The following is a 57,182-nucleotide window of genomic DNA, read 5'->3' on the forward strand; positions in this document are numbered from 1 at the left end:
CGACGCGCTTTCTCCGGTCGTCAGGGCCGAGGCGTCCGTGAACGCCGACCGCTGGCGGATTCTCCAGGCCGAGGACGGCGCCGCCGACTCGCCCGTGGAGCGCTTCGTGTTCCGCGTGGCGAAGCCCGCCGGACCGTCCGTGCTCGCGGTGCGCGTCGTCGACGCCGCCGGCAACGTCGCGACGCTATCCGTGGAAGGGCCGTGAGACGTCTCGCCGCCGCCGGGTTGCTGCTCGCCCTCGCCGCGTGCGGCGTGCGTGGGAAAGACCAGACGAGCGTGATCCGCCGGCGCCTCGACGGCGAGCCCAAGACGCTGAACCCGATCCTCGCGACGACGGACGCGGAGCAGGTCGTCGTCTCGCTTCTGTCGCGGAACCTTCTCGACTACGACGAGAACCTGAACCTCGTCCCGGGCCTCGCCGAGGAGGTGTCGGATTCGCCCGACCACCTCGTCTTCACCGTGCGGCTCCGGCCGGACGCCCGCTGGGAAGACGGGACGCCCGTCACGTCCACCGACGTCGTGTTCACGCTGAACGCGGTGATGGATCCGAAGGTGCCGGCGCTCGCGCGGCGCTCGTTCTTCGAAGGGCTCGCGAAGGTGGAGGCCGTCGACGCCCGCACGGCACGGGTCACCTTCAAGACCCCTTCCGCCGGCCGGCGCGATGCGTTCAACATCTGGCTTCTCTCCGCGGCGGCGTGGAAGGACGGCGACCTGGCGACGCACCCGCGCAACCGCAGCCCGCTCGCGAACGGTCCGTACCGGCTGGGCTCGTGGGAGCCGGGGCGGACGCTCTCGCTCGTGCGCAACACGCAGTACTCGGGCCCCGCGGCGCCGGCCGAGCAGGTCGTCTTTCGCGTCGTCCCCGAGACGGCACCGGCGTTCGCCGGCCTGCTCTCGGGCGATCTCGACGAAATGCGCCTCACGTTCGCCCAGAAGAAGGACGTCGACACGAAGGCCGGGAGGCCGGGCGCCCCGCGCGCGGTGACGTTCGACGAGCTGTCGTACGCGTACTTCGGCTGGAGCAACCGCTCGCCGCTCTTCTCGGACCGGCGCGTCCGGCGGGCGCTCACCATGCTGATCGACCGCGAGAGCATCGACCGCAACCTCTTTGGAGGCCTCGCGAAGCTCGCGAACGGACCGCTGCCTCCGGCCCACTGGGCGTGGAACGCTTCGATAGCTCCGTGGCCGTACGACCCCAGGGCGGCCGAAGCGCTCCTCGACGAGGCGGGGTTCCGCAAGGGGTCCGACGGAATCCGGCACAGGGGCGACCTGAGATTCGCGTTCACGTTCTCGCTCGGGATGGGGAGCGACGTCCAGCGGCAGATGGTCGAGCTGGCCCAGCAGTCGCTGCGCAAGGCGGGGATCGACATGAAGATCCAGCCGCTGGAGTGGGCGGCGTTCGCCGCGAAGATGGACGCGGGCGAGCTCGAGGCGTGGGCCGCGGCGCTCAACCTCGACCCCTACCCGGACCTCGGCGTCTCGTGGCACTCGGCCCAGGTTCCGCCCACGGGCCTCAACAACGCGTTCTACCGGAATCCCGAAGTCGACGCGCTCCTCGACCGCCTGCGTTCCACCTTCGACCGCGGAGAGGCCATCCGCCTCCTCGGCGAGGTCCAGCGCCTCGTCCACGAGGACGAGCCCGTGTCGTTCCTGAACACGCCGCTCACGAAGTGGGGCGTTTCGGGCCGCATCGAGGGAGTCCGGACGTCGCCGTACGGGCTGTTCCTCTTCTGGCCCGGCGCGTCCGCGTGGCGGCCCGGTGCGGGCTCCCGGCCGATCTCCTGACGCCCCCCAAGTAACATTCCCCCATGCTCCGCTTCGTCCTCAAGCGGGCGGCGTCGGCCCTGCTGACGCTGCTGGGCGTTCTCGCGCTCGTCTTCGGGCTGCTGGCGGCGGCGCCCGGGGATCCCGCGGCGATGGCCGCGAAGGCCGGCGCCCGCGCGTCCGCGGTCTCGCCCGAGGCGCTGGCGGCGTTCCGGAACCTGTACGGACTGGACCGCCCGCCTCTCGAGCGCTTCGGAATCTGGATCGTGCGCGCCGCGCGCTTCGACTTCGGCATCTCCCTGTCGGACGGTCGACCCGTCGGGGCCCGGATCTCGGGCGCTCTGCCCGCGACCGTCACGCTCAATCTCGCCGCGCTTCTCGTCGCGCTCGCTCTCGGCGTGACCGCGGGGATCGCCGCGGCGCGGCGGCCGGGCGGACGGCTCGACCGGATTTCGGGCACGCTCGGCGACGCCCTCTTCGCGACGCCGTCCTTCGTCCTCGGCCTCGTCCTGCTGCTCGTCTTCTCGGGCTGGCTGCGGCTGACGCCCCTCTTCTCGGACGGAGGCGGTTTTCGCGGGTACGTCCTGCCCGTCGTGACGCTCGCGCTTCCGACCGCCGCGTTCCTCGCCCGCTTCGTCCGCTCGTGCGTGGCGTCGGCCCTTGCGGACCCGGCCGCCGCCGCGGGGCGTGCGCGCGGAGAGGGGAGCGGCGCGGCGGTGCGGCGCGCTCTCCGGCGCTCCGCCGCTCCGTTCGCGGCCATGGGAGCCGCTCTCGTGCCGTCGCTCGTCGCGGGCTCCGTCCTCGTCGAGAGGGTGTTCTCGCTGCCCGGCGCCGGCGGCCTCCTCGCCGACGCCGTGTTCGCGCGCGACCTCCCGACGGTCCTGGCCCTGACGCTGCTCTCGGCGGGCTGCGTCGTCGCCGCCGCGTTTCTCGCCGACGTCGTCTCGGCCGTCCTGGACCCGCGGACGCGCGACGCGGCGGCGCCCCTCGCTCCGGCAGGGGAGGCCGCGTGAACGCCGGCCGCGTCCGGACGTGGCGGGCCGCCGCGCTCTTCGCGCTGTTCCCGCTGCTCGCGCTCCTCGCTCCGGTCTTCGCGCGGGAGAAACCCTGGCTGGAGACGAAGACGGGCGAAACGATCGTTCGGGCGCCGGTCCCGTTCGATCCGGACGCCGCGGACCTCGACCGGCGTCTTCAGCCTCCCTCGTGGAAGCATCTCCTGGGAACGGACGAGCTCGGGCGGGACGTGCTGGCGCGCACGCTGCACGGGTCGCGCGTCTCGGTGGCGGCGGGTCTCCTCGCGTCCGCGCTCGCGCTCCTCCTCGGGGCGAGCCTCGGCGCGATCGGCGGTTGGGCCGGCGGCGGCGCGGATCGCGGCGTCCTGTTTCTCGTCAACGTCGTCCAGGCGCTGCCCGCTCTCGTCCTCGTCGTCGCGGGAGCGTCTTTCCTGCCGCCGTCGTTCCTCGTCGCGGCCGTGCTCATCGCCCTGACGGGCTGGACGGACACGGCCCGCATCGTCCGGGCCGAGGCGCGGAAGATCCGCGAAGCGCCATTCGTCGACGCGGCCCGCGCCGCCGGAGCGTCCTCGCCCCGGCTGGTTCTCGTGCACGTGCTCCCGCACGCTCTTCCGCCCGCTCTCGCGCTCCTGCCCTACGTACTGGGCGCGGCCGTGCTCACGGAGGCGGCGCTGTCGTTCCTCGGGCTCGGCGCGCCCCCGCCCGAAGCCTCGTGGGGCCGCGCGCTCGCCGAGGCGCGCAACCTCCTGCCGGGCGCATGGTGGTGCGTCCTGCCGCCCGCCGCCGCGCTCTTCCTGCTCGTCCTCTCGGCGCGCCGGCTCGGAGACGCCGCGGCGGCACGGGACGTACAATTGCCGTCCCCGTGAAACAAACCGCCGTCTACCCGGGCACGTTCGACCCCATGACGAACGGCCACGTCGACCTCATCCGGCGCGGCTGCCACATCTTCGACCGCGTCATGGTCGCCGTCCTCATCAACACGGACAAGTCCCCGCTCTTCACCGTCGAGGAACGCATCCGGATGATCAGCGCGATCTTCAAGCGCGAGCCGAAGGTCGTCGTGAGGTCGTTCCGCGGCCTCCTCGTCGACTTCATGCGCAAGGAGAACGCGCGCATCGTCGTGCGCGGCCTGCGCGTGATGTCGGACTTCGAGCACGAGTTCCAGATGGCGCTCATGAACCGCCGCCTCGGCCCCGAAGTCGAGACGCTGTTCCTGACGCCGAAGGAAGAGCTCTCGTACACGTCGAGCCGGCTCGTGAAACAGGTCCACCAGCTCGGGGGCGACGTCACGGGCCTCGTCCCGCCGCTCGTGCGGCGCGCCCTGCTCAAGAAGCTCCCGAACGGCTGATCCGCGCGGCGGCCGAATCAGGCCGCAGGCCCCATGAACGCGCGGAACGCGTCCGCGATGCCGGGCGGGACCGTCCGCGGATGGCCGCCCGCGTCGAGGAACAGGTGGCGCGTCTCGCCCTCGACGGCGACGCTCCCGTCCGGGAGGAGCACCTCGTACGTGAAGGCGCAGCCGCGGCTCTTCATTTCGGAGCAGCGCGTCCGCACGGTCACGACGTCGCCGTAGCGTGCCGACTTCCGATACCGCGCCCGGACGTCCACGACGGTGATGAAGATGCCCTCGGCCTCCATCCGCGCGTACGGGTAGCCCACGCGGTCGCAGTAGGTCGTGCGGCCGACCTCGAACCAGACGATGTAGTTGCCGTGGTAGACGACGCGCTGGGCGTCGGTCTCGGCGTAGCGCACCGCGAGGGTGCAATAAACCGCGGGACCCTTCGGTTCGTCCGGCTTCTCGTCGGGCATGTCGCGCAGAATAGCCGACGTGTCGGCAAGGGTGCTGTTCGCCGGAAACGGATGGGGACCGGGGGAGGGGGGAGAAGAGAAGAGTTTCTTTGAAGGTGAAGAGGAGAGGGTGCGCGCCGAAAGCGCAGAGCAGCTGCCCTTGGTCCTCGCCGCGTTGGATTCTGTCGCCTCGAGCGGCGACCGACACCTGCTTGCGGCCGGATTCATCTCTTACGAGGCGGGCGTGTGGGTCGAAGGCTCGACCTCTCTCGTGCGCCCCCACGACTTTCTTCCCTTCGCAGAATTCTTCGTCTTCGACACCCGGAAGGCCGCGCCATCCCGCCGCGACCCGCCGCCTCCCGCTGCATTCCCCTCTTTCACCTTCAAAGAACGGGCGAGCGCGCAGCGCTCGCTCTCCTCGGACGAGTGGTCGAGCGGTGTCGCGGACATTCGTGACGGCATCGCCCGCGGGGACGTCTACCAGGTGAACCTGTCGTACCGCACGCGATTCGCCGCGCGCGTCGATCCGTTCGCGCTCGCCCGCGAGCTCCACGCGAAGAGCCCGGTGCCGTACGCCGTGACGCTCGCGTCTCCGGACTGGGCCGTCGTCTCGAACTCGCCGGAGCTGTTCCTGGACGTCGACCTCCGCGCGGGGCGGGCCGTCACGAAGCCGATCAAGGGCACGGCGCCGCGGGGCGACTCGGCCGAGTCCGACGCGGCGGCCGGCGCACGACTCGTCGCATCCGCGAAGGACCGCGCCGAGAACGTCATGATCACGGACCTCCTTCGGAACGACCTCGGGCGCGTCGCCGTTCCGGGAGGCGTCGCGACGACCTCGCTCGCCGCTCTCCGCACGTTCGCGCACCTCCACCATCTGGAGTCCACCGTCGAGGCGCGGCTCGCGCCCGGCACGCGGCTCTCCGACGTACTTCGGGCCACGCTCCCCGGGGGTTCGATCACGGGCGCCCCGAAGCGCGCCGCCCTCGGCTTCATCCGGCGCCTGGAGCCGGTTGCGCGGGGCGCGTACACGGGCGTCGCCGGATTCGTGCGGGGCGACGGCCGGGCTGTCTTCAACGTCGCGATCCGGACGGCGATCACCGGCCGGGATACAGTCGACTATCACGCGGGAGGTGGAATCGTGTGGGACTCGAACGCCGGTGCGGAGTGGGCCGAGACGCTCACCAAGTCGCGCGAGATGGAGGCGTTCCTTGCCTGAGTTCCCGCCCCTTCCGTATCACTCGCCAGCGGTCCAGCGGGGCTTCGGCTTCTTCGAGACGGCGCTCCTCGTCGGCCGCAGGGCCGTCCTGTGGGACGCCCATCTCGACCGGCTCCTCAAGGGCCTCGCGCACCTCGAGCTCCCGTCGCCTTCGCGCGAGGCGCTCGACGCCGCGGCCCGCGCCGCCCTCGACGTCCGCGCACCGCGCGGCGACGAGCAGTCCGGCCTGCGCCTGACGTGGCTCGCGGCGGGGGAGGACGTCGACGCCGCGGCTTCCTGGAGGCTGGACTGCTACGTGCTCCCGATCCCCGAAAGCCGGCTCGCCCGCCGGAACGGCTCGCACGCGGTGTCGCTGCCCCTCGACCTGCAGCGCGACACTCCCGGCGTGAAGTCCACGAGCTACTTCGCGGCGATCCAGGGCGGCCGTCTCGCGAAGAAGGCCGGCGCCGACGAGGGCCTGTTTCGCGGTCACGACGGGCGCTATCTCGAAGGGACCACGACCGGGCTCGCGGCGTGGAACGGGGGCACGCCCGTGCTCGCGCCCGAGGGCGTGCTGCCCAGCGTCACCGCCGCCGCGTTCTTCGAGGGGTTGGCCGCCGTCTCTCCGATCGGGGAGGAGCACCTGCGCGCCGGCGCCGTCCTGCTCGGCTCGCTCACGACGGCGGCGCCCCTCCTGTCGCTGGACGGGAGGCCCTGCGCGCAGCCGCCGGAGATGCTCGCGCGGATTCGCGCGTTCAGGGAGAGGCTCATTGCCGACCCGACCCTCTCACGGTCGCTCTGAGGGGACTATATTCATCTCCAAATGGCAACGCGCAAGGTCCGGAAACCCGCCTCCGAACGCTCCACCGGCGGGACCATCCTCTTCACCGGATTCCCGGGGTTCATCGGGGCCCGGCTCATTCCGCGCCTTCTCGAGCTCCGGCCCGGGGCCTCGTTCGAGTGCCTCGTCCAGGAGAAGTTCCTGCCCGCTGCCGACGCGTCGGTGGCGGCCCTCGCGGCGGCGCACCCGCACACGAAGGGCCGGATACGGCTCGTGACGGGCGACATCACGTCCCCGGGCCTCGGGCTCGGGGCGGGGGCCGCGAAGGCCCTCGCGAAGAAGGTGACGGGCTGCTTCCACCTCGCCGCCGTCTACGACCTCGCGGTGGCCCGCGACGTGGCGATGCGCATCAACGTCGAGGGCACGAAGAACGTGCTCGAGTTCGTCGCCGGCGCTCCCGGCCTACGGCGGCTCGACTACGTCTCGACGGCGTACGTCTCGGGGACGGCGGTCGGTTCGTTCCGCGAGAAGGACCTCGACGTCGGACAGTCCTTCAAAAACCACTACGAGGAGACGAAGTTCCTCGCGGAGGTGGCCGTGAGGGAGAGCGGGCTGCCGGCCACGATCTACCGGCCGGGAATCGTCGTCGGGGACTCGCGGACGGGGGAGACGGCGAAGTTCGACGGCCCGTACTTCGCGCTGAACGCAATGAGCCTTCTCCCGTCGCCGGGCGCGTTCCTGCGCATCGGGAACGGCGCCGCCGAGGTCAACCTCGTGCCGATCGACTACGTCCTCGAGGCGATCGCGCAGCTCGGCTCGTGGGACGGAGCGATCGGGAAAACGTATCACCTGACCGACCCCGCGCCCGAGACGGCGCTCGGGGTCGCCGAGCTTCTCGCGAAGTCGATCGGCAAGTCCTTCGTGTTCGTGCCCGTGCCCCTGCCGATCGCGAAGCTGGCCTTCATCGCGCCGCAGGTCTCGAGGTGGCTCGGAATGCCGGGCCAGACGCTCGACTACTTCGACCACCCGGTGCACTACGACTCCGCGCTGGCGACGAAGGACCTCGCGCGCTTCGGCCTCGAGTGCCCGCCGTTCCGCGCGTACGTCCAGCGGCTCGTGGCGTTCTGGAAGAAGAAGCGGGCCGAGATCACGCGCGGGGCGATGATCTGAGGGCGCGCCCGTGAAGAAGCGCGCGTTCACGAACAAGCCCATCATCGACGGGCAGGACGTCGATACCGGCCGGACGTTCAAGGCCGTGAACCCCTCCACGGGCGAGCCGTTCGCGGACGTCTACCGCGCGGGCCCTGCGGAGATCGACGCCGCGGTCGCATCCGCCCGCAAGGCGTTCCTCTCGTGGTCGAAGACGCCGGTGACGGCGAGGCAGAAACTCCTTGCGCGCCTTCTCGAGGAGGTCCGCAAGTCTCACGAGGACATCGCGCGCCTCATCGCGACCGAGCAGGGCAAGCCGATCGGCGAGGCGCGCGCCGTGGACGTCGTTCCCGCCGCGGACACCCTGCGGTACCTCTCGCGCCACGCCGCTTCGATCCTCGCGGAGCGCCCGGTCGACTACGCCCAGATCCTGTTCGCGCACAAGTCGGGGTCCTACCGGCTGGAGCCGCTCGGCGTCGTCGCGATCGTGACCCCGTGGAACTTCCCGTTCGGGATCCCGTTCGTCGAGGTCGCCGCCTGTCTCGCGGCGGGGGACACGGTCGTCCTCAAGCCGGCTTCGGCGACGGCGCTCACGGGCCTCGCCGTCGGCGACCTCTGCCGGCGCGCCGGCATCCCGCCCGGCGTCGTGAACGTCGTGACGGCGGGCGGCGAGGACACGAACCGCCTCATCGAGCACCCCGGGATCGCGAAGATCCTCTTCACGGGCGCCGTCGAGACGGGCATCGGCGTCATGCAGCGCGCCGCGAAGAACCTCACGGGCGTCGTGCTCGAGCTGGGCGGCAAGGACCCCGCGGTCGTCGCGGCGGACGCCGACCTCGACAGGGCCTCGTCCGGGATCGTCTGGGGCGCGTTCGTGAACGCGGGCCAGGCTTGCGGCTCGGTGGAGCGCGTCTACGTCGTCAAGGACGTGGCCGAGGATTTCCTCGGGAAGGTCGTCGCCAAGGCAAAGGCGCTGAGGCTGGGCGATCCGCTCTCGCCGTCCACCGACATGGGGCCCCTGACCACGGAGGCGCAGCGCGCGCTGGTCGAGGCCCACGTCGCGGACGCGAAGGCAAAGGGCGCGAAGATCCTCACGGGAGGCAAGCGTCCGCGCGCGAAGGGCTGGTGGTATCCGCCGACCGTTCTCACGAACGTCGACCACTCGATGCGCTGCATGCACGAGGAGACGTTCGGCCCCCTCCTGCCGGTCATGGTCGTCGACACGCTCGACGAGGGAATCCGCCTCGCGAACGAGTCGGAGTTCGGTCTCACGGCGTCCGGCTGGACGCGCTCTCGGCGCACGGCGCGGCGCCTCGCCGAGGAGCTCCACGCGGGCACCGTGACGATCAACGACCACCTGTTCTCGTTCGGCGAGCCCACGGCGACCTGGGGCGGCGTCAAGAAGTCGGGCGTCGGGCGCAGTCACGCCGCCTTCGGCCTCCACGAGCTCGTGAACATCAAACACGTGAGCGTGGACATGGGGAACTCGGGCGCGATGCCGTGGTGGTACCCGTACGACTCCGCGTTCCACGCCTTCACGAAGAGGGCGTTTGGGACGCTCTACTCGAACGACCCCCGGACGAAGCTGCCCGACGCGCTCGGCCTGCTCGGCAGCGGCCGCTTCTTCGGTTACGTGAAGGTGTCGACGCTCGCGACGCGCCTCGGCAAGATGTTCTGAACGAAAAAAGCGGCCCCCCCTTCCGGGAGGGCCGCTTGTGGAACCGGAGAAGCCTGAACTAGCTCTGGCGACGGATGGCGCGGAGGCCCGCGCCGGCCGCGACGGAAAGACCACCGAGGAGGCCGACGAGCGGCATCGGGCTGGCGGTCTTCGGGAGCTTCTTCTTGGCAGGAGCAGCCGGGGCCGGGGCCGGAGCCGCGGCCACGACGGGGGCCGGAGCCGGGGCCGGGGCGGCCGCGACGGGAGCCGGGGCCGGGGCGGCCGGGGCGGCGCCCGCGACCTTGCCACGCTGGACTTCGGTCTCCATCTTCGTGGAGGTGTGAACGATCGTGGCGTTGAGCTTCATGCCGGGCCCGAGGTTCTCGATGCTGGTTTCCTTGCCGTCGACGTTGAACTTGAAGCCCTTCGGAACGACGTAGTTGTGGAAGCCGTCAGCCTCCTTGGTCGTGAGGTTGGCGCCCTGCACCTTGACGACTTCGCCGTTCTTGATCGTGGTCGTCTTGACCTCGACGGGCTTCTCGACCGTGTTGAAGACTGCGGAGATGGTGGTGCCGATCTTGAGATCGGCGAGGCCCGTCTCCTTGCCGTCGATCATGGCGGTGCGGCCGGCCGGGACCTGGTACTCGCGGACGACGCCGTCGTCACCCTTGACGATGACGGAGTGATCGGTCTTGCCGATCACGAGGCCGGACTTGATCTCCGACTTGACGACGGTCTGCGCGACCGCGGCGCCCGCGACGCACAGGGCGACCGCGAGGACGACGAACATGACGAACCGGGTAGATTTCATTCTTTCCTCCTGCTGTATTTGGACACGGGAACGCTGCCCCCGTGCAACGGGGTATTCGTGTACAGAATACGGCGGGACGGCCGCGTCCGCCAGCCAATTCTTCAGCTTGAACCCTCCGTCCTTGCCCGCCTCCCTAGAATCGCGGGGTGGGCGCCCCCCCGGACCTCTCCCTCTATCCCGACCAGCCTGGCATTTACCTCTACAAGGACGCCGCGGGAAAGATCCTCTATGTCGGCAAGGCGCGCTCGATCCGCAAGCGCCTCGCGTCCTACTTCCACGCCGGGCCGAAGCACCCGAGGACCGAGGCGCTCCTCGCCGAGTTCGCCTCCATCGACACGGTCGTCTCGAAGACCGAGAGCGAGGCGCTCGCGCTCGAAAACGCGTTCATCAAGAAGAACCGGCCGCGCTACAACATCGTCCTCCGCGACGACAAAACGTACCCCTACATCAAGGTCACGACGGGGGAGGCCTGGCCCCGGGCGCTCGTGACGCGCAAGGTCCTCCGGGACGGCCACAGCTACTTCGGCCCGTTCCTCCCGGCCCGCACGTGCCGCGGCGCGATGAAGATGGTGCAGCGGATGTTCCAGATCCGCACCTGCCGCATCGAGATCGACGGCAAGCTCCCGCGGCCCTGCCTCTACTACGACATGCACGCCTGCCTCGGGCCGTGCGTCTCGGGCCTCACGACGGCCGAGGCGTATGCGGACGCGGTGCAGGATGTCCTGCTTTTCCTCTCGGGGCGGAACGACGAGCTGCGCCCGCGGCTCGAGGAGAAGATGCGCGCCGCCGCCGACGCCGAGCGATTCGAGATGGCGGCCGCCTACCGCGACTGCCTCCGCACGGTCGGCGGAGCTCGCGGAGAAGCAGCGCGTCCAGTCGGTGTCGGGTGAGGATGTTGATGTATTCGGGGATTTCTTCGATGGAGGGAATCTGGCGGTCTCGGTCCTCCTCGTGCGCGGCGGCGGCATTCTCGATTCTCGGGAGTTCTTCTGGGAGGGCATCGGGGAGCCGGACGCCGAGGAGTTCTGGGTGGCCCTGCTGTCGCAGTACTACGACGCCGTCGGGTCCGGCTTCCTGCCGCGGGAAGTCCATCTTCCCGTCGACGTCCCGGACGAGGCCCTCGAGCCCCTCGAGGCGTGGCTGTCGGAGCGGCGCGGCTCGAAGGTCGTCATCAAGACGCCGCGGCGCGGAGCCGCCTTCGAGCGCGTGCGCATCGCCCGCGACAACGCGCGCCAGAACCACCTGCGCCGGTTCCGGCGGGTCCGGGAGCGGGGAGAGAAGGCCACGCTCGCCCTCGCCCGCGCCCTCGAGCTGCCCTCGAGGCCCTCGCGGATCGAGTGCTTCGACATCTCGCACTTGCAGGGCTCCGAGACGTACGCGTCGTGCGTCGTGTTCGTGGACGGCGAGCCGAAGAGGGACGAATACCGCCTCTTCCGGATCGAGCGGGAGGGCGTGGACGACTTCGCGTCGATCTCGGAGGCGGTCACGCGCCGCTACACGCGCGTTACGGAAGAGCGGCGGCCGCTCCCGGACCTCCTCCTGATCGACGGCGGGAAAGGGCAGCTCTCCGCCGCGCTTGCGGCGCTGGACCGCCTTGGGATCGAGATGCCGGCCGCGGGCCTCGCCAAGCGCGAGGAGGAAGTGTTCGTGCCGGGGCGCACGGCGCCGATCGTGCTCGCCCGGACGAACGCCGGCCTCAAGCTGCTCCAGCGCGCGCGCGACGAGGCGCACCGCTTCGGCCTGAGGTCCCACCGGCGCGCGCGCGGCAAGCGCGCGCTCGAGAGCCCGCTGCTCGACGTGCCGGGCCTCGGGCCCGCGCGCGTGAAGACGCTTCTCTCGGCCTTCGGCGGTTCGGAAGCGGTCCTCGCCGCCAGCGAGGACGCCCTCGCGGCCGTCTCGGGCAAGGGCGTGGCCGCGCGCATCGCGCGCTGGCGCTCCGCCGCGCGCTGATTCTCCCCGGCCGGAAGCCTTCGCGCTGCTACACTTTGCGCCGATGGTTTCCGAGCGTTCGGACTCGCGCAATCGCATGATGTCGGGGGGCTCTCTCGAGCGGACGCCGTTCGCCGAGGTCATCCGCATGCTCTATCGCGAGCGCGCGACGGCGAAGCTTCTCGTCTCGTACCGGGGCGAGGAACGGACGTTCTGGTTCGACCGGGGCCAGATTCTCTCGGCCAGCTCGAACCGCGAGGCGCAGCTCGTCGGCGACCTCCTGCGGACGTTCGGCCTCGCCGACGAGAGCCTTCTCATGTCGGCGTTCGAGAAGGCGCTCGCCGAGCCCGGACGCGGCCTCGCCCGCGCCCTCACGGAATCCGGCGCGGTTGCCGACTACGTGGCGGACGCGGCGGTTCGTGCTCTTTCCGAGCGCCTGTTCTTCGAGACGTTTCGCTGGACGAACGGCGTCTTCACGGTGTCCCCGCTCGAGAGCGCGGCCGTCGTGCCGGTCCGCGCGGACCGGCCCACCGGAGGCCTGCTCCTCGAGGCTCTGCGCCGGCTCCCGGCCCCCGCGGCCCAGCTCAACACGCCGCTTTCGCCCGCGGCGCGGCCCGTGTTCGCGCCGGACCTCCTCCTGCGGTATCAGGCGTTCACGGTGTCCGCGGTCGAGGCCGAGGTGCTCGGGCGCATCGACGGCGCCATGACCGTGGAGCAGATCCACCCGGACCAGCGCGTCGTCGCGCGCCTCGCGGCGACGGGACTCGTCCATCTCGTGGCCCCCGGGCGAACGATCGAGAAATCGGGAGTTCCCGAGGGGCTGCTTCTCCTGAACGTCGACGTGGCCGGCGCCGCGCCAGCGGCGCGCGTGGCCGAACAGTCCGACATCCAGCGCGACCTCGTGCGCCGCACGTACCGCCGGCTCGATTGGGCGAGCCACTACGACGTGCTCGGCGTCGAGCGCGACGTCGCTCCGGAGGCGCTCGCGCGTGCGATTCACGAGCGGGCGCGTCTGTTCCATCCCGACCACCACCTCAAGGCGCACCTCGGCGACGACCGCGATGCGCTCGAGGCGCTCTTCGCCCGCGTCCGGGAGGCCGAACGCGCCTTCCGCACACCGGAGAGCCGCGCGCAGTACGACCGCGCACAGGAGATCCACGGCGACACGGTGGCCCTGCCCGGCACCGAGCCGACCGTCGAGGTCCAGAAGGAGATCGCGCGCAAGAACTACGTGCGCGCCAAGGCCCTCTACGAGGAGGAGGACTACTTCCCGGCCTACGAAATGATCCGGCAGGCGGTCGAGTTCGACCCGGAGCAGAAGGAGTACTGGGTGCTCCTCTCGCGCATCCAGCGCAAGAACCCCAAGTGGATCAAGCAGGCGACCGAGACGATGCGCCGCGCGGTCAAGAAAATGCCGGACAGCGTCGACCTCTGGTGGGAGCTGGCCGAGGCCTGTGCGCACGAGCGTAACGCTCCCGAGCGCGTGAAGGCCCTGAAAGAGGTCATGCGTCTCGATCCCGTGAACCGGCGCGCCCAGCAGGCGCTCGCCGAGATCAACGGGAAGTCCTGAGATGAACGGCCTCCCGCAGCTCTTCGGCACGGGGCTCGGCCTTTCGGCCGCGGCCGGCCTCAATTCCTACGCCGTCCTCCTCGTCTACGGAGCGATGGCGCGCTTCTTTCCCGAGGACTACACCGGCGCGATCGCACGCCTCCTCGCCTCGACGCCCGCGCTCGGCGTCGCGGCCGTGCTGTTCCTTCTCGAGTTCTTCGCGGACAAGATTCCGGGACTCGACCATTTCTGGCATCTGCTCCACTCGATCGTGCGCCCGCTCGTCGGCGCGCTCGTCGCGATCGCGGCGGTGCAGGCCGAGGGATCGACCGCGCTGAACGTCGTGGCGGGCGGCGCCGGCGGGGGAGTCGCGCTCGCGTCGCACCTCGTGAAGAGTGCGACGCGGCTCACGTCGACGGCGGTCACGTTCGGCGTCGCGAACGCGGGACTGTCGCTTGCGGAGGACGTCGTCGCGTTCCTCCAGAGTCTCGTTTCGATCTTTCTGCCGCTCGTCGCGCTCGTCGTCGTGATCGCAATCGGCCTGCTCTTCGTCCTAACGGTTCCCCGGATGGCGCGCTTCCTCGACCTTTTCGGGAGGCGCCGCACCCGGCCGGAACCCACGCCGCCGGCCTGACCCGTCAGGCCCGGCACGCCTCGTGCACTTCCCGTCGGAGGAACCTGCGATGAAGTCCCGCCTCCCGCTCCTGACCACCGCCGCCGCCGTTCTGCTCCTCGGGACGGCCACGGCGGTCGCCGTGCGTCCCGAGGACGTCCTCCAGGGCGTCGCGCCGGTGCCGGCCGAGGTCTCCCGATCCGTGGACGTGGGGCGCCTCGACGGCGACGTCCGCTTCACGCGCGCGATCCTCGTCCTGCCCGCACGCGACGCCGCCGGTCTCGAGCAGCTTCTCGAATCGCAGCAGGACCCGTCCTCCCCCGACTTCAGGCGATGGCTCACGCCGGTTGAATTCGGCCGCCGCTTCGGCGCCCCCGAGGCCGACGTCGCGGCGCTCCGCGCCCACCTCGAGGCGAACGGCCTCGAGGTGGAGGACGCTCCCGCGGGCCGCACGGCCCTTCTCTTCTCCGGGCGGGCCGCCGACGTCGAGCGCGCGTTCGCGACCGAGCTCCGCGAGGTGTTCGTGGACGGCGCGATCCGCGTCGCGAACGTCCGCCCGGCGCGGCTGCCGGCCGGCCTCGCGCGCCGCACCGCGGGCCTGCTGTCCCTGAACTCGTTCCCGCGGCGCAGAGCGCTCGCGCGCCGGACCCCGGCGTACACGGACGGCTCGGGCCGCCACGTCCTCGCGCCCGCGGACTTCGCGACGATCTACGGGATCGACGCTCTCGCCGCGGCGGGGATCAACGGCGCGGGACGGAAGATCGCTGTCCTCGCGCAGACGAACGTGACCGTCGCCGACACACGGTTCTTCCGGCAGTACTTCGGCCTGCCGGCGAACGACCCGCAGATCGTCCTGAACGGACCCGACGCCGGGATCAACGGGGACGAGATCGAGGCGGACCTCGACATCCAGTGGGCGGGCGCCGTCGCGCCGGCCGCGCAGGTGCTCCTCGTCGTGTCCAAGACGACCCTCCCGTCCTACGGCGTCGACCTCTCGGCGCTGTACGCGGTGAACAACAACATCGCCGACGTCCTCAACCTGTCCTACGGGGCCTGCGAGAACGACTTCGTCGATTCCGACACGCTCTTCTACACGAACATCTGGGCGCAGGCCGCGGCGCAGGGGATGACGTCCTTCGTGGCGTCCGGCGACAGCGGCGCCGCGGGCTGCGAGGGCCTCTCGGCGACGACCGGCACGACCCGTTCCGTGAACGGCCTCGGGTCCTCGCCGTACGCGACGTGCGTCGGAGGGACGCAGTACCTCGACACGTCGGCCCCGGCTGCGTACTGGAGCTCGACCAACGACCCCGTCACGAAGAAGTCCGCGAAGGGGGCGATCCCCGAGGGCGCGTGGAACGAGAGCGGCGCCGGCTCGGGCCTCGCGGCGACGGGTGGCGGCGTGAGCGTGCTCTTCGCGCGGCCGCCCTGGCAGAACGTCGCAGGCGTTCCGGCGGGAACGGGCCGCGCCGTGCCGGACGTCTCCGTCGCCGGGGCCGGCCACACGCCGTACTACATCGTGCTGGGCGGCTCGGGGAGCGCATCGGGTCTCGCGCGCGTCTACGGCACTTCTGCGTCTTCCCCCGCGTTCGCGGGCATCGCGGCCCTCCTGTCGCAGAGGGCGGGATCGCGCCTCGGCAACCTCAACCCGCTCCTGTACGCGCTCGGCCAGACCCAGTACGGGACGTCCGGGGCCGCGTCGCCGGGAACGGGCCCGTTCCGCGACGTGACGGCGGGATCGAACTCCGTCCCCGGAGTCACGGGCTACGACGCGGGCCCCGGCTACGACGCCGCGACGGGCCTCGGCTCGCCCGACGTCACGGCCCTGGCGGCGGCGATCGCGTCGCCCGTGGTGTCGGGCGTCGACCTCGCGCTGTCGGCCGCGCCGGCGGTGGCGTCGGTTCAAGCGGGCTCGCCGGTCACCGTCACGGCTTCGCTCGCACAGTCCGCGGTCGCTGCCGACGCTGTCGCGACGCTCACGCTCGCGGGCCTGCCGGCGGGCCTGACGGCCTCCTTCAGCCCCTCGAAGATGGACGAGCCCGGGACGGGCATCGTCTCGCGCGGGCAGAACGCGCTCCTGACCCTCGCCGCCGCGCCCTCGACGGCCGCCGGCACGTACACGCTCACGCTTGCCGCGTCGTCCGGCGCCGTCGTCCGGCGCGTCTCGCTCTTCGTCACCGTCGGCGCGCAGCCTGCCGCGCCTCCGTCCGGACCCGGCGTCCAGGCTCCCGTCGTTCTCGACGTTTTCGGAGCGGGAGGGTCGCACTACACGTCGGACCTCGTCGCCGTGAACCGCGGAACCTCCGACGCCACGCTCCTCCTGCGCTTCGCCCAGACGCCCGCGCCCGCGACGCCCGGGCCGACGATCGCACGTTCGCTCGGAGCGGGCCGCCAGTTCGCCGTGGCGGACGTGATCGGGTTCCTGAATGCGAACGGCTATTCGCTTCCGTCGGACGGGTCCGCGAAGCTCGGGACGCTGTTCGCGACGTTCGTCGGCGCGTCCGATCCCCTCACCGTGTTCGTCGGCTCGCGCACGTCGACTCCCAACCCGAACGCCTCCGTCGGTGGTGCATTCGGGACGTTCTCGGCCGCGTCGGTGACGGGCGGAGCCTCCACGGGCGAAGCCTGGATCTACGGCCTCAGGGAGAACTCCCAGTACCGTTCCAACCTCGCTCTCGTGCATGCACCCGGCGCCGCCTCGGGCGCGACGGCCGGCCCGGTCGCGCTGGAGGTCCAGATCTACGACGGCGACAGCGGGGCGCCGGCCGGCGCGCCGCTCACGCAGGTCCTCCAGCCAGGACAGTTCTTCCAGTTCAACCGCGTCCTCACGTTGGCACCGACGGGGGTCGCGAACGGCTACGCGCGCGTCCGGCTGACATCCGGATCCGACCGCTTCATCGCGTACGGAATCGTGAACGACGGCGCCGCGGCAGGCGGAGGCACGTCGGACGGGAGCTTCCTCCCGGCGAACGCGACGGAGGGACTGATCCCGATCGTCCTCGACCTCCCGGGCGCGCCGCACTACACGAGCGACCTGACCCTGACGAATCCGACGTCGAGCGCGGTCACGGTGACTCTGACGTACACGGCGTCGACGGCGTTCTCGGGCGCGGGCTCCGGCACGAAGACGGCCACGCTTGCCGCGCGCCAGCAGCTCGTCCTGCCGAACGCGATCACGTACCTCCGCGGACTCGGCCTCGCGATCCCGGCGACGGGCAACCAGGGCGGCACGCTCCTCGTCTCGGGCGCGCCGGCGCTCGCGCGCACCTCGAACCCGAACCCGGACGCGGCCGTCGGCGGGACTTTCGGGCTCGCGTATCCCGCGGTCGGCGCGTCCGCGCGGGCGAAGGGCGAGGCGTGGGTCTACGGCCTGAGGCAGGACGCCGACGCGCGCACGAACCTCGCGATCGCGGACGCGCGAGCCGGCGACTCCGCCGGCGTGGAGTACGTCGTGGACGTCTTCGATGCGGATACGGGCGCGACCGAGCCGGTCCTCACGAAGAAGGTGACGCTCGCGGGCGGGCAATGGACGCAGTTCAACACGATCCTCGTCGACGCCGGAATCACGCACGGTTTCGCGCGTATCCGGCCCTCCTCCGGAACGTCGGACTTCGTCGCCTACGGCGTCGTGAACGACGGCCCGACGGCGGGCTCGCGCACGTCCGACGGGTCGTACGTCCCGATGGTCGTCGTGAACTGAGGGCGCCTCGCGGTAGACTGCCCGCGACTCGGGCCGGACAGGCGGTCGCCGCTCTTGACGCCTCGGCGGAAGGAGGGGAGGAAAGTCCGGACTCCAGCGGGCAGCGTGCCGGAGAAATCCCGGTCGGGGCAACCCGAAGGAAAGTGGCACAGAAAACAAACCGCCGACGCGCCGCAAGGCGCAGGTAAGGGTGAAAAGGTGCGGTAAGAGCGCACCGCGGTTCCGGCAACGGAACTGGCAGGCGAAACCCCACGCGGAGCAAGGCCAAATAGGGTGACGGAAGGGGCGCCCGCCCTCGCGGCTCACGCCGACGTCACCGGGTCGGTCGCTCGAGCCCGTCCGGAAGGACGGGCCTAGAGGAATGACCGCCAGCCGGAAGGCGCGAGCCGACCGGTCACAGAATCCGGCTTATCGTCCGGCCCGAGTCATTTCTCTCCCCGCGCGTTCCGTGTCATCCTGACGATCGAGATCCCCTCTCAATCAGGAGGCTTCATGAACCGGCGCGCCGTTTGTGTGTCCTGTGTCCTTCTTCTCGCGTCGACGACGCGCTCGAAAGCCGTTGAGCCCGCCTCCAAGTCCCTCGTGACGCAGCAGAAGGTGCCCGTGGCCGGCCTGACCCACGAGCAGATTCTGGCGAAGCCGGACGCGACGAAGCTCGTGACGGCCGACGGAAAAGAGACGACCGTCGCCGAGCTTCGTCGGCGGACGAACGCCCGCAAGCAGCTCATGGCTTCGAGCGGGCAGGGGTCGCTGACGGGCGGCTCGGCGAAAGTCGCGCATCCCCGCGGCGTCGCAAAGGCTCAGGGCCTCGTCACTCTGGCAAAGAACGAGAGCGCCGCCGCCGTCGGGATGCACACGGCCCGCAAGTCGATCCAGGCGTCCGGGGGAACCGAGGCCACCGCCAAGGCGCGGAAGATCCCGTACCCGGCCAAGGCCGTCGGAATCGAGACCGTGAACGGAAAGACCTCGGGGTTCGTCCTCTCGCCGGGCGGCAACGTGACGATCGCCGGAGGCGAGTTCGGCGACACGATCGGGCAGGCAAACGTGATGGGGCAGTTCCCCGGGGCGGCCGCTCCGCTGCGCGTCGTCGACTGGCGCGCCGACGAGATCTACGCGATCTTCCCTCCGGGCCTTCGAGGCGTGGGCGACCACGCCGTGACAGTCCAGGTGATCACGAGGGCCGGCAAGACGCACCGGCTCGAGGGCGGGAAGTTCGTGGCGACCCGCGAGGACGTCGTCATCACCAGCGGCGTGCTGCGCGTTCTTCGATTCGAAGGCCCCATGCGATCAGGAGGGAGCAACTGGCCGGCGCAGATGAACGACGACGGGATGGTCGGCCGCCATGCGCTGGGCGATTCGATCAACTGCCCCTCTCCCGGCGTGGACCGGCTGACAACCGTCGACCCCGGGCGCGGCTTCGTCGTCACGGGCCTGGGCGCAACCTGGGGGCGCACGGACTCGGGCAACGGCGCCGGCAACGGCGAGCCCGGGAACCGGATCTTCTACCCGGGCTACAGCTTCGGGAGCTGGGATGGAGACGGAATACGGATCGATGTCCATTGGGGAGTCTGGCGGAGCCACGAGTCGCCGTACATAACCCTTCCGGGCTACGATCAGTGCCTTTCCAACTACAGGATCAGTGTGATCCTCAGCGGCCCGGCCGGCGTCTCGCCGTTCTGACGCGCCGGGGTTTGAGACAATCGCCGCGGTGCCCGAGATCGTCGACGGCAACAACCTGATCGGCCGCCTGGGCGGCGGCACGCGCGACGGGCTCGTGACGGAGCTCTGCGAGGTCGCGCGGCGAAAGCGGAAACGGCTGACGGTCGTCTTCGACGGCCCGCCGGAAGCCGGGCGCGCGAAGGTTCAGGCTTTCGGCGACGTCCAGGTCGTCTACGCGGCGCCCCGCTCGGCCGACGAGGAAATCGTCCGGCGCATCCGCGAGGCGCGAGACCCGCGGGGCGTCACCGTCGTGACGGACGACCGTGCTCTCGCATCCGCCGTCTCGGCAGCAGGCGCCCGGATCGCGGGCATCGAGATCTTCCAGCGGGACGCATCGGCCCGGATGCGGGCCCCGGCGCCCGCCGAAGCGGTCAAGCCCTCCGTCGGCGGCGGTGCGAAGGACTGGGAACGCTGGTTCTCGGACCCGAAGAACCGGATCGAGTGATGGCGGACCTCGCGAGGCTGCCGCGTCTCGTCCCCGGCGACACGGTTGGCGTCGCGGCGCTGTCGGGGCCACCGGATCCGGACGCCCTCGCGGCGGGTGTCCGGGCGCTCGAGGGGTTCGGCTACCGCGTCCGGCTCGCACCGAACGTCCTCTCGAAGGAACCGCTCCTCGGCCTCGCGGGCGCCGCCGAAGAACGCGCGGCGGGTTATCGCTCGCTACTCGTCGACCCGGGCGTGAAGGCCATCGTCTTCGCGCGCGGCGGCTACGGCGTCGCGTCCGCGCTCCCGTGCCTCGACCCGGCGGAAGCGGCCGCGCACCCGAAGATCCACTGCGGCTTTTCGGACGTTACCGTCCTCTCCTCCTGGCTCCTGAAGGCGGGCGTGCCGTCGTTCCACGGGCCCATGGTTGCCGCCGATCTCGCGCGCGGACTCGACCCGCTCTCCGCGTCCTTCTTTCCTTCGATGCTCGAGGGGAGGGGACCCAAGGAGATTTTCTTGGAAGGTGAAGAGGGGAGAGGCGGCGCGACCGGGAGCAGCGTGCTCGTACCCGGCGCCGCCACGGGGAGGCTCGTCGGAGGCTGTCTCTCCCTCCTCGCGGCGTCCGTCGGGACGCCTTGGGAATTCGACTACTCCAACGGCCTCCTCTTCTTCGAAGACATCGCCGAGGAGGCCTATCGCATCGACCGCATGCTCGGGACCCTGATCGATTCCGGCCGATTCGCTAAACTGTCCGGCATCTTGATCGGCACGCTGTCGGCTGTCACGTTTTCGGGCGTCGAAGATTCCGAGCGGCTTCGCTCGGTCCTCACGGCCCGTCTCGCGCCCCTCGGCATCCCCGTGGCCCTCGGCCTCCCCGCCGGCCACCGCGGCTCCAACGCGACCCTGCCCGTCGGCGCCCGCGCCGCGTGGGACGGAGCCGGGACGCTCACCTTCCTCGAGGAGATTACGTCTTGAAGGTCGTCGTGAAATCGGGCACTCCGAGCGGCTTCGCGGACTACCTCATGAAGGCCGCGGCCGGGAAGGACGTCTTCTCCGAGGGAGAGGTCGGCACCGAGATGTACGTCATCCAGGCCGGCACCGTCGAGATCTACAAGAAGAGCCGCAAGGGCGAGGAGAAGATTCTCGCGACGCTCGAAAAAGGCGACTTCTTCGGCGAGATGTCGATCCTCGAAGACGTCCCGCGAACGGCGTCCGCGCGCGCGAAGACCGAGTGCGAGCTCGTCCGGATCAACCAGACGACGTTCGACGAGATGCTGCGCCACAACGCGGAGATCGCCGTGCGGATGCTCCGCAAGCTCTCGCGCCGCCTGCGCGAGACGACGAAGCTCCTCGAGCAGTCGACGGGCGTCGCCCCGACGCTCGACCAGTCGTCGTCGGACATCTTCGCGAAGGAAGCCGACCGGCACGAGATCTTCCGGATCGTGGCGGACGCCGGCGGAGAATTCTTCCTGAACCGCGAGGGGGAGACCACCGTGGGGCGCATCGACCCCGTCACGGGGATCCGGCCGGACGTCGACCTCGCGAACCTCGACACGCAGCGCTCCGTCTCCCGCCGCCATTCGAAGATCGTCCACTCCGGAAACGACTTCCGCGTCGTCGAGGAGATCGGAACCATGAACGGGACGTTCGTGAACGGCACGCGCATCGTCACGGGCCAGCCGGTGTCGATCAAGGACGGCGACCGGATCCGCTTCGGACTCGTGGACCTCACGTTCCGCATCAGCAAGGCGTAGGGGTCATTTCCGCTCCTCTTCCGCCCCTCGCGTCGCTGCCCGGAATCGGTCCCGCGCGCGCGAAGGAGCTGGCCGAGGCGGGCGTCGAGACGGCGCTCGATCTCCTCCTCCACCTCCCGTTCCGGTACGAGGACCGCACGCGCATCGGACCGATCTCCGAGCTCGTCGCCGAAGGCCCGGCGACGACCGTCAAGGGAACGATCCTCTCCTCGCGCCTGATCCGGACGCGCCGGAGGGGCTTCACGATCTTCGAGGCGATCCTCGACGACGGCTCCGGCACGCTGCGCCTCGTCTTCTTCAACCAGCCGTACCTGCAGCGCTGGATGGCGCCGAAGAAGGTCTTCTGGGTTTACGGCATCGGCACACAGGCGGCGCGCTATCGACGCGGGCTCGTGATGGAGAACCCTCAAATCGAAGAGTTCTTAGAAGGTGAAGAGGGGAAGGACCCTCTTTCGGTGGGAAGGGTCGTCCCCATCTACCGAAAGTTGCCCGCGCTGACGCCGCGCTTGAGGCGGACCCTCGTCTTCCACCTTCTAAGAGATTTTGCAGACCATCTTCCCGAGCGCCTGCGCGACTCGCGAGAGAGGGAGCAGAGTCTCCCTCCCCTCGGCGAATCCCTGCGCGAGGCCCACTTTCCGGGCAGCGGCGGAGGGCCCGCGGACGCCGAGGCGTGGACGGAGCGGAAGTCGCCGCACCTGCACCGCCTCGTCTACGAGGAGTTCCTCGAGTTCCAGGTGGGCCTCCAGCGCCGCCGCGCCGAGCGCGACCGCGTGCCGGCGCCCGTCCTCGCGGCCGACGACGCGATCCGCGCGCGCCTCAAGGAAGCTCTGCCGTTCTCGCTGACGGCCGCGCAGAAACGCGTGATCCGCGAGATCGGCGAGGATTTCCGCGCGGGCCGGCCCATGCGGCGCCTGCTGCAGGGCGACGTCGGGAGCGGCAAGACGATCGTCGCCGTCCTCTCGGCCATTCTCGCGGCCGAGTGCGGCCGCCAGACCGCCCTCATGGCGCCGACCGAGATCCTCGCCGAGCAGCACTTCACGACCATCTTCCGGATCTTCGGCAAGACGCGCTTCCGCGCCGAGCTCCTGACGGGGCGCGTGAAAGGCAAGGCGCGGGCGCAGGTCCTCGACGCGCTGGCCGGCGGGCGCATCGACATGCTGGTGGGGACGCACGCGCTCCTCGAAGACCCCGTCGAGTTTCTGCGCCTCGGACTGATCGTGATCGACGAGCAGCACCGCTTCGGCGTGGCCCAGCGGACCGCCCTTGCGGCGAAGGCCGATCCCTCGGGCGCGCGCCCCCACCTCCTCGTCATGTCCGCCACGCCCATCCCGCGCTCGCTCGCCCTGACGCTCTACGGCGACCTCGACGTCTCGACGCTGGACGAGAAGCCGCCGGGCCGCACCGCGGTCACGACGCGCGTCCTGCCCGAGAGCGACCGCGCCACGGCGTTCCGCGAGATCGAGGGCGAGATCCGCGCCGGCGGCCAGGCGTACGTCGTCGTCCCGCTCATCGAGGAGTCCGACACGATCGACGCCCGGGCGGTCGAGAAGCACGCCGGGGAGATCCGAAAGGCCCTGCCGGGCCGCCGCGTCGGCGTCCTCCACGGGCGCATCCCTCCTGACGAACGCGAGAGGACGATGGGGGAGTTCGCGGCGGGGAAGCTGGACGTCCTCGCGGCCACGACCGTCATCGAGGTGGGCGTCGACGTGCCGAACGCGTCGTACATGCTGGTCGAGAACGCGGAGCGCTTCGGCCTCGCGCAGCTCCACCAGTTGCGCGGCCGTGTCGGCCGCGGCCGGCGCACGTCGCGCTGCGTCCTCCTCTTCGGTCCGAAGACCTCGCCCGAGTCGCGGGAGCGCCTCGGCGTCCTCGAAAAGACGGACGACGGATTCGTCGTGGCCGAAGAAGATCTGAAACGCCGGGGCCCCGGCGACGCGCTCGGAACCCGCCAGAGCGGCGTCCCGATGTTCCGCATCGGGGACCTCGTCCGCGACGTCCGCTGGATGAGGGACGCGAAGGAAGAGGCGATGCGGCTCATCGCCGAAGGGCGCGACGCCGCTTTCCGCGAGCCGCTCTTCCTCCGGCCGGGGACCGGCGCGGCGGGCGACTGAGACCTCGCGATCCGGGTTAACATCCGCGCCCGCGCGGCCCCCGATGCGCCGCGCTCAAAGGCGCCGTGGACCCTCAAAAGATTCTCGAAATCGTCATCCAGGTCGTCGTCCTTCTGTTCGCCGTCTCGTTCCACGAGTCGGCCCACGGCTTCGTCGCGATGAAGTGCGGCGACAACACGGCCCGCGACCTCGGCCGCATCACGATGAACCCGATCAAGCACCTCGACCCGATCGGCAGCCTTCTGTTTCCGGCGATGCTCGCGTTCTCCGGCCTGCCGGTGTTCGGCTGGGCCAAGCCCGTCCCCGTTTCCCTGCGCGGCGTCCCGAACCCGCGGCGGGCCAACCTCCTCGTCTCGGCGGCGGGCCCGCTCTCGAATCTCCTTCTCGCCCTCGCGTTCGCCGGGGCGTTTTCGCTCATCAAAGACGTTTCGATTCCTTCGAAAGCGAGTCCGCTCTACCCGCTCTCGCTCATCTTCGGCCTCTCGGTTCTCGTGAACGTCTCCCTCGCGATTTTCAATCTGCTCCCGATTCCGCCGTTGGACGGCTTCGGCGTCGTCGAGAGCCTCGCACCGCCGGCCGCGATTCCCGCCGTCATCTGGCTGCGCCGCTTCGGTTTCATCATCCTCGTCGTGATGATGTTCACGGGCGTGCTCGGCTTCATCATGCGACCGGTGCAGGACCTCGTGATCGGCTGGCTGAGGTCCTGATGTCCGAGCCTTCTCAGAAGATCGTTCTTTCGGGGCTGCGCCCGACGGGCCGCGTCCACCTCGGCAACTACTGGGGCGCGGTGAAGAACTGGGTGGACCTGCAGTCGACCTACGCCTGCCGGTACTTCGTGGCCGACCTCCATGCGCTCACGACGGACTACGCCGACACCTCCGCGATCCGCGAGGCTTCGGTCGAGGCCGTGACGGACTGGCTCTCCGTGGGCCTCGACCCCGAGAAGAGCGTCATCTTCGTCCAGTCGCGCGTGCCGCAGACCGCCGAGCTTGCGCTCGTCTTCGGGATGATCACGCCGCTCGGCTGGCTCGAGCGCGTGCCGACGTACAAGGAGCAGATCGAGCAGCTGCGCGAGCGGGACCTCGGGACGTTCGGTTTCCTCGGCTACCCGGTTCTCATGACCGCCGACATCGCGCTTTACCTCGCGCACTACGTCCCGGTCGGCAAGGACCAGGAGAGCCACCTCGAGATCTGCCGCGAGATCGTGCGGCGCTTCAACGGCTTCTACGGGGACGTCTTCCCCGAGCCGAAGGCGCTGTTCACGGCGACGCCGAAGGTGCCCGGGCTCGACGGCCGGAAGATGTCCAAGAGCTACAACAACACGCTCGCGCTGTCGGACTCGGCCGAGGACGTGGCGAAGAAGGTCATGGGAATGGTCACGGACCCGAACCGGGCGCGCCGCTCGGACCCCGGCGACCCGGACGTTTGCAACCTGTACCCGTTCCACGTGCTGTATTCGCCTACGGAAGAGCAGAAGGTCGTCGCCGAGGAGTGCCGTGCGGCCACGCGCGGCTGCGTGGACTGCAAGAAGCACCTCATCCGCAACATGAACGCGGCGCTCGAGCCCATTCGCCAGAAGCGCGCGGAGATCGTGGCGAAAAAGGACTACGTGAAGGACGTCCTCGAGGACGGAAATACCAGAGCCCGAGCGATTGCCTCAGAGACGATGGAGAAGGTCTCGAACGCAATGGGGCTGCTGTAGTGGCCGAGTTCCGGATCCCCGTCCCCGCGGGCGCGGACCTCATGCAGCCGTACCCGGTGAAGGTGCCCCAGTTCGAGGGCCCGCTGGACCTGCTGCTCCACCTCATCCGCAAGAACGAGGTCGATCTCCGCAACATCCCGGTCGCGGACATCTGCCGCCAGTACCACGAGTACCTCGTCCTCATGCAGGAGCTGGACCTCGAGGTCGCGGCCGAGTTCCTCTACGTCGAGGCGCTCCTCGTCCACGTGAAGTCGCAGATGGTGCTTCCGCGCGCGGTCCTGCCGGACGGCACGCCGCAGGAAGACCCGCGCGACGAGCTCGTGCGGCGCCTCATCGAATACCGCAAGTACAAGGGCGTCGCCGAGACGCTCCACGAGATGGAGGCGCTGCGCCTCGGTCTCTGGAGCCGCCCGCCCGCGAAGCTCGAGGCGTCGGAGGCCGAAGCCGAGGAAACGGATCTCTCCGAGGTGTCGCTCTTCGACCTCCTCACGTTCTTCAAGGGTGCGCTCGACCGCTACCGCTCGGCGCATCCGCCCTCCATGGAGATCGCGCACCAGAAGTACTCGATCAAGGAGAAGATGGAAGACATGCTCGCGCGCGTGCGAAGCGGCAGCGGCCCCGTGCCGCTGTCGGACGTTTTCAAGGGCCTCGCGGGCCGCGCCGAGGCGATCGCCGTCTTTCTCGCCGTCCTCGAGCTCCTCCGCCTGCGCGTCGTCCGCGCCCGGCAGGAGGCCGAGTTCAGCGACATCCTCCTCGAGTCGACCGGCGAGGACGTGACGCTCGAGGGCTACGAGGAGTCGTACCGATGACCGACGACGTCCAGGTCCCCGAGGCGCCGGCGACTCCGGCTCCGTCCGCGCCTCCGGCCCACGTGGCGCTCGTGGAAGCGCTCCTCTTCGCGTCGGGCAAGCCGGCGAGCGTCGAGCGCCTCGTCGAGGCCTCCGAGCTGACTCCCCCCGAAGTGGAGGCCGCGCTCGAGGTTCTCGAACGGGCCCTCGAGGCCGACGCGCGCGGCGTCCGGCTGGACCGCGTCGCGGGCGGGGCGCGCCTCGTTTCGCGCAACGAATTCGACGTTCCCGTGCGCAAGCTCCTCGGGCTCGAAGGCAAGAACAAGCTCTCGATGGCGAGCCTCGAGACGCTCTCGATCATCGCGTACCGCCAGCCCGTCACGGCGCCCGAGATCGCCGAGCTGCGCGGGGTGAACTCGGCGTCCTCGCTCCGGACGCTGCTCGACAAGAAGCTCATCACGACGGCCGGCCGCAAGGAAGTCGTCGGGACGCCGTTCCTCTACAAGACGACGAAGGAGTTCCTCGTCCACTTCGGCCTCGACGACGTCAAGGACCTCCCGAAGCCGGAAGACCTCGACGCGCTCTACGGCGTCGAGACGACCTCGACGCGCTGTTTCGGCGCCGAGACGAAAAAAGAAAAGAGGAAGATTCTTCGAATGGTTAATCCCGAGGACCGACGCCCCGAAGCCGGAGGCGCCCGGAGCATCCTTCAAAGGAATCGTCTCTTCGGACTCTTCCCATGCCCGCTGAGCGTCTCCAGAAGCTCCTGTCCGCCGCCGGCATCTCCTCGCGGCGCGAGGCGGAGAAGATCATCCTCGAGGGCCGGGTGACCGTGAACGGCCACAAGGTCACCGAGCTCGGCGTGAAAGCCGACCCCGCGAAGGACCACGTCAAGGTGGACGGGAAGCTGCTCCGCATCGCGGTCGTGCGGCGTTACGTCCTCATGAACAAGCCGAAGGGCCTCATCGTGACGCGCGACGATCCGGGCGGCATCCCGACGGTGTTCGAGCTTCTGAAAGGGCGCGTCGGCGAGCGCGTCGTGGCCGTCGGCCGCCTCGACGTCGAGTCCGAGGGCCTTCTCCTCCTCACGGACGACGGCCCGCTCGTCCACAAGCTCACGCACCCCTCGGGCGGCTGCCGCAAGGAGTACGAGGTCAAGGTCTCCGGCGTCCCGTCGCCCGCGCAGCTCGAGCGCCTGCGGCGCGGCGTGCACCTCCCGGACGGCGTGAAGACGGCCCCCGCCGACATCTCGCTCAGCGAGACGACTCCGGAGAAGAACGGTGTCGGCGGCAACGCGTGGCTCAAGGTGATCCTCGGCGAAGGGCGCTCGCGCCAGATCCGCCGCATGTTCGACCTCGTCGGCCACCCGGTCACGAAGCTGCGCCGGGTCGCGATCGGACCGATCCGCGACCCGAAGCTCCCGCCCGGCGCCTTCCGCGACCTCGCGCCCGAGGAAGTCGCGGCGCTCAAGGCGATCCGCCCCGCGCCGCCGAAAGGCACGCGGCCGGCCCCGGCCTTCGCGCGCCCGGTCCGCCCCGGCGCAAAGAGCGACAAGCCGGTCGCGAAGAAGAAATGGCCCGCCCGCTGATCGTCGCGATCGACGGGCCGTCGGGCGTGGGGAAGTCGACCGTGGGAAAGGCCGTTGCGGCGCGCCTCGGCGTCGCGTATCTCGACACGGGCGCGATGTACCGCGCCGTGGGCCTCGCGGCCCGGCGCTCCGGCGTGACGCTCCCGATCGCCGATCCCGCAGGCGTGGTGGATCTCGCGAACCGCCTCGACGTGCGCGTGACGGGCAGCGCGGCGGACGCCCGCACCTGGCTGGGCGGCGAGGACGTCTCGAAGGAGATCCGCACGCCGGAGATCTCGAAGTACGCGTCCGCGGTTTCCGCGATTCCCGGCGTGCGTCGGCGGCTCGCGGGCATGCAGCGCAGCCTTGCCCTCGAGGGCGGCGGCGTGCTCGAGGGACGCGACATCGGGACGAAGGTGGTCCCGGAGACGAAGCACAAGTTCTTCCTGACCGCGACCGCCGAGGTCCGCGCGAAGCGGCGGCACGACGAGCTCGCCGCGAAGGGCACGCCGCCGGCCTACGAGCAGGTGCTGGCGGACATGGTCGCCCGCGACCACGCGGACTCCACGCGTGCCGATTCGCCCCTGACGGACGACGGAACGTACGTCCGCGTCGACACGTCGGAGCTCACGGCCGACCAGGTCGTCGAGCGCCTTCTGGAGACCGTCGAAAAGGGCTGAACGAAGCCCCGGTTGACCGTTTCCGGGCAGGGCGTCTAACATCAGCGGTTCTGGCCGCTTAAGCGATTGCCTCGCGGACATTTAGGCAGGCCGGAAAATCGCGATGAGGTTAAGGAGCACGACGACATGTCGCCCACGGACCTGAGGAAGACTGGCCCCAAGGCTGAGGAAGGCGATCCCGGGGAATTCGCGCGCCTCCTCGCCGAGAGCGAACGCTCTCTGAAGGAGGGCGAGCTCATCAAGGGCCGCGTGCTTCAGGTGACGGCCGACGAGATTCTTGTGGACATCGGCTACAAGAGCGAAGGGATGATCCCGCGCTCCGAGTTCCACCACGTTCCCGCCGACAAGCTGCCGCACCCGGGCCAGGAGATCGAAGCGATCCTCGAGCGCACGGAGGGCCCGAACGGCTACGTCGTGCTCTCGTACGAAAAGGCGCGCCGCGGGCGCGCGTGGGACATCGTGGAGGCGGCCTTCGCCGCGAACGAGCCCGTCAAGGGCCGCGTGATCGACCGCGTGAAGGGCGGACTCTCCGTCGACATCGGCGTGCGGGCGTTCCTGCCCGGCTCCATCGCGGACTCGCGCCCGCTCAAGAACCTCGACGTCCTCAAGGGACGCGAACTCGAGTTCCGCGTCGTGTCGCTCGACAAGAAGCGCGGCAACATCGTTCTCTCGCGCAAGGCGCTCCTCGACGAGTTCGCCGAGGTCAAGAAGAAGGAAGCCGCTTCCGCGCTCGCGGACGGGCGCGTCCTCAAGGGCGTCGTCAAGAACCTCACCGACTACGGCGCGTTCGTCGACCTCGGGGGCATCGACGGCCTCCTGCACGTCACGGACATGACGTGGGGCCGCCTCGCCCACCCGTCCGACGCCGTTCACGTCGGACAGGAGGTGGACGTCAAGGTCCTCCGCTTCGACGAGGCAAGCGGCCGCATCTCGCTCGGGATGAAGCAGCTCAAGCCCGACCCGTGGCAGGACCTCCCGTCCCACTACCCGGTCGGCGCCCGCGTCCGCGGCAAGGTCGTGTCCCTGACCGACTACGGCGCTTTCGTCGAGCTCGAGGAAGGCGTCGAAGGCCTCATCCACGTGTCCGAGATGTCGTGGACGAAGCGGGTCAAGAACCCGTCGAAGCTCCTGAACGTCGGCGACACGATCGAAGCCGTCATCGCGGATGTGAACCCCGAGACGCGCCGCCTCTCGCTCTCGCTCCGCGCGACGGAGCCGAACCCGTGGGAGCAGCTCGCCGAGAAGTTCCACATCGGCGACCGCATCACGGGCACCGTGCGCAACCTGACCGACTTCGGCGCCTTCGTCGAGATCGAGGACGGCATCGACGGGCTCATCCACGTGTCCGACATGTCCTGGGGCCGCCGCGTGAAGCACCCCTCCGAGATCCTGAAAAAGGGCGACGAGGTCCAGGCCGTCCTCACCGCCATCGACGTCGAGAACCGCCGGATCAGCCTCTCGATCAAGGAATTCCGCCCGAACGAGTGGGAAGAGTTCGCGTCGAAGCACCAGCCCGGCGACGTCGTCGACGGCAACGTGGCGAAGGTGGCCGACTTCGGCGTCTTCGTGCGCCTGCCCGAAGGGCTCGAGGGCCTCATGCATGTCTCCGAGACGCCGCTTCCGCGCGGCGAGAAGCCCGGCAACGTCTACCACGAAGGCGATCCCGTCCGCGTGCGCATCCTGCGCATCGAGCCGGCGGAGCAGCGCATCGGGCTTTCCTCGCGCGACGTCGACCAGCCGGAAGCCGGTGCCGAGCCCGAAGCCGCGCCTTCCGAGGGCGAAGCGTCCGCCGACGACCACGTTCACGCGGACACGGAACCGTCCGAGTAGCGGGGCCGCCGTGAGACGCGCGGGGTCCGCCCGATGAAGCGCTCCACCGTCGCGTGGGGTGTCGCCGGCATCGGCTGCGCGTTCCTCGTTCTGCTCGTCGCGGCGGCCTTCCTCGTGAGCGGCGCCGCCGCGCGCGGAGGGACCCGGACGGACGGCCTCGGGTTCGCCCTCGGCGGCCGCGTCGGCGTCGTGGACCTCGACGGGGTGATCCTGTCCGCGGACCGCTTCCGGGAGACGCTCAAGCGCTTCCACGACGCGGCGAACGTCAAGGCCGTCGTCGTGCGCATCAATTCGCCCGGCGGCGGCGTCGCGGCCTCGCAGGAGCTCAACCGCGAGATCGCGCGCTTCCGCAAGGAGACGAAAAAGCCCGTCGTGGTGTCGATGGAATCCGTCGCGGCCTCGGGCGGCTACTACGCCGCCGTCGCGGCCGACCACATCGTCGCGAACCCCGGCACGATCACGGGATCGATCGGCGTGATCATCCAGTGGGTCAACTACGGCGACCTCCTCGAGTGGGCGAAGCTGCGCGCCGTGACGATCAAGAGCGGCGCCCTCAAGGACTCCGGCAACCCGACGCGTCCGATCACCGACGAGGACCGCGCCTACTTCGAGGATCTCATCCAGAAGCTCCGCGCCCAGTTCGTCGGCGCCGTCACCGAGGGCCGCAAGACGAAGTTGAAGCCCGGCGCGATGGACAGGATGGCCGACGGCCGCGTCGTCACGGGCGAGGAAGCGCTGACGCTCGGCCTCGTGGACGAGATCGGCGACTACCGCGACGCCGTGGACCGGGCCGCGCGCATGGCCGGAATGTCCCTGCCCGCCGAGGTCTGGCACCCGCGGCCGCAGCGCATGGGCCTTCTCGAGTTTCTCTCCGGTGGACCTTCGGAATCTTCGATTGCGGGGCGCCTGCTCTCCGGCGCTCCGGTGGGGGGCGGATGGAACGTGTTCTTTCTGTGGTAGGCCGCGGCGAAGGCACGACCACGAAGGCCGACCTCGTCGAGGAGGTCGCGAAGGCGACCGACCTCACCAAGAAGCAGGCCGAGGTGATCGTCGAGTCCGTGTTCGACGGGATCATCGCGTCGCTCCGCTCGGGAGAGAAAATCGAGCTGCGCGGCTTCGGGAGCTTCCGCCTGCGCCAGCGCGGGGCCCGCATCGCGCGGAACCCGAAGCGCAGCGGCGTGAAGGTCATGGTGCCGCCGAAGCGGGTGCCGTACTTCAAGCCCGGCAAGAAGCTCAAGGAGCTCATCAACCAGGCGGCTCCGGCCGCCGTGGCGGGGGAGCCGGACAAGGGCTGATGGAGGCCCTGTTCACGCCCTGGCGCGCCGCCTACCTCGCGGGCGGCGGCGTCGACCCGGGCGGCTGCCTGTTTTGCGAGCTCCCGAAACACGACGACGCCGAGGCGCTTCTCGTGATGCGGGGCCGTCTCGCCTACGCGGTCCTGAACCGCTACCCGTACACGAACGGCCACGTCATGATCGCGCCGTTCGCGCACCGGTCCGGCCTCGACGAGATGACGGCGGAGGAGCGCCACGAGGTCGTCGACCTGGCCGCGCGCTTCGAGGCGATCCTCCGAGAGACGTACCGCCCGCACGGCTTCAATGCCGGCCTCAACCTCGGCCGCAGCGCCGGGGCGGGCGTCGAGCACCACGCCCACCTGCACATCGTCCCGCGCTGGGACGGCGACACGAACTTCCTGACCGTCCTCGGGGGCACGCGCACGATCCCCGAGGACCTGCCGACGACGCGCTCCCGCCTCGCGGCCGCGTTCGCGCGCGCGTCGTGACGAAGCGGCCGGGAGAGGCCGCCCTCCTCGCTCTCGTCGCGGCGGCGTTTCCGGGGGTCGGGCACGTGTTTCTCGGGCAGCGCTCCCGCGGCGCGGCGTTCTGCACGATCGTCCTCCTGACGGCCCTGACGGGCCTCGCCCTCGGCCCCTGGAACGACGTCGCGCCGCTCGCCGAGTACGCGCGGACTTTCCTGATCGTCGCGGGAATCATGCAGGCTCTTCTCGTCCTGGACGTCTTCGAGCGTGCGCGCGGGAGGCGCGGTTGACCGTCTTCCGCGACCACTTCTTCCTCCTCGTCTGGCTCGCGGCGCTGCTGTCGGCTTTTCTCGCGCTCCTGTGGAGAGAGGACGCCCGGACACGGCCGAGGTTCTTCCTCAAGACCTTCGGCGCGCTCGTGGGCGGATCGGTCCTCGCCGCGTGGGCGCTGTCGGCGGTGGCCCGTTGAAGCTCCTCGTCGTCGCCGGGGAGGTTTCGGGCGACCAGCACGCCTCCGCGCTCCTCGCGGCCCTGCGGCCGCGGGTTTCGTCGCTCGACGTCTTCGGCGTCGGCGGCGAGGGCATGAAGGCGGCCGGCGCCCGCCTTCTCGCCCACCAGAAAGACCTCGCGATCATCGGGCTCGTCGAGGCGTTCTCGAAGATCCGGTTCGCGCGGCGGCTCATCCACGCGCTCGTGGCCGAGGCGAGCCGCGAGAAGGCGGACGCCGCCGTTCTCATCGACTCGCCCGACTTCAATCTCCCGCTCGCCAGACGCCTCGCGAAGGCGGGCGTCCCCGTCGTCTTCTACGTCTCGCCGCAGGTCTGGGCCTGGCGCAAGCGCCGGGCGAAAACGATCGCCAGGCTCGGCCGGGCCGTGCTCGTCCTTTTCCGCTTCGAGAAGCGCTGGTACGACGCGCGCGGCCTCGGGGCAAACGTCACGTGGGTCGGCCATCCGCTGGTCGACGCCGCGGCCGAGGAGCTGGCGCACACCGCAGCGGCCCCGCCTTCGGGCGTCCGCCGTGTCGTCCTCATGCCGGGCTCGCGGAAAGGCGAAGTGAAGTCGATCCTTCCGGTGTTGCGTGACGCCGTCGAGATCCTTCGAAAAAGGGTGCCGGGGCTCGAGGTCGTGCTCGTCCGTGCGGACTCGGTCTCCGACGCGTTGCTCGAAGAGCTGGCCGGCCCGGCGCTCGCCGACTGGCGCGTCGTCTCGGGCAAGCACCTCGCCCTCCTCGCCGCCTCCGACGTCCTGCTCGTCGCCTCCGGAACCGCCACGGTCGAGGGCCTCCTCGCCCGCGTGCCGATGGTCGTCGTCTACAAGGTCCATCCCGTCACGTTCTGGGTCGCCCGCCGGCTCGTGAAGGTCGCGCACGTCGCGATGGCGAACATCGTGTCCGACGACGGGACGGGCCGGCGCACGGTGCCGGAGCTCCTCCAGGAGGACGCGACGCCCGAGAACGTGGCTGCCGAGGCCGAGAAGTTACTCGCGGACGCGACCCTCGCGGCCGAGACGCGCGAGCGCCTCGCGAGGGGCGCCGCCGACCTCGGGCCGCCCGGCGCGGCAGCGCGGACCTCCGAGGCCCTGCTCGCGGCCCTCGGACAGGGGAAGGCCGCGTGAACGACTTCCGCCGCCTCGCGACCCTGTTCAAACCGCACCGCCGCGCGGCGGTCGTCGCGATCTGCGCGATGCTCGGAGTGTCGTTCTTCACCTCCTCTGTCGCGTACCTGATCGGCCCGCTCTTCGACGAGGTGCTGTCGGCAGAGGCGAAGAGCGCCGTGATGGAGCAGACGGGGAAGACCGGCGTCGGAAACCTCGTCGGCGAGAAGGCGGCGCTGAGGCGCACGGGCGTCGCCCGCACGCTGGACCGCGGTCTCCGGACACTCGAAGAATCTTTCGGAGTCACGGAGAAGGGCCGTCGCCTCTTTCTGCCCCTTCTTCTCTTCGCGTGCTTCCTCCTCAAGAACCTCTGCACCTTCTTCGCGGAGTACCGCTTCAACGCCGTCGGCCTCGCGTTCGTGCGCGATCTTCGGCGGCGCGTTTACGAGAAGGTCCTCGGCCAGTCGGGCTCGTTCTTCGCAAAGCACCCGTCCGGCGACCTCATCGCGCGCGTCACGGGCGACGTGGACCGCATCCAGAGCCTGTTCGGGACGGACCTCGCCGACCTCGTGCAGTCCGTCGCGACGCTCCTCGGCCTCATGGTCCTCGTCGTCTCGCTCTCGCCGGAGCTGACGGCGGCCGCGCTCCTGATCGCGCCCGCCATCGTGATCCCGGTCGTCTTGATCGCCCGGCGCCTGCGGCACCTCTCGAAGGCGGCGCGGGAGCGGATGGGCGACCTCACGGGCGTCCTGTCGGAGACGATCCGCGGGGCGCGCGTCGTGCAGGCCTACGGCGCCGAGAGCTGGGAGTCCGGCCGCTTCTCGGAGGTGAACGAGCGCACGTTCCGCCTCGCGAAGAAGGGCGCGCGCGTCATGGCGTTCGCCTCGCCGCTCGTGGAGTCCGCGTCCGTCCTCACGTTCCTCCTCCTCCTCGGTTACGCGTCCACGCGCATCGCGTCCGGGAAGATGACCCTCGGGACGTTCCTCTCGTTCGGCGTCGGCCTCGTCATGATGTACCAGCCGTTCAAGCGGGCCACGCGCACGAACCTCGCGCTCCAGCAGGCGCTCGCCTCGGCGCGGCGCGTCTTCGAGGTCCTCGACGCCCCGAACGACGTGGCCGACCGCCCGGCCGCGCCCTCGCTCGCCGTCCTCTCCCGCGAGGTCCGGTTCGAGCGCGTGACGTTTGCGTATCCGGGCGGAGCGCCCGTGCTGCACGAGATCGACCTCGCCCTCCCGCGGGGCTCCGTCACGGCTCTCGTCGGGCCGTCGGGCGGCGGAAAGTCGACGCTCGCGTCCCTCCTGCCGCGCTTCATGGACCCGACGGCGGGCCGCGTGACCGTCGACGGGACGGACCTCCGTAACGTGACGCTGGCGTCGCTGAGGGCGCAGATCGGCCTCGTGACCCAGGACGTCGTTCTCTTCGACGAGACGGTCCGACGCAACGTGGCGTACGGGATGCCGGACGTGGCCGACGCCAGAATCCGGGAAGCTCTCGACCACGCGAACGCGCTCGGCTTCGTGGACGCGCTGCCCGAGGGGCTCGACGCGCGCGTGGGCGAGGGCGGAGCCCGCCTGTCGGGCGGACAGCGGCAGAGGCTCGCGATCGCGCGCGCGCTCCTGAAAGACCCGCCGATCCTCGTCCTCGACGAGGCGACGTCGGCACTCGACGCCGAGAGCGAGCGTGCCGTACAGGAGGCGCTCGAGCGGCTCATGGCGGGACGGACGACGCTCGTCATCGCGCACCGGCTCTCCACGGTCCGCCGCGCCGACCAGCTCGTCGTGATCGAGGCGGGCCGCATCATCGAGCGCGGCTCGCACGGCGACCTCCTCGCGACGGGAGGGTTGTATCGTCGGCTCCACGACCTGCAGGTCTTCGAGAACGGAGACGGCGGGGGAGGAGTCTCATGAAATCCATGACCGGGTTCGGCAAGGCGGCCGGCACGCTGCCCGACGGCACCGAGGTGAGCGTCGTCGTGAAGGGCGTGAACCACCGCTTCCTCGATCTCGGCCTCAAGCTCCGCGACGAGTACGCCTCGGCCGAGCCCGCGATCCGCAGAGCGGTGGCGAAGGTCGTACAGAGGGGTCACGTCGACGTGCTGATCCGGACCACGAAACCCGCGAGCGCGGCCGCAACGGCCCGCATCGACATGGACGCCGCGGAGAAATATGCGAGGGAGTGGAGAGAAGATTCTTTGAAAAGGGGATTGCCGGCGGATCTCTCGGCGAGGGACCTCCTCGCGCTGCCGGGGGTCGTGCGGTCGGACGACGCCGGAGCCGCGCCTGATTCCACTTTCGAAGAATCTCTTCTTCCGATCGTCGATGAAGCCCTCCAGGACTTCGATGCCGCCCGGGCGCGCGAAGGGGCCGCTCTCTCTCTTACCTTCAAAGAAATTCTTCAAAGGATCGACGCCGGGGTGGCCCGTCTCGACGCGGAACGAGTCGGCATTTCCGACCGCATTCAAAGCAATCTCCGAGAGCGCATCGAGAAGCTGGCCGCCGGCATCCCGCTCGACGAGGGGCGGCTCGCTCAGGAAGTCGCCCAGCTGGCGGACCGCGCGGACATCACGGAGGAGATCGACCGGTTGAAGACGCACCTCACGGAGGCGAGGCGTCTCCTCGCGGCGGACGGCGCGATCGGCCGCCGCCTCGACCATCTCGCGCAGGAGCTGCATCGCGAGGTCAACACGTCCGGCTCCAAGGTGCGGGAGGCGGGCGCGACGAAGCTCGTCCTCGACCTGAAGTCCGAGCTCGAAGCCTTCAAGGAACAGGTCCAGAACGTCGAATGAGAGACGCCCGATGACCCGCGGAGACCTCTTCATCGTCTCGTCCCCGTCCGGGGCCGGCAAGACCACGCTGATCCGCCGCGTCCTCGAGGACCCGCGGATCGGCGGCACGCTGCACTTCTCCGTGTCGCACACCACGCGCCCGCCGCGCGCCGGGGAGACGTCCGGCGTCGAGTACCACTTCTGCGACGAGGCCGCGTTCCGCCGTCTCGAGAGCGAGGGGGGCTTCCTGGAGTGGGCAACGGTGCACGGGAATCTCTACGGGACGTCGCGCGGGGAAGTCGAGCCCCGACTCGAGAAGGGCTTCGACGTCCTTCTGGACATCGACGTCCAGGGCGCCCGCCAGGTGCGGTCCTCGGTCCCCGAAGCCGTCAAGGTCATCGTCTTTCCACCCTCGCGGGAGGTCCTCGAGGCCCGGCTGAAGGCGAGGGCCTCCGACGCTCCCGAGGTCGTGGCCCGGCGCCTCGCCGTGGCGGCCAAGGAGATGGCCGAGTTCGGCGAGTACGACTATGCGATAATCAACGACAGCCTCGAGCCCGCGGTGGACGAGCTTCGCTCGATCATCGTGGCGCGCCGCGCAGGACGCGGGCGGAGGCGCGAGCGCCTCGAAGCGATTCTCAAGACTTTTGCACCCTGACTTCACGGAGGGCTAACCCCAGATGGCTCAGAACCTTCCCCCGAACGTCGAATCCAAGTTCCGCCTCGTCCACATCGCGTCGCGACGCGCCGAGCAGCTCGTCCAGGGCGCTCGCCCGAAGATCGAGAGCAAGCACGCGAAGGTGACGCGCGTCGCCCTCGAAGAGGTCGAGAACGACCTCGTGCGCTGGCAGCTCGCTTCCGCCGAACCGGTCGTCGAAGAGGCGCCGGCGGTCGACCCGCTCCCGACGGAGTGACCCTCCACGTCTGACCCGCTGGCTGATCTTCTCGCCTACTACCGCGACCTCGGGGTCGCGGAGCTGTACCTGGAGAAGGCGGAAAGAGAAGAAAGAGAAGAGAAGATTTCTTTGAAGGTGAATAGGGCAGGGGGCGGCGCCGCAGCAGGAAATGCACCGCTTGCGCAGACCGCTGCGACGCCTTCTTTCACCTTCGAAGAAAATGCGCCCTATCCCGCCGCTTCGAAGTCCACGCGAAGCGCTTCTGCGTCGGACCTGCCGTCCTTAGCAAAAGAAGTTTCTTCCTGCGAGGCGTGTGCGCTGTGCCGCACACGCAAGCAGACCGTCTTCGCCGACGGCTCGCCGGACGCGAAGATCATGTTCATCGGCGAGGCGCCGGGGGCCGACGAGGACGCGCAGGGCGTGCCGTTCGTCGGGCGCGCGGGGCAGCTGCTCACGCGCATGATCGAAGACGGCATGGGCCTGCCGCGCAAGTCCGTCTACATCGCGAACGTCCTCAAGTGCCGTCCGCCCGACAACCGAAACCCCGAGCCCGAGGAGATCGCCTCCTGCCGCGGCTACCTCGAAGCGCAGATCGACCTCGTGAAGCCCGAGGTCCTCGTCGCGCTCGGGAAGTTCGCGGCGCAGTTCCTTCTCGAGACGGACGAAGGAATCATGCGGCTGCGCGGCAAGTGGGGGACGTACCGCGGCATCCCCGTGATGCCGACGTACCACCCGTCGTTCCTGCTGCGCCAGCCCGGCCAGAAGAAGGACGCGTGGGAGGACCTGCTGAAGGTCCTCGCGAAGGTCGGCCTCCCGGCTCCTGCCCGGAAGGGAGCGAAGGCGTGACGCTGCGCTTCCGGCACGTTCTGGGCGTCGCGGCCCTCGCGCTCCTCGCCGCGGCGGCCGCGCTCATCCTCACGCGCCGTCTGCCGGCTCCGCAATCGTCGAAGCGCCCCGCGGCCGAGGCGGCCGGAACACGTACCGGGCTCCCGACGCCGGCCGAGAGGCGCGCGATCGACGCCGCGCTCGACGACGCCGCCGCGGCGGCTCCGAAGCTGACGCTGCGTGTCGCGGACGACGCCGACGCGACGGATACGGACGAGCACCGGGACCTCGACGCCGTCTACGGCGTCTACCACCCGTACTTCACGCGCGGCGACCTCGACGGCGACGGCTGCCTCGATTTCGTCCAGGCCTTCGTGGAGAAGGGCCGGAGCGGGCTTTGGTTCCACGTCGCGGTGTTCTTCGGAAAGCCGGACGGAACGTTCGACACGGCCGTGTGGGTGGAACGGGCGATCTCTCTCTCGGATGGAGACGTGACGGTCGAGCGCAGCCTCGTCGTGATCACGCCCGACCTCGCGGGCGACGCCTCGCGCCGCTGGCGGTGGGAGCCCTCCGAACGCGTGTTCGTGGACCCCGACAAGGAGCCGCGCCCGGCGGTGACGGACGACGACGTGCCCGACGAGACGCCCGAGCAGAAGCCGAGGGCGAGAATCTGACGCGCCGGGTCGGCCTCCTCCTTCCGAACCGTTTTCCGGGCCTCCCGTCTTACCGGCTGCCCGACGACGCGGGCGAGCCCGTCCTCGGCGCGCGTGTCGCCGCACCCTTCGGGAGCGCGCTCGTCACGGGGCTCGTGGCCGACCTCGACCCGCCTCCGCCTCCCGAGGGGACGACGGAGCGGGACGTCGTCGCGCTCCTCGAGGACGATCCGTTCCTGCCTCCGGCGCTCGTCCAGGTGCTCGTCCGCGCCGCCGCGTACTACGTCGTCGCGCCGGGGGAGATGCTGCGCGCGGCCGTTCCCGGCCGACTGCTCGGCGGAAGCGAAGCCGTCTACGTTGCCGGGAGCGCGGCGGTGGGCGCGTCCGTCGCGGGGATCCCCGGCGACGTGCTTTCCCTGCTTCTCGAGCGCGGCGAGGCAAGGCTGCCCGAACTCGTCGAGGCGCTCGGGCGAAGGGGCCTTGCTTCCGCGCTCAAGGAGCTGGTTGGAAAGGGATACGCGCGCATCCGTTCGGAGCACCTGCGGGCGGCCGCGGCCCCTTCCGACCGCGCGTGGATGGCGCGGCCGGCGCCGGACGATCACCCGGCGTTCGCCCGCGCGCCGAAGCGGAGGGCGCTCCACGCCCACCTTCTCGCGCTCGGCAGACCCGTTTCGCCCGAGGAGCTGCGCACGGCGGGAAGCACTCCCGCCGTGCTCGCCGCGCTCGCGAAGGCCGGCGTCGTCGTCGCCGTGGAGACGGAGCGTCGCGTGGACCTCGCGCGGCACGTCGGGGCCGCCGGCGCCGATCGCCGCCCGGTGCCGACGCCCGCGCAGCACGACGCGATCGCGGCGGTGGCCGTGTCCGTGTCGGCGCGCGGCGCGCGGGAGTTCCTCCTCGACGGCGTCACGGGCAGCGGCAAGACCGAGGTTTACCTCAACGCCCTCGAGCAGGCGGTCGCCGCCGGCCGGCGCGGAATCCTGCTGGTCCCGGAAATCGCGCTCGCACCCGCGCTCGTGCGCCGGCTCGTCGCGCGTTTCGGGGATCGGGTCTCGCTGCTGCACAGCGGCCTGTCGGACGGCGAGCGCGCGTCCGAGTGGGAGCGCGCGCGCCGGGGCGACGTCGACGCCGTCGTCGGTCCGCGCTCGGCGGTCTTCGCGCCGCTGCCGGACCTCGGCCTGATCGTGATCGACGAAGCGCACGACGCGTCGTACAAGCAGGCCGAGTCCCCGCGCTACGACGCGCGCGACGTCGCCCGCGTGCGGGCGAAGGAGGAGGGCGCGACGGTGGTCTTCGGGTCCGCGACGCCGTCGATGGAGCTCGAGCGCGCCGCGCGCGAGGCCCGTCTCCCGCGGCTCGTCCTCCCGGAGCGTCCGGGCGCCCGGCCGCGCGCGGCCGTCGAGGTCGTGGATCTGCGCGGCGAAACCGCGCAGGAAGGCGACCACGGGCGCGTGCTCTTCGCGGCGCGCACGGTGGAGATCCTCCGCGCGTGTTTCGACCGCGGCGAGCAGGCGATCGCGCTCCTGAACCGGCGGGGCTTCTCGCCGTCTCTCCTGTGCCGGGCGTGCGGCGAGGACTTCCGCTGCCGAAACTGCTCGGTCGCGCGCACGTACCACCGCCGCAACGAGCGCCTCCTTTGCCACTACTGCGGCGACGACATCCGCCGGCCCCCGAAGTGCCCGGCTTGCGGGTCGGACGCGCTGCAGCCCGTCGGCTTCGGGACCGAGCGCCTCGCCGAGCGCTTCGCCGAGACGTTCCCCGGAATCTCGTATGCCGTTCTGGATCGCGACGCCGCCGCGCGGCGGGGCGGCGCCGCGGGCGTCCTCATGGACTTCGAGTCCGGGAAGTCGCAGGCGCTCCTCGGGACGCAGATGGTCGCCAAGGGTCACGACTTCCCGAACGCGACGGCGCTGGCGGTGCTGGACGCGGACGCGCTGCTCTCTTTCCCGGATTTCCGGGCTGCCGAGAAGACGTTCCAGCTCGTGACGCAGGCGGCCGGGCGCGTGGGGCGCGGCGAGAAGCCGGGAATCGTCGCGGTCCAGACTTCGCGTCCGGATCACGAGGCGATCCGCGCTGCGGTGAAGCAGGACCACGTCGCGTTCGCGGACGCCGAGCTGCGCTTCCGCAAGGCGTTCCGCTATCCGCCGTACACGCGGCTGCTGCTCGCGCTCTTCGCGGACACGGACCTCGCGAAGGCGCACCGCGCGGCGGGGGAGGCGTTCACGGCGCTGTCGTCCTCGCCGGTCGCGGCGCGGGTGAAGCTCCTCGGCCCCGCGCCCGCGCCGCTCGAGCGTCTGAAAGGTCTCTGGCGCTACCAGCTCATCGTCAAGGCCGAGAAGCGCGAGGCGATCGCGGAAGCCGCGCGCATCCTCGCGTCGCTGCCGGACCCGCCGAAGCTGGACGTCGACCCGCAGAACCTGCTCTAGGAGCGCCGGACCTCGAGGACGAGATACGGGTTCAGAGGCGTCCCGGCGAGCCACGTGAAGCCCGGCACCGCTGTGAGCGCGTAGAAACCCGCCATCGGCGCGCGAAACGCCCTGCCGTACCAGTGCGCGCCGACCTGGTTGAAGCGCAGCCGCCGGTGGGGAGAGCGGACGGAAACGCGGTACTCGGGGCCGACGGACCTCGCAAGCGCGGCGATCTCGTTCACTTTCGGAAGAAATCCTTCGAAGGGTGAATGAATTCTGGCGCCACCCGCGCTGGTGCCGTGCCAGAAGTCGATCGGGAAGGCGCCGTTCGGGAAGTCGAGATAGAGGGCGCCGCCGGGCGCCACGACCCGGACAAGACCCGCGAGGAAGTCCCGGCGCCTCTCGTCGCGGTCGGGGAGGGGAGAAACCTCGTAAGACCCGGGGCCGCCTCGCTCGGCGACGCCGACGTGCTCGAGGACGCCCGAGGAGATCACGGCGTCGAAGTAGCCGTCTGAAAACGGCAAGCGCAGACCGTCTGCGACGACGAGCCGCTCGCGGTGCGCGCGCGAACGCCACTGCCATTTGCGAAACGCGGAGAGGTCGTGCCCCCACGCCTCGAGCCCCGCCTCCGACAGAGTGTCGATCGCCTCGCCGTTTCCGCAGCCGGAGTCGAGGACGCGCCGCGCGCCCGTCGCGAGGAGGAGCGGCAGATAGTAGTCCTCGATCCGCCGCCCTGCATTCTCGTTCTCGTATCCGCGGAGCGCCTCCGCGGATAGCGACGACGGGTCTGCGTGATCGTCGAAATACCGCCCTTCGGCGAAGTCCGCGATGCCGTCATCCACGGGGAATGAGCGGTCGCAGCTCAAACACGCGAGCGCGGAAGACGACGCCGAAAGCGCGCCGTGGCAAGCCGGGCAGGCGAGGCTCGATGAGCGCAATGCTGCTTTCTCCTCCATTCGCAGATATCTCTCTTCGGATCTTGCTCTGCGAAAAGGCGGCCTGTCGAGCCGACGAGAGGTGCTTCATTCTGGGCAGCGAGACGACTTTGTCCTTGCGCTGACGGCCCGGGTAACCCACGTTCTACTCAAGACCGGGGCGTTCCGGACGGTCGGGCTGCGGACGCGTAAACCCTTCGATGCAGCCGCCTCCGACGACCCGGGAGGCGGCAAAATGGGCCTCTCCGCGGGCACCCAACTGGGCCCGTACGAGGTTCTTGGCCCGCTCGGGGCGGGCGGAATGGGCGAGGTCTATCGCGCCCGCGACACGCGCCTTGGGCGCCAGGTCGCCGTAAAGATCCTCCCGGACGCGGTCTCGCAGGATTCCCGCCGGGTCGCCCTGTTCGAGACCGAGGCCCGGACTCTCGCGGCGCTGTCCCACCCGAACGTCCTCGCGATCCACGACGTGGGCCGCGTCGAAGGGCGTCTCTACGCCGTCACGGAGTTGCTCGACGGGGAGAACCTGCGCAGCCGGATGGGCGACGGGACTGTGTCGTGGCGCAAGGCAGCCGAGGTTGCCGCCGCGATCGCCGACGGCCTCGCGTCCGCGCACGCGGCGGGCATCGTCCATCGGGACCTCAAGCCCGAAAACGTTTTTCTCACGACCGACGGGCGCCTGAAGATCCTCGACTTCGGCCTCGCAACCTACGCCGAGCCCGTGCTGGACGACGCCGTCACCCTCACGTCGCCCTCCGGCGGCACCCTGTCGGGCGCGGTCGTCGGAACGCTCTCCTACATGGCCCCCGAGCAGCTCCGCGGCCGCCGGGTGGACGGTCGGACGGACATCTTCGCGCTGGGCTGCGTGCTCTACGAGATGCTCGCGGGGAAGCGCCCGTTCAGCGGGGCCACGCCCGCGGACACGCTCGCGGCAATCCTCCACCACGATCCCGAGCCCTTCGCTCCGGGCGCGCCCGGCATTCCTCCGGGGCTTCAGACGATCGTCCTTCGGTGCCTCGAGAAGAGGCCGGAGGACCGGTTCGACACGGCACACGACCTCGCAATAGCGCTCCGGGGCATCTCCGCCGAGCAACCGGTCGTGAGATCGGGGGAGAGCCCGGCCCCCGCCCGTCCGGCGCGCGGGAGTCGGCTCGTGACGCTTGGAATCGCGTCCACGATCGTCGTTGGCGGCTTAATCCTGATCGCAAGACTCACGCGGACGTCGTCGGCCGCCTTCCCAAACGCCGGGAGTTGGAGTCCCCCCAAGCAGATCACGAGCGCGCCCGGGTGGGAGGGCGAACCCGCAATCTCGCCGGATGGGACGCTCGTCGCATATAGCTCCAACGCTTCGGGAAAGGCGGACATCTGGGTGGTCGATCCCGAGGGAGGAGAACCCCTGCGCCTTACCGACAGCGCTGCCGAGGACCGGAGTCCCGCTTGGTTCCCGGACGGGCGAACGATCGCCTTCGTTTCGAGACAAGGCGGTGCGCCTTCCGTCCGGACGGTGTCCCGCCTCGGCGGGAGCACGTGCCTGATCGTCGACGAAGCTGAGGAGCCCGCGATTTCGCCGGACGGCGCGCAAGTTGCGTTTGCACGGATCACGGAGGGAGGGCTCCATCGCATCTGGGTCGCGCCGATCGCCGATCCGGCCCGGGTGAGGCGACTGACCGGCGACGACGACGGCCCTTGGGAGCACATGGGCCCCGCCTGGTCACCAGACGGGACACGCCTTTATTACGCGGCCTTCCATGACCTCTGGACAGTGCCCGTCGCGGGTGGCAAGGCCGAGAGGCTGACGCGCGACGGCGTACCGGACTGCGAGCCAGTGGCCTCTCGGGACGGCGGCTTTGTGTACTTCAGCTCCCGCCGCGGCGGACCTCCGTCGATCTGGCGGGTCTCCGCCACGGGCGGCGCGCCCGAAAGGGTCACGTCCGGAACGGGCGGTGCCAGCCACCCTTCTCTGTCGCGCGATGGCCGCCGTCTCGTCTTCGGGAGTTCCGTGCGCGACATGGACGTCGTCCTAATCGACCGCCGCTCCGGAGCCGTGAGCCGCATCGGAACCACCAAAGACGACGAGAGTCCGGCGCTCGCCCCGGACGGAAACACCGTGGCCTTCGTGTCGAATCGGCTCGGCCCGTGGGACCTCTGGATCGCGGACGTGCAGGGAGGCCGAATTGGGAAAGGGCCCGCCCGACGGCTGACGGCCTTCGATCGAGGCATGGCGACGCCTGCGTTTTCCCCGGACGGCAAATGGATTGCGTTCTTCAGGCCGATGCCGGGACATCGCGAGATCTGGGCGCTGCCCCTGAACGGCGGCGCGACGATCCCGCTCATCCGGAGCGACGCGGACAACCTCCATCCGGCATATGCGCCCGACATGTCGCGGCTCGCGTTCGTTTCGGACCGCGCCGGCCAGTTGAACATCTGGGCAGTCGCGCTCAGCGGGGGTCGGCCGACCGGCGAGCCTTGGCGGGTCACGCGAGGGGGAGGCACGGACGCCTTCCCCGTCTGGTCGCCCGACGGCAGCAGGATCGCATTCCTCCGCGGAATGGACATCTGGGTCGTCGCAACGCACCCCGGAACCGAGGAAATCGCCCTGACGCGTGGAGCGGGAGTTCAAGCAGTCGCCTTCGAACCCGACGGCACCGCTGTGATCGCGCCCGGCCTGTTCGGCACTCCGGCCCTCCACCTTCGACGGGTGTCTCTTGCGACGGGTGTGTCTGAGGCCGTCTCCCCGCCGCTGTCGCTGGGCGATCGGAATGCACTCGGATCCGTGAGCCTGAGCCGTGATGGCCGCTTCGTCGCCACGGACGCCACTGAGTTGAAAGGAAACATCTGGATGACGACGGCGACCCGCGACGGCCGGTAACGGAGCCGCCATCTGAAGCACCGGCACAAGGAGACAAACCCATGTCCGAGATGCACGTCAGCCCGGTCACTCTCATACACCTGCTGGAAGTTCTCTCGAAGCGCGTCCGGAAGGCCAAGGTCTGGGTGGGCAAGCACAAGACTTCGTTCGCAATCGAAGTGCCGGACCACCTCGCCCCCACCATCGGTCCCAAGGACGGTCGCTGCCTTGCGCCGTTCGCGCCCGTCGACGACGCCGACGATCAGGCCATCGTAGAGGTGCTGTGGCTGGTTCTGGACGCAATGGAGCCCTCGAAGCCGGTCCGCCGCCGGGCGGCAAAGCGGCCGACGGTGAGAAAACGCCGGTAACTCCAATGCGCAGCCGGCTCCTCACGGGCGTGGCGGCGCTCGACCCCGGGGTGAGGGTCGTCGAGACGATGCTCACGACGCAGTGCAACATGCGTTGCCGATACTGCGACCAGCGACGCAGCGCTTCACGGGCGATGCCGTCGACCGTTCTCGACGCCGCCGTGCGCCGGCTGGTGTCCTCGAAGCTCGTGCGCCCGCAGCTGACGTTGTACGGGGGCGAACCCCTGCTTGCGGCGCCTCTCGTCCGGCGGGCCCTCGATCGCGTCCGCGAATGGGCGCCGCCGTGGATGACTCCCGACGTCAGGATCGTGACCAACGGAACGCGGCTCGACGAGGAGATGTCGGGGCTCCTCGTGAGGAGAGAAGTCTTCATCACGATCTCCTGCGACGGCGTCCCGGCCGCTCAGAATGCCCGAAGCCCCGGGAGCTTCGAGGACCTCGACGAGCTCTTCGTCCGAATGCGCCGGGAACATCCGGCCCACTTCCGCAACCGGGTCGCGGTCAAAGTGACCCTCACGCCTTCCAACGTGAGTCATCTGGCCGAGTCATTCCGGTACTTTCTCTCGCGCGGCATCCGGACCGTTGAGATTGCGCCGGCGGCCGCGCGGGCATCGGGCTGGAGTCGCCGGCAGGCCAGGGAGCTCGACCGCCAGCTGGCCGCCGTAGTCCGGTTGTCACGCGAGGAGTACCGACGTTCGGGCCGGATCCCGTTTCGCGCGCTGAGGCCCTACGAGGCATCCGCGCCGGCACCGGGAGGCCCGGCCTGCGGTTGCGGCAGCCACGGGTTGCTCTTCGTCGACGTCGACGGCCGCATCGCACCGTGCGCAGCCTTCATCCCGTCGGCGCTTCCGGAACGTGCCCCCATTCATCGCAGGATCGTGGCCGCTCTCGACGGCCTTCACGTCTCCGCCCCGGACCTCGCGTCCGGACTTCTGCGCCGCGAGGGCCGAGCACGAAGACTCCGTTCACTGCGGAGGCCCGCGGACCGGAACCGGACTTCCCGGCGCTGTTCGCGTTGCCCGGCCCGCGCCTCCTGTCTCGTCTGCCCGGGCGCCACCGCTCTGGCCGGCGGCCGTGTCCCCGAGTTTCAATGCGACGTCAACCGGCTCGTCGTTTTCCACAGGACGCAGTTTCATCGGCGTCTCCGCAAGGAAGCCGAAGCGGAAGGCCGCTTTCGGAAGGGAGTCCTGCACGCGCGGTTCCTGCGCGATCACGCGCTCGCGCTTCTCCCGTAGCCGACGAAGCAAGGAGGGACGGTCATGAGCCTCGGGTATGCCATCGCGATCAAGGTCAGGCGTCGTAACGATCCGGCAATGCCTAAATTCCTGGATCTGTTCGCCGCGCTCGTGCCGGGGGACATCCTCGCGGCGCATGGAGTGATCCTCGCCTTCACGACGACGTCCGTAGAGAATGGATCCACAATCCGAGGCGCCGATTCGACACTCGCCCTCCAAGTCGCCTTCTTCGGGTTGATGGTAGTTAGCGTCTTCCTCTATGTTGCCGTGCACCACAAGGACTGGCAGCGCGAGGATTACGGTCGAATGCTGATCCCGCCGGCGGCTTTCGTCGGATGGACGATGCTTCAGAGACCAACGGCGTTCGATGCGGTCTTCCCGGGGCACTGGCCCATCAGGGTCGTTCTGGCGCTGCTTCTCGCGCTGGTTCTCGGCGCGACTGCCTACTGGTTGAGCTACAAGCCCGCGCGCAAGGGCCACTAGGCCCGTGAGGTCTGGTCGGGAAACGGAGGGCTCGGATCCCCCTCTGCTACAGTCTCCCCGTGGCGAACGAGGCCCAGTTCGAAGCGCCCCTGGAGCGCGTCCGGCGCCGGCTGGACGAGCTGCAGGGCTTCGCGGACAGCCCGGCGAAGGAGCGCGAGGTCACGAAGCTGCGCGAGAAGCTCGGGAAGCTCTCGCGCGAGATCTACGAGAACCTCACCCCCTGGCAGAAGACGCTCGTCGCGCGGCATCCGAATCGGCCGTTCACGCTCGACTACATCCGCGTCCTCGTTCAGGACTTCGTCGAGTGGAAGGGCGACCGCGCCTTCGCGGACGACCCGGCCATCGTCGCGGGTTTCGGAATGCTCGGGGACCGCTCCGTCGCGATCGTCGGCCACCAGAAGGGCCGCGACACGAAGGAGAAGATCCGCCGCAACTTCGGGATGCCGCGGCCCGAGGGCTACCGCAAGGCGCTCCGCGTCATGAAGCTCGCCGAAAAGTTCCAGAAGCCCGTGCTCACGTTCATCGACACGCCGGGCGCGTATCCCGGCCTCGAGAGCGAGGAGCGCGGCGTCTCCGAGGCCATCGCGCGGAATCTCATCGAGATGGCCGCGCTCCGGACGCCGATCGTCGCGACCGTGATCGGCGAGGGCGGCTCCGGCGGCGCGCTCGGGATCGGGATCGGCGACGCCGTTCTGATGCTCGAGCACTCCGTCTACTCGGTCATCTCGCCCGAGGGCTGCGCCGCGATCCTCTGGAAAGACCAGGGCAAGGCGAAGGAGGCCGCGGAGGCCCTCCGCCTCACGGCCGCCGACTGCAAGGCTCTCGGCGTGATCGACGAGGTCATCCCCGAGCCCGTCGGCGGCGCGCACGCGGACCCTGTCGCCACGATCGACGCCGTCGGCCGCGCCGTGTCCGCGCAGCTGGACCGCCTGTCCGGGATGTCCGCGCAGCCGCTCCTCGACGCCCGCTACGCGAAGTTCCGCGCGATGGGGGCCTGGGAAGGCGCGTGAGCGCGCGGGTCCGTGCCCCGCGCCTCGTCCGCCGCCGCCTGCGGACGCAGAACCCAGAAGCGGCCGCTCGGCTCTCGCGCGAGCTGGGCGTTCCGCCCGCGGCCTCGCGCATCCTCGCGGCTCGCGGCTTCGACGACGTGGAGGCCGCCCGCGCGCACCTCTCGCCCGAGCCCGACGGGCTCCACGATCCGTTCGGGATGGGCGGCCTGCCCGAGGCCGTCGAGCGTCTCGCGGCCACGGCGGCGCGCGGCGGGCGCGTGGTCGTCTTCGGCGACTACGACTGCGACGGCATCGGCGCTCTCGCGATTCTCACGACGGCGCTCCGCAAGCTCGGCGCCGACGCGCGCCCGTTCATCCCGCACCGCCTCCACGACGGCTACGGCCTGAGGGCGCCGGCGCTGCGGCGCGCGCTCGACGAGCACGACCCCGAGGGCATCGTCACCGTCGACTGCGGAATCACGGCCGTCGAGACGGTCGCCGAGGCCACGGGCCGCGGCGTCTACGTCGTCGTGACGGACCACCACCTCCCGCCGGCCGCGCTGCCGGAAGGCGCGGTCCTCGTGGACCCGAAGCTGCCCGGCTGCAAGTACCCGTTCAAGGAGCTCTGCGGCGCCGGCATCGCGTGGAAGCTCTCGGAAGCCCTGTTCATCCATTCGGGCGCGCGCGTCGGAATCGACGCCGCCGCCCGGCGCCGCTGGCTCGCCTCGCTCGCGAAGATCGCGGCGCTCTCGACCGTGGCGGACATGGTGCCGCTCACCGGCGAGAACCGCGTCCTCGTGTCGTGGGGCCTCGCGGGCCTCGCCGACCCGCGCTCCCCGGGCCTCGCCGCGCTCCTCAAGCGGTCGGGGGTCCCGGCGGGGCGCGCCCCCTCGACGCGCGAGGTCGCGTTCCGGATCGCGCCGCGCCTGAACGCCACCGGACGGATCGACCACGCGGCGCGGGCCTTCGAGCTGCTCACGACCGCGGACGCGGCGCGCGCCGAGACGCTGGCCGACGAGATCGAGGCTGCGAACGACGAGCGGCGCGCCGTGCAGGAAAAACTCGTCGAGACGGTGCTCGCGCGTCTCGAGACGAGCTACGACCCGGCCCGCGACGCCGTGGTCGTGGAAGCGGGTGCGGCCTCCGAGGGCTGGCACCGAGGCGTCCTCGGGATCGCGGCGTCCCGCGTGGCGCAGCAGATCGGCCGCCCCGTGCTCCTCCTCTCGAGCGACGGAGACACCGTAGGCGGCAGCGGCCGCTCCTTCGGCCGGACGCCGCTCTACGAGCGGGTCGCGCCCGTCGCCGCGCGCTACACGAAGGAGTTCGGCGGACACACGGCAGCCCTCGGCCTGACGCTGCCCGCGGCGTCCTGGGAGGCGTTCCGCGAGGACCTCCGGACCGCGTTCGCGGCGGCGCGCGACGACGCGGAGTGGGCCTCCGAGCTGGAGGTCGACACCGAAGTCGAGGCGCCCGAGGCGGACGAAGCCCTCGCGCGAGCGCTCGAGCGCTTCGAGCCGCACGGCCAGGAAAACCCCAAGCCGCTGCTTCTCCTCCGCGGCCTCACGTGGGACGGGCGCGGCAAACCCGTAGGCGATGCCGGACTGCGCGTCTCGTTCGCGTCGTCCGGCCGCCGCCTCGACGCCGTGGGCTGGAATCTCGCCGAGATCCCGGCGCCCTCGCGAGCGGGCCGGTGGGACGTCGCGGCGAACCTCGCGGTCGACTCGTTCACGGGCCGGCCCGGCCTGACCGTCGTCGACCTTTCCCCGGAGGCCGCGTGAGCCGTTTCGCGCGCCTCGCGCGCGCGGCGGTCCTGGCGGTGGGGGCGGCGTTCGCCCTGCTCGTCGTCCTCTCTTACCGCAAGCCGGGGGCCCGCACGGAGGGAGCGAAAGACCCGGTGGCCGAGACGCTCCTCGCGGAGGCGAACGGCGCCCGCGACCGCATGCGCTTCCGCGATTTCCAGTACGACGAGACGCGCGAGTCCGAGGGGCGCTACCGCGTCACCGCCTCCGAGGCGGTTCGCTTCGACGACCAGGGCAACCGCCTGTTCCGCCTCAAGGACGTCCTGTTCGAATCTCGCGAGTCGCGGGACGGGCGCACGGTCGCGATCCGCGCGCCGCGCGCCGAGCTCGCGGAGGGTTCGAAGGCTTTCCGGATCTTCGACGGCGTCGAGGTGGCGGGGGAGGAGATGCGCGTCACCGGGGAGTCCTTCCGGTACGACCCGGCCCGGCGTCTGCTCGCGTCGGACGGGCCCGTCGACGCGACCCGCGGCGGCCTCGTCGCGAGCGCGAACGCGGGCTCCGTGGACACGCGCGACGGCGTCCTCGTCCTCGACGGCGACGCGAGGCTGCGGGGTCGCGGGGACGAGGGCCGGCCCGTCGAGCTGCGCGCCCCTCGCGTCCTCGTGGGCCGCAACGGCCGGCTCGAGGCGAGCGGCGGCGCGGTCCTGAAAACGGACCGGTTCGTCCTCCGGGGAGCGACCTTCGTCCGGGAAGCCACGCCCGAGGGCAGCCACCTCCGGGCGACGACGGACGCCCGGCTCTTCGTGCCGCCGGATCGCGGCCAGCCGCCGGCCGCCCTGGCGGTCGCCGGCGACGTCCTCGACCTGGCGCTCGACGTACAGGGCCGGCCTGCTGCCTTCGAGGCGAGCGCGGCCGGAGCCGCCCGGCTGGACCTCGCTCCCGCCGAGACGTCCGGCGCGCGCCGCGCCGAGGCGCCCCGCTTCTCGGGCCGCTTCGAAAACGGCCGCCTCGCCGAGCTGAACGTGCCCGAGGACCTGCGCACCGCCGAGTCGGCCCGCGCCGGCGGCCCTCCGGGCTCGGGCCTCCGCACGTTCGCGGCCGGCTTCGCGCGCCTCACGTTCGGCCCCGGCCTCGCGCTCGAGACGGGCACGTTCGAGAAGAACGTCGTCGCGGCGGACGGCACGCGGGCCTCGGTCAAGGCCCCTCACGCGACCTTGCGCGGCCGCGACGAGACGGCTGTCTTTTCCGGGGAACCCGGCGCCCCGGCCGACTACCGTGACGAACGCGGGACGATCCGCGCGAAGACGCTCTCGTGGAGCCGCCGGGATGAGCGCGTGGACGCGGCCGGCGACGTGAAGGCCACGTACGCGGGCGGCGGGGATCGGCGCGTCGGTCTCCTCGGCAGCGAGAGCACGGCGCCGTTCTTCACGGAGTCCGACACGCTCCGGCTCTCGGGCCGGACGTCGAAAGTCCTGCTGACGGGATCGGTTCGCGCGTGGCAGAACGAGAACGTTCTGCGCTGCGGGACGCTGGAGCTGGACGACAAGGAGAAGACCCTGCGCGCCGAACAGAACGTCCGCGCGTTCTTCCGCCGGGAGACGGCGCCGGCGAAAGGGAAGGCGGGGAAGGCCGCGGCGCCCGCGGGATCCGAAACGGTGAACGCCGCGAGCGACGTCCTGACCCACCGGGAGGCCGACCGGTTCGTCCGGCTGGAAGGTCATGCGACGATCACGTCCGGGCCCTGGACCATGAACGCCGACGTGACCGACATCCGCCTGAGCGAGACGCGCGCCATCGAGTACGCCGAGGCGCGGGGCGCCGTCGTCGTCGAGGACCGCGCCGAGCATCGCCGCGGAGAGGGCTCGAAGGCGGTCTGGCGCCCGCTGACGGAGGCCGTGACGCTCGAGGGCTCGCCGGCGACCGCGCTGGACGGGCGCGGCAACAAGTCCACCGGCGCCGCGCTCACGTTCCGGCAGGGGCGCTCGCAGGTGGACGTCGAGACGGGCGGCAAGGTCCCGACCGAGACCGTCCTGAGGCCGGAGGGATCGTGAGCGACGGCAAGCCGCTGCTCGAAGGGCGGGGCCTGCGCAAGGTCTACCGCGGCCGCACGGTCGTCAACGACGTCAGCGTCCGCGTGGAGGCCGGCGAGGTCGTCGGCCTTCTCGGGCCGAACGGCGCGGGCAAGACGACGACGTTCTCCATGACGGTCGGGCTCGTGACGCCCGACGCGGGCGCGGTCCTCCTCGACGGCGAAGACGTCACGACGCTCCCGATGTTCCGCCGGGCGCGCCGCGGCCTCGGGTACCTTCCGCAGGAGCCGTCGATCTTCCGCCGCATGACGGCGGTCGAGAACCTTCTGGCCATCCTCGAGACGCTCCCCGGCAGCCGGGCCGGGCGCGAGGAGACGGCGCACGGCCTTCTCGACCGCTTCAAACTTTCGCACCTCGCGCACTCCGTCGCGGACACGCTCTCGGGCGGCGAGCGGCGGCGCCTCGAGATCGCGCGCGCCCTCACGCTCTCGCCGCGCTTCATCCTCCTCGACGAGCCGTTCGCCGGCATCGACCCGATCACCGTGCTCGACCTCCAGCAGGTCATCCGGGACCTCGCGACGGCGGGGATCGGGATCCTGATCACGGACCACAACGTCCGCGACACGCTCGCGATCGTCAATCGCGGCTACATCATCCATTCCGGGACCATCTTCCGGACGGGATCGCCCGAGACCCTCTCGGCCGACCCGGAGGTCCGGCGGGTCTACCTGGGCGAGAGTTTCCGGCTGGACTGAGGCACGGCGGCTCCGATCGAGGAGGTCAGAGCTAGAATCGTGCCAAGGTCGGACCCAGAGACGGGGCCGCCGGTTTCAAATGGGACTCGAACAGAAACTTTCGCTGAGGCTCTCGCAGCGCCTGGTCATGACGCCGACGCTGCAGCAGGCCATCAAGCTGCTGCAGATGACGCGCCTGGAGCTCCAGGACGTGGTGAACCAGGAGCTCGTCTCGAACCCCGTCCTCGACGAGGAAGACCCCGGGGACGGGTCGACTCCCGACGAGGAGCCGGGCGCCGCCGAGACCCGCGAGATGGATCTCTCCTCCTCGGCCGAGGCGCCCGACGCGGCCCTCGAGGCCGCCGTCGCCGACGACCGGGAGTTCGCCGCGGCGGCGACCGACGCCGACGCCCGTGCCGAGTCCGCCGAGGCGCTGCCTGCGCCGACGTCCGACGTCTCCGCCCCGGAACCGGTGGTCGACTCGTCCACGGGCGCCACGGACGATCCGTTCTCCGACCTCGAGCTCGAGGCGTACTTCGGCGACTACATGGAAGGCACGGCGACGGCGCCGCGCATGAGCGAGGAGGCCGAGGAGTTCTCGCTCGAGAACCGGCCCGAGTCGCCGCCCGGTCTCGAGCCCCACCTGACGGAGCAGCTCGGCGTTTCGGACGCGCCGCCCGACGTGCGCGAGGCCTGCGGATTCCTGATCGGCAACGTGGACCCCGACGGCTGTCTGCGCGTGACGCTCGAGGAGGTCTCCCTGGCGGTCCCGTGCCCTCTCGAGACGGCGGAAAAGGCGCTCGCGCTGCTCCAGTCGTTCGACCCCGTCGGCGTCGGCGGACGCAGCCTCGCCGAGATCCTCCTCCTGCAGGCGCGGGCCGCGAACGTCGCGACGCCGCTCCTCGTCGAGCTCGTCACCCAGCGCTTCGCCGAGCTGGGTTCGAAGCCCCCGGCCCTCCTCGCGCGCCAGATGGGCGTGCCCGTGGAGAACATCCAGCAGGCCCTCGAGTGGATCCGCAAGCTGGACCCGAAGCCCGGCCGCCGCTACGACTCGACTCGCACGATCTACGTCGAGCCCGACGTGGCCGTCGTGAAGGTCGAGGACGACTACATCGTCGTGTTCAACGACGACGGGCTGCCGCGCCTGAAGGTGTCGGCGCTCTACCGGCGGATGCTCCTCTCGCGCGACGGGAATCTCGACGGCGAGGGGAAGAGCTACCTGCGCGAGAAGATGCGCGCCGCCCAGTGGCTCCTCAAGAGCCTCGACCAGAGGAAGCGCACGATCGTGCGGGTCGCCGAGTCGATCGTGAAGAAGCAGCGCGACTTCCTCGACTGGGGCGTGGCGCACCTCAAGCCGCTCGTCCTCCGCGACGTGGCCGAGGACATCGGGATGCACGAGAGCACCGTCTCCCGCGTCGTCTCCAACAAGTGGATGGCGACGCCGCGCGGCCTCGTGCCGATGAAGTTCTTCTTCCACTCGGCGATCGCCTCGACGGCGGGAGAGGACGTCTCGTCCCTCGCGGTGAAGAACAAGATCCGCGGCCTCATCGAGGCCGAGGACGCCGCCCATCCGCTCTCGGACGCCCGGCTCGCCGAGCTGCTCGCTCACGAGGGAATCCAGATCGCCCGCCGGACGGTCGCGAAGTACCGCGAGGAGCTCCGAATTCCGCCAAGCTCGATCCGCCGCACGGGCGAAACGTCGCCGGCGCCGGCGCCTCCCGAGATCGCGGACGAGCCCGCGGAGACCCCAGGGGAGCCTTCCGAACAGGAGGAGCCATGAGGACCACCTTCATCGCGCGCAACATCCGAATCCACTCCGGGGTCCGCGAAGAGGTCGAGACGAAGCTCTCCCGGCTCGAGCGGGTGCTCCCGCCTCGCGCCCAGGTGCGGGTCGTGGTGACCGCCGGCAAGAAGGACGTCGAGGTCGAGGTGACCGTCGCGGACAAGACCCGCACGATCACGGCGGCCGCGCGCGGCGCCGACCAGCGCACGGCCGCGCAGGCCGCAATGGAGAAGCTTGCAGGCCAGGTCCGCAAGACGAAGTCGATCCTGAAGGAGTCCAAGAAGCACCGCCCGTCGGGCGTCCGTGGCGCCGAGCCCTGGACCGCTCCCACGCCGGAGCCCGCGCCGCGGGCGGTTCCCGGTCCCAAGCGCGAGACCGTGAGTCCAAGGGCGATGTTCGAGGAGGACGCCCTCACGCACTTCGCGGCCTCGAAGCGCGAGTTCATGGTGTTCCGCGACGCGGGATCCGGGCATCAGATCCGGTTCCTCTACCGGCGGCGCGACGGGGGTTTCCACCTCGTCGTGCCCGAATAGCCGTGCGCGACCCGTCCGAGCTGCGGGCGCCTCTCGTCCGGTCCATCGACCTCAGATCGCCGGTCCTCGCGTCCCTGAACCTCAAGCTCGTCGCGGGCCACCAGGGCCTTCAGCGCCCCATCGACTGGCCGCGCGTCCAGAAGCCCGGGCTCGCGATCGCGGGCTTCCTCGACTACGTGAAGGAAAACCGCGTCCAGATCCTCGGCGCGTCCGAGTTCAACTATCTCAAGACGCTGCCGCCCTCGGTCGTGCGCGAAAGGCTCGACGCGTTCACGAAGCTTCCGCTCTCGGCCGTCGTCGTCACGAAGGGGATCCACCCCGGCCCCGTCCTCACGGGTCTCTGCCGCCGCCGCCACATCCCGCTCTTCACGACCGAGCGGCTCACGAGCGTCGTCATCGAGGGCCTCACGGCGTTCCTCGAGGAGTCTCTCGCGCCGCGCGCGACCCTGCACGGTGTCCTCATGGAGGTCGGCGGACTCGGGACGCTTCTCCTCGGCGACTCCGGCGTCGGCAAGAGCGAGTGCGCGCTCTCTCTCGTCCAGCGCGGCCACCGCCTCGTCGCGGACGACCTCGTCGTCGTCCAGCGCTTCCCGAACGACGTCCTGATCGGCTCGTCGTCCGGCCTCATCCGGCACCACATGGAGCTGCGCGGCCTCGGCATCGTGAACGTGCCGATGCTCTTTGGCGTCGCGGCCGTCCTCGAGCGCCACACCGTCGAATTCGTCATCCAGCTCCAGGACTGGAACGAGCAGACCGAGGTCGACCGCCTCGGCCTCGACGAGGAGTTCGAGGAGATCCTCGGCGTCCAGGTGCCCCGGGTGAGGATGCCCGTCGCGACGGGCCGCGACGTCGCGCTCCTCGTCGAGATCGCGGCTCGCAACCAGCTCCTGAAGCGCCGCGGGTTCAACGCGGCCCGGGAGATCGCCCAGAAGGTCCACGACGAGATCGTCCGCAAGGCGGCCGCCGACCACGTCGGGAGGCGCGCGAAGAGGAAGCTCACGGCCCGGGAGCGCGAACGGTGAGTGAAGGGAATCGCCTCGTCATCGCGACGGGGCTCTCGGGATCCGGGAAGAGCTACGTCGCGCACGCGCTCGAGGACATCGGCTACGCGACGGTCGACAACCTTCCGCTGTCGCTCCTGGAGGAGTACGTCGGCGAGGTCGCGGCCGACCGCACGCCGCGCCGGCGCAACGCCGTCGTCCTGGACGTCCGGAACCCGGATTTCGCGACGCGCTTCCCGGAGCTCCTCGAGACGCTCCGCGCGCGCCTTCCGATCACCGTCGTCTTCCTCGACTGCGAGGCGAAGTGCCTTCTGAACCGCTTCTCGGAGACGCGCCGCCCGCACCCGCTCGGCGAGGGCCGGTCCGTGGCCGAGGCCGTGGCCTACGAGCGACGCCTCCTCGCCGAAGTCAAGGCGAAAGCCGACCTCGTGATCGACACGACGGTCATGACCGTTCACGAGCTGCGCGCTGCGGTCGCGCAGCACTTTCGCGAGCCCGGGGACCCCGGAGTCCTGGCGGTGTCGCTCGTCTCGTTCGGGTTCAAGCACGGACTCCCCGCGGCTCTCGACCTCTGCTTCGACGTGCGGTTCCTCGCGAACCCGCACTTCGACGCGCGCCTCCGTCCGCTCACCGGAAAGGACGCCGAGGTGGCGCGATTCGTCGAGGCCGGCGAGCTGACCGAGCCGTTCTACCGGCACCTCGCCGGATTCCTGGCATTCTGCCTTCCCAACTACCGGCGCGAGAACCGCGCGTACCTCACGATCGGGATCGGCTGCACGGGCGGGCGTCACCGCTCGGTCTACGTGGCCGAGCGACTCGCGCGCGACCTGACCGCGATGGGGTACCCCGTGCGGGTCTCGCACCGTGACGAGGCGCTCGACTGACATGACTGCACCGGCCGGTCCCGCCGTGGGCCTCATCCTCCTGTCGCACGGACCGCTCGCGAACGCCCTGCGCGAGACCGTCCACATGCTCGAGCCCGAAGAGCCGGACGAAATCGGCGCCCTTTCCCTCGCGTGGGACGAGGCGACCGAAGCCGCCACGCGCCGCCTCGAGAAGGCGATCGCCGGCCACGACCGGGGCCGCGGGGTCGTG

55 protein-coding genes and 1 other RNA gene (2 of these 56 only partly in view) are annotated in these 57,182 nt (G+C 70.4%); 53 read left to right on the forward strand and 3 right to left on the reverse strand.

From position 1 onward, the window contains the following. The 5 genes in view from IPL89_12720 to coaD are tightly spaced (at most 23 nt apart) and all read left to right on the forward strand, a layout consistent with a single transcriptional unit that may run on beyond the window. Positions 1 to 205 carry the 3' end of a hypothetical protein gene (locus IPL89_12720; protein ID MBK9064038.1) on the forward strand. It extends 2,009 nt beyond the left edge of the window, so only the last 205 of its 2,214 coding nucleotides appear in the window; its start codon lies beyond the left edge, outside the window; it ends in the stop codon at positions 203 to 205. Further along, positions 202 to 1,785, forward strand: coding sequence for a hypothetical protein (locus IPL89_12725; protein MBK9064039.1), 1,584 nt, complete (start codon positions 202 to 204; stop codon positions 1,783 to 1,785). The genes IPL89_12720 and IPL89_12725 overlap by 4 nt, the downstream gene beginning before the upstream one ends. 23 nt (positions 1,786 to 1,808) lie before the next feature. After that, positions 1,809 to 2,777: an ABC transporter permease gene (locus IPL89_12730; GenBank protein MBK9064040.1), complete on the forward strand. Its 969-nt coding sequence runs from the start codon at positions 1,809 to 1,811 to the stop codon at positions 2,775 to 2,777. Continuing rightward, on the forward strand, positions 2,774 to 3,643 hold the full coding sequence (locus IPL89_12735; GenBank protein MBK9064041.1) for an ABC transporter permease: 870 nt from the start codon (positions 2,774 to 2,776) through the stop codon (positions 3,641 to 3,643). The genes IPL89_12730 and IPL89_12735 overlap by 4 nt, the downstream gene beginning before the upstream one ends. After that, entirely contained in the window at positions 3,535 to 4,125 is a 591-nt protein-coding gene (coaD, locus tag IPL89_12740; GenBank protein ID MBK9064042.1) for a pantetheine-phosphate adenylyltransferase, read from the forward strand. The genes IPL89_12735 and coaD overlap by 109 nt, the downstream gene beginning before the upstream one ends. Before the next feature lie 17 nt (positions 4,126 to 4,142). Here the strand turns inward: coaD and IPL89_12745 are convergent, their stop codons facing one another. Continuing rightward, entirely contained in the window at positions 4,143 to 4,586 is a 444-nt protein-coding gene (locus tag IPL89_12745; GenBank protein ID MBK9064043.1) for an acyl-CoA thioesterase, read from the reverse strand. 109 nt (positions 4,587 to 4,695) lie between these two features. Between IPL89_12745 and IPL89_12750 the strand changes: the two genes are divergently transcribed. From IPL89_12750 to IPL89_12765, 4 genes are read left to right on the forward strand one after another with little or no spacing between them, the layout of a single operon-like run. Further along, positions 4,696 to 5,781, forward strand: a complete 1,086-nt coding sequence (locus IPL89_12750; protein MBK9064044.1) for an anthranilate synthase component I family protein — start codon at positions 4,696 to 4,698, stop codon at positions 5,779 to 5,781. Further along, the gene (locus IPL89_12755; protein ID MBK9064045.1) at positions 5,774 to 6,562 is read left to right on the forward strand and encodes an aminotransferase class IV; all 789 of its coding nucleotides are present in this window, start codon (positions 5,774 to 5,776) and stop codon (positions 6,560 to 6,562) included. The genes IPL89_12750 and IPL89_12755 overlap by 8 nt, the downstream gene beginning before the upstream one ends. A 21-nt stretch (positions 6,563 to 6,583) precedes the next feature. Beyond that, the gene (locus IPL89_12760; GenBank protein ID MBK9064046.1) at positions 6,584 to 7,711 is read left to right on the forward strand and encodes an SDR family oxidoreductase; all 1,128 of its coding nucleotides are present in this window, start codon (positions 6,584 to 6,586) and stop codon (positions 7,709 to 7,711) included. A gap of 10 nt (positions 7,712 to 7,721) precedes the next feature. Beyond that, a complete protein-coding gene (locus IPL89_12765; GenBank protein MBK9064047.1) occupies positions 7,722 to 9,368 on the forward strand; it encodes an aldehyde dehydrogenase in 1,647 nt (548 codons plus the stop codon). A 58-nt stretch (positions 9,369 to 9,426) separates the two neighbouring features. Here the strand turns inward: IPL89_12765 and IPL89_12770 are convergent, their stop codons facing one another. After that, on the reverse strand, positions 9,427 to 10,158 hold the full coding sequence (locus tag IPL89_12770) for a hypothetical protein (protein ID MBK9064048.1): 732 nt from the start codon (positions 10,156 to 10,158) through the stop codon (positions 9,427 to 9,429). Between the two features lie 146 nt (positions 10,159 to 10,304). Here IPL89_12770 and IPL89_12775 point away from each other — a divergent pair, with 146 nt between their 5' ends. The 31 genes from IPL89_12775 to priA all read left to right on the forward strand — a co-directional run bounded on the left by IPL89_12775 (position 10,305) and on the right by priA (position 41,430). Beyond that, positions 10,305 to 11,048 carry a GIY-YIG nuclease family protein gene (locus IPL89_12775; protein ID MBK9064049.1) on the forward strand — a complete coding sequence of 248 codons (744 nt, stop codon included), beginning with the start codon at positions 10,305 to 10,307 and terminating at the stop codon, positions 11,046 to 11,048. Beyond that, positions 11,038 to 12,108, forward strand: coding sequence for a hypothetical protein (locus IPL89_12780; GenBank protein MBK9064050.1), 1,071 nt, complete (start codon positions 11,038 to 11,040; stop codon positions 12,106 to 12,108). Before IPL89_12775 ends, IPL89_12780 begins: the two co-directional genes overlap by 11 nt. A 43-nt stretch (positions 12,109 to 12,151) precedes the next feature. Next, complete coding sequence (locus IPL89_12785) at positions 12,152 to 13,657, forward strand: DUF4388 domain-containing protein (GenBank protein ID MBK9064051.1); 1,506 nt, start codon at positions 12,152 to 12,154, stop codon at positions 13,655 to 13,657. A 1-nt stretch (position 13,658) separates the two neighbouring features. Next, positions 13,659 to 14,270 carry a DUF4126 domain-containing protein gene (locus tag IPL89_12790; GenBank protein ID MBK9064052.1) on the forward strand — a complete coding sequence of 204 codons (612 nt, stop codon included), beginning with the start codon at positions 13,659 to 13,661 and terminating at the stop codon, positions 14,268 to 14,270. Between the two features lie 49 nt (positions 14,271 to 14,319). Next, positions 14,320 to 17,946 (forward strand): S8/S53 family peptidase, encoded by a 3,627-nt coding sequence (locus IPL89_12795; protein ID MBK9064053.1) that lies wholly within the window; start codon positions 14,320 to 14,322, stop codon positions 17,944 to 17,946. A 29-nt stretch (positions 17,947 to 17,975) separates the two neighbouring features. Next, positions 17,976 to 18,373, forward strand: an RNA gene (gene rnpB, locus IPL89_12800) — RNase P RNA component class A. Between the two features lie 65 nt (positions 18,374 to 18,438). Continuing rightward, the gene (locus IPL89_12805; protein ID MBK9064054.1) at positions 18,439 to 19,626 is read left to right on the forward strand and encodes a hypothetical protein; all 1,188 of its coding nucleotides are present in this window, start codon (positions 18,439 to 18,441) and stop codon (positions 19,624 to 19,626) included. 19 nt (positions 19,627 to 19,645) lie between these two features. After that, positions 19,646 to 20,110, forward strand: a complete 465-nt coding sequence (locus IPL89_12810; GenBank protein ID MBK9064055.1) for an NYN domain-containing protein — start codon at positions 19,646 to 19,648, stop codon at positions 20,108 to 20,110. Then, positions 20,110 to 21,063, forward strand: coding sequence for an LD-carboxypeptidase (locus IPL89_12815; GenBank protein ID MBK9064056.1), 954 nt, complete (start codon positions 20,110 to 20,112; stop codon positions 21,061 to 21,063). The genes IPL89_12810 and IPL89_12815 overlap by 1 nt, the downstream gene beginning before the upstream one ends. Then, positions 21,060 to 21,842, forward strand: coding sequence for a cyclic nucleotide-binding domain-containing protein (locus tag IPL89_12820; GenBank protein ID MBK9064057.1), 783 nt, complete (start codon positions 21,060 to 21,062; stop codon positions 21,840 to 21,842). Before IPL89_12815 ends, IPL89_12820 begins: the two co-directional genes overlap by 4 nt. Before the next feature lie 323 nt (positions 21,843 to 22,165). Beyond that, positions 22,166 to 23,953, forward strand: coding sequence for an ATP-dependent DNA helicase RecG (locus IPL89_12825; protein MBK9064058.1), 1,788 nt, complete (start codon positions 22,166 to 22,168; stop codon positions 23,951 to 23,953). Positions 23,954 to 24,018: 65 nt separating this feature from the next. Continuing rightward, the gene (locus IPL89_12830; protein ID MBK9064059.1) at positions 24,019 to 24,660 is read left to right on the forward strand and encodes a site-2 protease family protein; all 642 of its coding nucleotides are present in this window, start codon (positions 24,019 to 24,021) and stop codon (positions 24,658 to 24,660) included. Next, positions 24,660 to 25,655: a tryptophan--tRNA ligase gene (gene trpS / locus IPL89_12835; GenBank protein MBK9064060.1), complete on the forward strand. Its 996-nt coding sequence runs from the start codon at positions 24,660 to 24,662 to the stop codon at positions 25,653 to 25,655. Before IPL89_12830 ends, trpS begins: the two co-directional genes overlap by 1 nt. Further along, complete coding sequence (locus tag IPL89_12840; GenBank protein MBK9064061.1) at positions 25,655 to 26,464, forward strand: segregation/condensation protein A; 810 nt, start codon at positions 25,655 to 25,657, stop codon at positions 26,462 to 26,464. The genes trpS and IPL89_12840 overlap by 1 nt, the downstream gene beginning before the upstream one ends. After that, on the forward strand, positions 26,461 to 27,273 hold the full coding sequence (gene scpB / locus IPL89_12845; GenBank protein MBK9064062.1) for an SMC-Scp complex subunit ScpB: 813 nt from the start codon (positions 26,461 to 26,463) through the stop codon (positions 27,271 to 27,273). The genes IPL89_12840 and scpB overlap by 4 nt, the downstream gene beginning before the upstream one ends. Then, complete coding sequence (locus tag IPL89_12850) at positions 27,183 to 28,031, forward strand: rRNA pseudouridine synthase (protein ID MBK9064063.1); 849 nt, start codon at positions 27,183 to 27,185, stop codon at positions 28,029 to 28,031. The genes scpB and IPL89_12850 overlap by 91 nt, the downstream gene beginning before the upstream one ends. Continuing rightward, positions 28,016 to 28,690: a (d)CMP kinase gene (locus tag IPL89_12855; protein MBK9064064.1), complete on the forward strand. Its 675-nt coding sequence runs from the start codon at positions 28,016 to 28,018 to the stop codon at positions 28,688 to 28,690. The genes IPL89_12850 and IPL89_12855 overlap by 16 nt, the downstream gene beginning before the upstream one ends. Positions 28,691 to 28,816: 126 nt before the next feature. Beyond that, positions 28,817 to 30,520, forward strand: a complete 1,704-nt coding sequence (locus tag IPL89_12860; GenBank protein MBK9064065.1) for a 30S ribosomal protein S1 — start codon at positions 28,817 to 28,819, stop codon at positions 30,518 to 30,520. A 33-nt stretch (positions 30,521 to 30,553) separates the two neighbouring features. Further along, entirely contained in the window at positions 30,554 to 31,480 is a 927-nt protein-coding gene (gene sppA / locus IPL89_12865; protein MBK9064066.1) for a signal peptide peptidase SppA, read from the forward strand. Continuing rightward, a complete protein-coding gene (locus tag IPL89_12870) occupies positions 31,456 to 31,815 on the forward strand; it encodes an integration host factor subunit beta (GenBank protein MBK9064067.1) in 360 nt (119 codons plus the stop codon). The genes sppA and IPL89_12870 overlap by 25 nt, the downstream gene beginning before the upstream one ends. Further along, the gene (locus IPL89_12875; GenBank protein MBK9064068.1) at positions 31,815 to 32,303 is read left to right on the forward strand and encodes an HIT domain-containing protein; all 489 of its coding nucleotides are present in this window, start codon (positions 31,815 to 31,817) and stop codon (positions 32,301 to 32,303) included. The genes IPL89_12870 and IPL89_12875 overlap by 1 nt, the downstream gene beginning before the upstream one ends. Then, positions 32,300 to 32,569: a hypothetical protein gene (locus tag IPL89_12880; protein MBK9064069.1), complete on the forward strand. Its 270-nt coding sequence runs from the start codon at positions 32,300 to 32,302 to the stop codon at positions 32,567 to 32,569. The genes IPL89_12875 and IPL89_12880 overlap by 4 nt, the downstream gene beginning before the upstream one ends. Continuing rightward, positions 32,566 to 32,748 carry a hypothetical protein gene (locus tag IPL89_12885; GenBank protein ID MBK9064070.1) on the forward strand — a complete coding sequence of 61 codons (183 nt, stop codon included), beginning with the start codon at positions 32,566 to 32,568 and terminating at the stop codon, positions 32,746 to 32,748. Before IPL89_12880 ends, IPL89_12885 begins: the two co-directional genes overlap by 4 nt. Beyond that, on the forward strand, positions 32,745 to 33,893 hold the full coding sequence (gene lpxB / locus IPL89_12890) for a lipid-A-disaccharide synthase (GenBank protein MBK9064071.1): 1,149 nt from the start codon (positions 32,745 to 32,747) through the stop codon (positions 33,891 to 33,893). The genes IPL89_12885 and lpxB overlap by 4 nt, the downstream gene beginning before the upstream one ends. Then, positions 33,890 to 35,779, forward strand: a complete 1,890-nt coding sequence (locus IPL89_12895) for an ABC transporter ATP-binding protein (GenBank protein MBK9064072.1) — start codon at positions 33,890 to 33,892, stop codon at positions 35,777 to 35,779. The genes lpxB and IPL89_12895 overlap by 4 nt, the downstream gene beginning before the upstream one ends. Then, positions 35,776 to 36,657: a YicC family protein gene (locus IPL89_12900; protein MBK9064073.1), complete on the forward strand. Its 882-nt coding sequence runs from the start codon at positions 35,776 to 35,778 to the stop codon at positions 36,655 to 36,657. Before IPL89_12895 ends, IPL89_12900 begins: the two co-directional genes overlap by 4 nt. Before the next feature lie 10 nt (positions 36,658 to 36,667). Further along, a complete protein-coding gene (gene gmk / locus IPL89_12905) occupies positions 36,668 to 37,291 on the forward strand; it encodes a guanylate kinase (protein ID MBK9064074.1) in 624 nt (207 codons plus the stop codon). Positions 37,292 to 37,313: 22 nt separating this feature from the next. Further along, positions 37,314 to 37,547, forward strand: coding sequence for a DNA-directed RNA polymerase subunit omega (gene rpoZ / locus IPL89_12910; protein MBK9064075.1), 234 nt, complete (start codon positions 37,314 to 37,316; stop codon positions 37,545 to 37,547). 105 nt (positions 37,548 to 37,652) lie between these two features. Next, positions 37,653 to 38,375, forward strand: coding sequence for a uracil-DNA glycosylase (locus tag IPL89_12915; GenBank protein MBK9064076.1), 723 nt, complete (start codon positions 37,653 to 37,655; stop codon positions 38,373 to 38,375). Continuing rightward, positions 38,372 to 39,028, forward strand: a complete 657-nt coding sequence (locus IPL89_12920) for a hypothetical protein (protein MBK9064077.1) — start codon at positions 38,372 to 38,374, stop codon at positions 39,026 to 39,028. The genes IPL89_12915 and IPL89_12920 overlap by 4 nt, the downstream gene beginning before the upstream one ends. Continuing rightward, on the forward strand, positions 38,914 to 41,430 hold the full coding sequence (gene priA, locus IPL89_12925; protein ID MBK9064078.1) for a primosomal protein N': 2,517 nt from the start codon (positions 38,914 to 38,916) through the stop codon (positions 41,428 to 41,430). The genes IPL89_12920 and priA overlap by 115 nt, the downstream gene beginning before the upstream one ends. Here priA and IPL89_12930 read toward each other — a convergent pair. After that, complete coding sequence (locus tag IPL89_12930) at positions 41,427 to 42,254, reverse strand: class I SAM-dependent methyltransferase (GenBank protein ID MBK9064079.1); 828 nt, start codon at positions 42,252 to 42,254, stop codon at positions 41,427 to 41,429. The genes priA and IPL89_12930 overlap by 4 nt on opposite strands. A 328-nt stretch (positions 42,255 to 42,582) precedes the next feature. On the opposite strand from IPL89_12930, the gene IPL89_12935 reads away from it, so the two are divergent. From IPL89_12935 to IPL89_12995, 13 genes are all read left to right on the forward strand, one after another. Continuing rightward, a complete protein-coding gene (locus IPL89_12935; protein ID MBK9064080.1) occupies positions 42,583 to 45,213 on the forward strand; it encodes a PD40 domain-containing protein in 2,631 nt (876 codons plus the stop codon). 41 nt (positions 45,214 to 45,254) lie between these two features. Next, entirely contained in the window at positions 45,255 to 45,560 is a 306-nt protein-coding gene (locus IPL89_12940; protein MBK9064081.1) for a hypothetical protein, read from the forward strand. A 5-nt stretch (positions 45,561 to 45,565) separates the two neighbouring features. Next, positions 45,566 to 46,795: a radical SAM protein gene (locus IPL89_12945; protein MBK9064082.1), complete on the forward strand. Its 1,230-nt coding sequence runs from the start codon at positions 45,566 to 45,568 to the stop codon at positions 46,793 to 46,795. 24 nt (positions 46,796 to 46,819) lie between these two features. Beyond that, positions 46,820 to 47,278 (forward strand): hypothetical protein, encoded by a 459-nt coding sequence (locus tag IPL89_12950; GenBank protein ID MBK9064083.1) that lies wholly within the window; start codon positions 46,820 to 46,822, stop codon positions 47,276 to 47,278. Between the two features lie 59 nt (positions 47,279 to 47,337). Then, a complete protein-coding gene (locus tag IPL89_12955; GenBank protein MBK9064084.1) occupies positions 47,338 to 48,288 on the forward strand; it encodes an acetyl-CoA carboxylase carboxyltransferase subunit alpha in 951 nt (316 codons plus the stop codon). Next, positions 48,285 to 50,045 carry a single-stranded-DNA-specific exonuclease RecJ gene (recJ, locus tag IPL89_12960; protein MBK9064085.1) on the forward strand — a complete coding sequence of 587 codons (1,761 nt, stop codon included), beginning with the start codon at positions 48,285 to 48,287 and terminating at the stop codon, positions 50,043 to 50,045. Before IPL89_12955 ends, recJ begins: the two co-directional genes overlap by 4 nt. Continuing rightward, on the forward strand, positions 50,042 to 52,057 hold the full coding sequence (gene lptC / locus IPL89_12965; GenBank protein MBK9064086.1) for an LPS export ABC transporter periplasmic protein LptC: 2,016 nt from the start codon (positions 50,042 to 50,044) through the stop codon (positions 52,055 to 52,057). Before recJ ends, lptC begins: the two co-directional genes overlap by 4 nt. Then, positions 52,054 to 52,791, forward strand: a complete 738-nt coding sequence (gene lptB / locus IPL89_12970) for an LPS export ABC transporter ATP-binding protein (GenBank protein ID MBK9064087.1) — start codon at positions 52,054 to 52,056, stop codon at positions 52,789 to 52,791. The genes lptC and lptB overlap by 4 nt, the downstream gene beginning before the upstream one ends. 127 nt (positions 52,792 to 52,918) lie before the next feature. Continuing rightward, entirely contained in the window at positions 52,919 to 54,550 is a 1,632-nt protein-coding gene (gene rpoN / locus IPL89_12975; GenBank protein MBK9064088.1) for an RNA polymerase factor sigma-54, read from the forward strand. Next, complete coding sequence (locus IPL89_12980) at positions 54,547 to 55,086, forward strand: HPF/RaiA family ribosome-associated protein (GenBank protein ID MBK9064089.1); 540 nt, start codon at positions 54,547 to 54,549, stop codon at positions 55,084 to 55,086. Before rpoN ends, IPL89_12980 begins: the two co-directional genes overlap by 4 nt. A gap of 2 nt (positions 55,087 to 55,088) precedes the next feature. Further along, positions 55,089 to 56,108: an HPr(Ser) kinase/phosphatase gene (hprK, locus tag IPL89_12985; protein MBK9064090.1), complete on the forward strand. Its 1,020-nt coding sequence runs from the start codon at positions 55,089 to 55,091 to the stop codon at positions 56,106 to 56,108. Continuing rightward, the gene (gene rapZ, locus IPL89_12990) at positions 56,105 to 56,971 is read left to right on the forward strand and encodes an RNase adapter RapZ (GenBank protein ID MBK9064091.1); all 867 of its coding nucleotides are present in this window, start codon (positions 56,105 to 56,107) and stop codon (positions 56,969 to 56,971) included. The genes hprK and rapZ overlap by 4 nt, the downstream gene beginning before the upstream one ends. A gap of 1 nt (position 56,972) precedes the next feature. Further along, a protein-coding gene (locus IPL89_12995; GenBank protein MBK9064092.1) for a PTS sugar transporter subunit IIA crosses the window boundary here: on the forward strand, positions 56,973 to 57,182 show its 5' portion. Its footprint extends 234 nt past the window's final position; 210 of the gene's 444 nt are visible here — the first part of the coding sequence; it begins with the start codon at positions 56,973 to 56,975; the stop codon falls past the right edge of the window.

Source organism: Acidobacteriota bacterium, assembly GCA_016716715.1.
In the GTDB taxonomy this organism is placed as follows: Bacteria; Acidobacteriota; Thermoanaerobaculia; order UBA5066; family UBA5066; genus Fen-183.

Coding starts and splice junctions, on each gene's coding strand:
- IPL89_12730 (MBK9064040.1), top strand. CDS start 1,809: ATGCTCCGCTTCGTCCTCAAGCGGGCGGCGTCGGCCCTGCTGACGCTG.
- coaD (MBK9064042.1), top strand. CDS start 3,535: ATGGTGGTGCGTCCTGCCGCCCGCCGCCGCGCTCTTCCTGCTCGTCCT.
- IPL89_12745 (MBK9064043.1), bottom strand. CDS start 4,586: ATGCCCGACGAGAAGCCGGACGAACCGAAGGGTCCCGCGGTTTATTGC.
- IPL89_12760 (MBK9064046.1), top strand. CDS start 6,584: ATGGCAACGCGCAAGGTCCGGAAACCCGCCTCCGAACGCTCCACCGGC.
- IPL89_12770 (MBK9064048.1), bottom strand. CDS start 10,158: ATGAAATCTACCCGGTTCGTCATGTTCGTCGTCCTCGCGGTCGCCCTG.
- IPL89_12785 (MBK9064051.1), top strand. CDS start 12,152: ATGGTTTCCGAGCGTTCGGACTCGCGCAATCGCATGATGTCGGGGGGC.
- IPL89_12790 (MBK9064052.1), top strand. CDS start 13,659: ATGAACGGCCTCCCGCAGCTCTTCGGCACGGGGCTCGGCCTTTCGGCC.
- IPL89_12795 (MBK9064053.1), top strand. CDS start 14,320: ATGAAGTCCCGCCTCCCGCTCCTGACCACCGCCGCCGCCGTTCTGCTC.
- IPL89_12805 (MBK9064054.1), top strand. CDS start 18,439: ATGAACCGGCGCGCCGTTTGTGTGTCCTGTGTCCTTCTTCTCGCGTCG.
- IPL89_12815 (MBK9064056.1), top strand. CDS start 20,110: ATGGCGGACCTCGCGAGGCTGCCGCGTCTCGTCCCCGGCGACACGGTT.
- IPL89_12825 (MBK9064058.1), top strand. CDS start 22,166: ATGGCGCCGAAGAAGGTCTTCTGGGTTTACGGCATCGGCACACAGGCG.
- trpS (MBK9064060.1), top strand. CDS start 24,660: ATGTCCGAGCCTTCTCAGAAGATCGTTCTTTCGGGGCTGCGCCCGACG.
- scpB (MBK9064062.1), top strand. CDS start 26,461: ATGACCGACGACGTCCAGGTCCCCGAGGCGCCGGCGACTCCGGCTCCG.
- IPL89_12850 (MBK9064063.1), top strand. CDS start 27,183: ATGCCCGCTGAGCGTCTCCAGAAGCTCCTGTCCGCCGCCGGCATCTCC.
- IPL89_12855 (MBK9064064.1), top strand. CDS start 28,016: ATGGCCCGCCCGCTGATCGTCGCGATCGACGGGCCGTCGGGCGTGGGG.
- IPL89_12860 (MBK9064065.1), top strand. CDS start 28,817: ATGTCGCCCACGGACCTGAGGAAGACTGGCCCCAAGGCTGAGGAAGGC.
- sppA (MBK9064066.1), top strand. CDS start 30,554: ATGAAGCGCTCCACCGTCGCGTGGGGTGTCGCCGGCATCGGCTGCGCG.
- IPL89_12870 (MBK9064067.1), top strand. CDS start 31,456: ATGGAACGTGTTCTTTCTGTGGTAGGCCGCGGCGAAGGCACGACCACG.
- IPL89_12875 (MBK9064068.1), top strand. CDS start 31,815: ATGGAGGCCCTGTTCACGCCCTGGCGCGCCGCCTACCTCGCGGGCGGC.
- IPL89_12900 (MBK9064073.1), top strand. CDS start 35,776: ATGAAATCCATGACCGGGTTCGGCAAGGCGGCCGGCACGCTGCCCGAC.
- gmk (MBK9064074.1), top strand. CDS start 36,668: ATGACCCGCGGAGACCTCTTCATCGTCTCGTCCCCGTCCGGGGCCGGC.
- rpoZ (MBK9064075.1), top strand. CDS start 37,314: ATGGCTCAGAACCTTCCCCCGAACGTCGAATCCAAGTTCCGCCTCGTC.
- IPL89_12935 (MBK9064080.1), top strand. CDS start 42,583: ATGGGCCTCTCCGCGGGCACCCAACTGGGCCCGTACGAGGTTCTTGGC.
- IPL89_12940 (MBK9064081.1), top strand. CDS start 45,255: ATGTCCGAGATGCACGTCAGCCCGGTCACTCTCATACACCTGCTGGAA.
- IPL89_12945 (MBK9064082.1), top strand. CDS start 45,566: ATGCGCAGCCGGCTCCTCACGGGCGTGGCGGCGCTCGACCCCGGGGTG.
- IPL89_12950 (MBK9064083.1), top strand. CDS start 46,820: ATGAGCCTCGGGTATGCCATCGCGATCAAGGTCAGGCGTCGTAACGAT.
- rpoN (MBK9064088.1), top strand. CDS start 52,919: ATGACGCCGACGCTGCAGCAGGCCATCAAGCTGCTGCAGATGACGCGC.
- IPL89_12980 (MBK9064089.1), top strand. CDS start 54,547: ATGAGGACCACCTTCATCGCGCGCAACATCCGAATCCACTCCGGGGTC.